Genomic DNA, 57,671 nt, shown 5'->3' on the forward strand with positions numbered 1-57,671 from the left:
ACACCTTCACCCCAACCGAGTGCACTAACTACTTTACCGCCGCAGGCTATGACGCAGACTGATAGGAAAACGCTCTAGTCCCGCAGCGTCTGCCGGTCCATCCCGGCCACGCGTGCCGCGGCCTCCCGGCTCAAGCCCTCAAGGGCTGCCGCGATCGCCAGCAGGCGACGCGCCACCCGCAGGTCCCGCTCCGCCTTCGCCAACCGCCGTAGCTCGCCAGGTGGCAAGTCTTCCCGGATCATCAAAACCGGCATGGTCCATCCCCAAATGCCATGCCTGCCGATGAATCACGACCGCCCGCGTCGGCTCAAGCCCCACGAGTCAGATCTTCAGGCGCCGGGTATAAGGCCTAGTTTCAGGCGCCAGACATGGCGGCGCGGAAGGCGATCGCGGTCCAGCATCAGGAGCGGGCGTTCCAGGATGTGCCCTACCTGCCGACTGGCGAGTACTATCGGCCAACTGCCTATCGCAAGACGTTGACTGACTGTGTGGGAATGCCCGCTATGCGGCGACGCGCCGAAGCATGAGGCGTGACATGGCGGCGTGGATCATGGCTTCGCTGGATGCCGGTAACCGCTCGTAGTCGCGTGCCAGACGGCGCGAGCGCGACAGCCAGGCAAAGGTCCTTTCCACCACCCAGCGGCGCGGGATGACCTGGAAGCCCTGCGGCTTCTCTTCCAGGCCGTACCGCCAGAGGTGGCGGTCGCGATGCTTCGGCACCTCGACGCGCCAGCCCCGGTCAGCTTCTAGCCATCGCGCGAAGGTGCCGGCATAGGCGCCGTCCGCCCAGACCAGTTCCAACCGCGGAAGCTCGCTTGGCGCAGCGCGCTTGATGAGGTCTTGGGCGCCGAGCCGGTCATGCAGATCGGCGGCGTGGACATGGGCGAGCAACACGAGACCGGCCGCATCGACGAGAATGTGCCGCTTCCTACCGAAGGTCCGCTTCGCCGCGTCGTAGCCGCGCGCTGGCCCACCGACACCGGTCGCCCGCACGGTTTGGCTGTCGATGATGGCGGCAGACGGCTCCGCATGTCGTCCTTCGGCTTCGCGCGTAAGGGCGCGAAGCCGGTCGTGCAGGCACCGGAGCGTTCCGTCGAGCCGCCAGCGCCGGAAATGCGCGAAGACCGTCGGCCAGGGCGGGAAGGAGGACGGCAACATGCGCCAGGCACAGCCGGAACGGACGAGATAGAAGATGGCCTCGACCATCAGCCGCCGAGGCCACTTGAGCGGCCGTCCTCGCGTCGCCGGCGGCGGGAGCAGAGGCTCCAGCGCTGCCCACTCGGCGTCGGAGAGGTCTGTCGGATACCGGTGCTGACGGGGTTCGCGCATGGCCGCCTCGGCTTGAAAAGCTGAGCCACAGCAACGCATTAGACCGCGATCCGTCTTTCCACACAGTCAGTGAGCGGCGTGTTGAAAGGCCTGTCACACTTGTGGAACGTGAAGAAGGATGCGTGACAACGGATTGCCCACCGCAGATCCCGCGCAGCGGTGAGGACGCTCCGGACAGGAATAGCGCCTGCACCACGAGGTCCAGCACGATCCGAAGCGTCGGCACGCAGCGGACCGTGCAGCCTGCTGACCCCGTCCTTGCATCAGGCGTGGAAGAAGCAGTACTGCCCGGATGAAGACAGACTTATGGCTTGATAGGCGCAGATCATCACCTGCTGCTGAAGGTTTCTCCGGTCGGTACAGGAGATGCCCAACACCAATCGTAGCATCGCCGGCTCAAATCCGATCCGGTCGAGAGGAGCCTATCCGATTCCAAAGTGACGGGTGCGGCGAAGCGGGTGCCGACGCTCTTCCCAAAGATTGACTTGGCCTTTCGCCAGGGCCGCCCGTTAACCAGCCTCACCGCCTCCTGACAGGCTACCGATCCGTTCCGCCGCAAAACGCTCACGCAGCCATGCCGCGGCGGGGCCACAGGACCGGTGTTTGTGCCAGACCAGCTCCAGCGCCACAGGCCAGTCGCCCTTGTCGAACTGGAGGTCCGGCGTAACCAGGTCCGGCGCCGCGGGGGAGGAGGCGATGACGTGATCGGAGACGAAGGCCCAGCCGATCCCGTGTTTCACCATCTCCAGGATGACCCAGTGGCTCTCCACCCACCAGACTTCGCCAGCCACCCGTAGGCGCCGCTTCTCCGGCTCGTCGCTACGGGCGGCCACAAGGATCTGGCGATGACGCTTCAGCTCCTCCCACGCCACCTTCTCCTTCGCCAATGGATGGTCGCGCCCGCAGACAAGCTTGAGGGGCACCCAGCCGATGGTCTGGAACCCCAGCTCGATCGGCAACCCTTCCTGCCGCCACATCACCCCCAGGTCGGCCGCGCCGGACTGCACCATGCGGCTGACGTCTTCCATCAGCGGGAAGAGCAACTCCAATTCGACGAAGGGGAAGTTCCGCGCGAAACTCGCGAAGAGGGCGCCGAGCGCGTGCTCCGGGTAGAGTTCATCGATGGCGACGACGAGGCGGTTCTCGACCTGCTGCTCCAGGCTGCTCGCCACGCCAATCATGTGCTCGCGCCGCTCGAGCACCACGCGGGCCTCCAGCAGGAGGCGCTTGCCCGCCGGGGTAAGTACCGGGCTCCGACCTTGTCGATTGAACAGCTCCAAACCCAGGTCCGTTTCCAAGTTGGCTACCTGGGTACTGACGGCCGATTGCGCCTTTCGCAGCGCGCGAGCGGCAGCGGAGAAGGAACCGGCCTCGGCCGATGCCACGAAGGCCTGAAGCTGGTCTAGGGAGACGGCCATCTATCTGGTTTCCAGATACCTTCCAACTTGCCGGCGGAAGTATCACAGATAGAAGGCAGCGCACCACCCAGCATTCCGGGACAAGTCCATGCGCAGCACACGCGACCGTATCCGCCACGCCATCCTGTTCGAGGTAGTAGGCCTAGCGCTGATTATCCCGCTCGGAACGGTGTTGTTCGGATTGCACCCTTCCGACATGGGCGTCATTGGTGTCGGCAGTGCTTTCGTCGCAACGGCGTGGAACTACGTCTACAATCTCGGCTTCGACCACATGATGCAGCACTGGGCCGGACATACCCGCAAGAGCCTGCTTTTACGGGTGGCGCACGCTGTGCTGTTCGAGGCCGGGTTGCTCGTGATCCTCCTGCCACCCATCGCCTCGTACCTGGGTATCAGCTTCGTCCACGCCTTCGTCATGGATATTGCGATTGCCGCCTTCTACGTGACCTACGCCTTCGGCTTCAACTTGGCCTACGACCGGGTTTTCCCGCTGCAAGGCTGGAGCAAGGTCGCAGCAGAGCCGTCTCGCTGAATGGGCAGCATCCTTGCGTGTCACGCCTTTGCGCCGGAAGGACGGCAGTCTCCGAGCGCTTCGCTCCGGCATGCCGCCCTGGCGCTTGGCATAGCCCGCACAGCGCAGATCATTGTTCCTGTCCTCCTGGCCACAGGCGCCTTGGCTTCGAGCCACCCGCAGTTCCCGCTTGGTTTTCGCCAACGGCCGTAACTTCCAGCCGGATGATCGGTGCCTAAGTGGTCCATCCTCGAATGTCATGACCACCGCGGAATCCTGTCCGGCCGCGTTGGTTCAGGCGCCGGAAGTCAGGCATTCTGCCGCTCGGTATTCCGAGCCTCGAGACTCCGCTATGAACCGATCCGTCTCGGCCTGGGTTGGTGGCTTCGCCGACCGGGCCGGCCGTGACGCATCTGCCCGACCTTCGCTGCGCTGATTGTTGGATCCCGGCGCCACCATGGCGCCTTCGATCAGTGCTCTTGGGATCTCCGCCAGGAAGCGCGACGGCTTGCCGGCCCAGTCGCAGCGCTGCCGCACCCAGCTCAGCTGCAGCGTCCACCGGGCACGGGTGACCCGGCAGCGGCTCCGCTCCGGCTCGAAAGACGACCGCGAGCCACCGAGGACCCGAAGGCGGCACGATTACGCCGCCGGCATATCTGCGCGGATACCGACCATGATCCAGCGAGGGCCATAGCGCTCACCGTCATGAACAGATAAAGAACACGCGGAGCGACCGCATGACCGATCAGATTGTCATTACGGAGAAGACCAGCCAGGCGCAGGATGTCCGCGCCGCCGTCGGTGGCCGTTATGGCGCGATCCTGCCGGCCGAAGGCCACCTCTTTGACCTCGTTGAGCCCGAGGAGGTCTCCGCTGACTGGAAGCGCTGGACGGCAGTCCTGCTGCGGCCGGACGGTCTCTACGGCACCAAGCCAGCTACCGGTGGCAACAAATCCCCCAAACTCAAGGCGATCCGCGACGCGCTGCGCGGCGCTAAGCGCGTTTGGCTGGCGACCGATTGTGACCGCGAGGGGCAACTGATAGGTCAGGAGATCCTGGAGCATTACGGCTATCGTGGCACGGTCATGCGGGTGATCTTCACCGCCCAGGACCCGCAGACGATCCGCAATGCCTTCGCCCAAGCCAAGCCGAATGCCGAGTTCGCCCGCCTTTACGCGGCCGCCGTCGCGCGGCGGCAGGCCGACCAGATCTACAACCTGTCGCTGACCCGCACGGCGACGGTGACGCTGGCCCGCGGCGCACGGACCGTCATCGGCGTCGGGCGTGTAAAGACCCCGACACTGGCCATCGTTAGCAAACGCGAGCTGGAGATCCGCAGCTTCGTCCCGCAGGCATATTTCGAGGTGGTCGCCACCGTCCAGGCCGAAGCCGGGCAGTTGCGGATGCGGTATGCCCCGAAGGAGCGAATCCTCAAGCGCGAAGATGCCGAGGCGATCGCCATAGCCGCCGAGGGCTTCGCCGGGCCGCTTGCCGTGCGGGTTGAGGACAAGCGGCAGGGGCCGCCGCGGCTGCATGATCTACCGTCGTTGCAGAAGCTGTGCGGTTCCCGCTTCGGCTGGTCGGCGGCCCAGACGCTCGAGGTGGCGCAGGAGCTCTATGACGGCCAGGGTAAGAAGATCATCACCTACCCCCGCGCGGAGACCCGCTACCTGCCGGAGAACCTGATTCCAGATGCCCCACTGATCGTCGCCGGCCTGCGGGCCGGCCAGAGTTTCAAGGCGATCCCGGTGCCGGAACCGCCGGTCATCCGCCGCGGCGCCAGCGGCCATTTCCACGACAAGGGCCTGGCCGGGGCGAGCCACCACGCCGTCATCCCGAACGTCAACACGGTGGGCACGCTGCGGGAGGTCTGGCCGCGCCTGTCGGGCGACGAACGTCGGTTGTTCGATGTCATCGCCCGTTCCTACATCGCGGCGATGATGCCGGACTTCCGCTATCGGCAGACCACCGTCACGCTGGATATCCGGGGCCACCTGTTCCGCGCCGCTGGGCGCCAGCCGACCGAGCTCGGCTGGCGCGCCGCCTTCCCGGACTGGCAGCCGGCCGAGGAGAAGGGCGAGGAGGCACAGCTGCTGCCCGCGCTGCGGCATGGCGAGACCGCCACGCTGCGCGACGCCACGGTCGAGGACAAGGAAACCCGGCCGCCGCCACGCTACAACGAGGGCACGCTGATCGAGGCGATGCAGAATGCCTGGCGCTTCGTTGCGGACGAGGCGCTGCAGGAGCGGCTGAAGGAAGCCAAGGGCATCGGCACGCCGGCGACCCGGGCCGAGATCATCCGCGGGCTCAAGACACAGGAGTTCCTCGTCGCGGAGGGTAAGCACATCGTGCCGACCGAGCGCGGCCTAGCGCTGTTCGCCGTGCTGGAGCGGGCCGATCCGGCACTGGTCGACCCCGGCGTGACCGCGCAGATGGAGCGCCTGCTCGACGAAGTGCTGGTCGGGCAGCAGGAGATGGTCGGGGCGATCGACGCCGTCTGCGCTCAAGCCAGCCGCATCATCGACAGGCTGCAGGAAGGCACCGGCACCATCGACGCGGCGCTGCTAGGCGGTGTCGCCAGGGCGGCCAGCCTGGATCGGCCGCCGACGCCGGCGATGAAGGGTTTCGTGGACAGCCTCGCTCGTCAGAAGGGGCTCAAGCCGCCGCGCGGCTACACATCGTCGGGCGCCGCCTGCCGCGCCTTTCTCGACCAGCACGCGCCCAGGAAGGCCGGCGCGCCGGCCGATGCCGGGGGCGGCCGATCATCGCCGGCCCGGAGGACCGTGGCGAACGGACGCCTGCCGGACCGGTGTGCTGTCGATGCGCCGGCAGCCGAGGTCGTGTCGGAGCCAGGCGATGGATATGGCAAGCCGGGCCTGAAGGCGGTTGTCTGGAAACGGAAAGCCGGCGCCGGAAAACCGCGGATGACCCGATCCGGCAAGGCCGTGCCGAAGCTTCGGCCCCCAGATGCATCCAACGGCGATACGCCGCTACGCATCCCTTTCGGCAACAAGGAGGCGGCACTTCAGCTTGGCGCCCGCTATCGCGCCAGCGGCTGGTACGCGCCGGCAGGCGTCGATCTCGCCGGCTTCCGTGAGCGCGGATGGCTATGACGAGTTGTATCGAGACCGGCTTTCCGTGGAGGACATGGCGTGGAACAGCACCTGCACCGCATCGAGATCACGACGCATGGGCGCGGCCTCGTCGACATCACCGATCAGGTTAGCGGCTGGGCAAGGCGGCAGGGATTTGTCATGGGCCTGTTGACCATCTGGTGTCGGCATACTTCGGCATCGCTCATCGTCCAGGAAAATGCGTCGCCTGACGTCAAGGCTGACCTGGAAACTTTTTTCCAACGCCTTGTTTCCGATGGCGGCCGCGGCCGGTACCGGCACGAGGACGAGGGGCCGGACGACATGCCAGCCCATATCCGCGCCGCGCTGACGCAGACCCAGCTCTCGATTCCGGTCGCCGAGGGCCAGATCGTGCTTGGGACCTGGCAGGGGATCTATCTCTGGGAGCACCGGACCAGTACCCGCCGGCGCGAACTGGTGCTGCATCTGCTTGGTGAGCCGGCGCCTGAATAGGTGTTCGCCTTACCGGGATTCGGTCGTCCCGGTGCGGGATCGCCTTGCGGCAGCGATCTGTGCCAGTGTCACCGGTCAGAATCCCAGGCATCGACGCCGACGTCGGTCTGCCGCAGCAGGGGCACCAGGCGGCCATGGCTGTGTCCATGCAGATTGCGCCAACCGCAGCTCATGGTGCGCCAGGTCCGGAACGGGTCGTGACACCGCACCAGGTCACCACCATCCAACTCGATCTCGGCACAGGGTTGGACACTGGTCCACTTGGTCAATCTCGCCGTCGCCGGCGAATCGTTGTTGCCGGTGACAAGGGGCTTGCGGCCGTGCACCGGACGAGCAGTGCCGCCATCGCGGCCTCCGACACACCAAGAGCGAAGTCGCCGAGGTGCCAGATCTCCTCCTCCGGCTCAACGGTCTTGTTTCAGCGGTCCAGCATGGCCGTATCCATCTCCGCTACAGATGCGAAGGGCCGCCGATAAAGGCCCCGTGCTCAGGCATGGCCGACGTGTGTGTCGCTGGTGAAGAAAACCGGCATGGCGCCATTCGATCCGGTCAGCCTCCACGGTGCAATGGGTCAAGCTGCGTCTGAATCGGTGCCGAAAGGGCCGTAGCGGGTGAGCCCGGGGCTGCCGAACTGCCAGTGGAGCGGGTGGTCACATCGTCAGGACACTCTGTACCTTGGGCACCAAGGTTGCCTTCCGGTCAAACCGAATGGAAGGCCCGCATGCCATGTTTGCGGCGAACCCATCGGTCGGCACGCTGCCCGGTGGCCAGCCATGCGCTAACCCGTGAGGCACCTCGGCGAGCCTGGCCTGGATAGGCTTGGCCCCATCAATCGGCGCAGACTATCCTGTGCTCAGAAGGCGCGAACAAGCCTTTGCCTTAACCTGCCCAAGGGAGAACCACATGCCAACGAACCGTCGCCACCTCGCCGGAACCTCCGCCTTCGCCGCGATTGCTGCAATAATCCCAGCCGCGCTGGCCCAGCCGGCAGATGAGGCCGCTGTCACGCAAGCGGTCGAGAAGTTGCGGATTGCCATGATCAGCGCCGACCGAAGCCAGCTCGATGCGCTAACCGCGCCGCAACTCAGCTACGGCCATTCGGCCGGGGTGGTTGAGAGCAAGGCGCAGTTCCTCGACGTCGTGGCCGGCAGGCGGACGGTCTACAAGACCATCACACTCTCCGATCAAACTCTCACCATGTCTGGCGACAATGCGATAGTCCGTCATGTGTTCTCCACCGACTTCGAGAGCGACGGCAAGCCCAGTTCCTCACGGGTTGGCGTCATGCAGGTTTGGCACAGGCAGAGCGGCCAATGGCGGCTCCTGGCACGGCAAGCCTTCAGGATCTGACATCAGCCTTGATCCATAGGCCCTTGCATCTCTGGTACTAGCCGAAAGGGACGGTCCTGGCATGCTCGCGGAGGACATCAATGGTATCCTGCCATTCGATGCCCGCCGCAGCGAAGGATTGGGTGCTGCGGCACTTCGGTCGTTTGGCCAGGCGCCGCGCCAATCGGCGGTGTCGTGCTGCATGGAAAGGGCGACGGCGCTCGATCAGGATAGTGGATAGCCTACCGCGGCCCATCTGAAGGCAAGGGCTTGAGGACGCAGCAAGGGATCTTGTTTGTGACTGCGACCGGTCAGTAGACTTGCCGACCGCTTGCGAACGGGTCCGACTGGAAGCCGGGGCAGCTCTTTGCCGCGCCCCACTTTTTCCCACATGCAGGGCCACGGTGCCCGGGGCCGGTGATGCCAATGCCGGGGGCGAGCCCGACCTGTTGGGACGCCTCCCGCGCAGCATAGGAGATATCACGATTGCCCAAGTACCGCCGACTCGCCGAGCTCCCATCCGTGCCCGTACGGTACTTGTTCGGCGCCACACTGGTGACTGGCGCCTCTGGCCTCCTCGCACCGTTGCGCACACAAGGTCTGGCACCCACCCTTACGATGCGCGGCGGTGACAACAACTACCTGCCCGGCGCGCCGGTGGTGAACCGCATCGGCGGCGGCGGCTACTGGCTGACCGGCACGGTTCGCCGCGCTGGCGACGGTGCGCTGATCCCGCGTGCGCGGGTCCAGGTTTGGGCACATACGACAGAAGGCTAGGAGTGCGGCGCGCACAGCCACGGCGCGATACTGACCGACGCGAATGGTGTATGGATATGCCGCAGATCATACCCGCCTTCGGCCAAGCGCATGCGCACCTCGCCTATCATGCCGCGCACAACGGCAATGGCGTCGAGACTGTCTTCCTTCGCCCGGTAATGCGCAGCGCGCGGGACATCAGCCTGAGTGCGGACTTCGTGCTGCGACGGCTGTGAGGCGGATGCGTTCGGCGCTGATCTGGGCAGCGTTGGCCGCCGCGATGGCCGTACCGGTGGTGGTTGCGGCTCGCAGCCCGCTTCTCGCTTGGCGCGACGGGGTCTACATCGCGGCCGGCTTCGCGGGCGTGGTGGCGCTGGTACTGTTGTTTCTCCAGCCACGACTGTTGGGGTCCTACCTGCCGGGGCTGCGACTGCGGCTCGAGCGGCGGCTGCACGGCTGAGTTGGCGTGGGGATCGCCGCTGCAGTGTTGGTGCATGTGGGCGCGCTGTGAGTGACCAGCCCGCCGGTCGTGGTGGACGCCCTGCTGCTCCAATCCGCGACGGAATGCTCGGCGTGGGGCATGGTCGCAATGTGGGCGGTATTTGCGACCGCTCTCCTCGCCGCACTGCGAGGTCTTTGGAACGCGTCCAGAGCTTGGCTGCAGCCAGCCCAAGGGGAAGGCCCTCCGGCGTCATGACAAGGCTGGAATGCATCAACAAGCCACACTGAGTATGCATCCGCCGTTTGCCATTGCGGTCGCGGCCCGTGGGTGATCGACCGATTGTGCCGAAGGTGTCTGGCTTGGCCCATTTGTAGACGAACTTAGTCGTGTCCTGGACGACCAGAATCGGGCCGTCCGTTGCCGCAACACAGGCGGCCGTGGCAGCGAAGTGGCCTGAAAAGACAGCATCCTCGCCGAAGCGATCGTTCGAGAAGAAGCGGTAGGCCGCCTTGTTCCCTGCCCAGTCCTGGCAGGCAAGTGGCAATGGCTGGCCGATGGCATCGCCCATCCGCTGCAAGAGCAGCTGCACAAGGTCGAATGTGTGAACGGTACCTCAAGGAGGCGACCGACAGTCCCTACGGCGCTGGACTGCATCACGGTGATACAGCCCAGCTTTTCGTAAAAAATATAGTACGCGCGGCACCAGTTTACTTAGTACCGACGCAAGCCGTTGCTAGTTGCGCGCACCCAGGTTGGGGCTCAGGGTCCAGCCGGGTGTAATCGTAAGAGTGCTGTTCTGGCAGACATCCACGCGGCGGCGAGCTTCCATGGCACCGCCTTCAAACACGATCTGCACATCGGCGCGGCAGTCACCGATATAGTTCACTGCGACTTGACGACCCGTCTCGATAACGTCTGTCCCGAGGAGGTCCGAACCCCACTCCGCCTCCGTGCTGGTCGAAATCAAGACCTGTTCAATGGTACGAGGCGAACGGTTGCTCACCACCACCCGGTGCGCGGAACCAGGCGCCGTAGCTGCAGGGGGGAGCGGCTTGCGGTCCTGTGCCACTGCCGGTGTCGCTAGTCCCATTAGGAATGAGAGGGCGAGTAAGTATTGTGGGAAGCGCAAATGCATCTGAGAGCCTTAGAGTCTGACTGTGAAGGATATCGCAACGGATTTGGCTGGTCGGGTAGATGGTGACCACAACGGTTGTCGAGACCGAGTTGGACGGAAAGCCCGATGTGGACCCGACCACCCGCATCTTTCATAAACGAGATGGCCTGTGCTTCGCCAATGACGTGACCGATGCCAGGTGTCGGCGACTTCGATGGTACGTCCTGCTGTGCGGGCCCCTTCCCTGGTCGTGCGCTGAGACACACAAGCAGGTCCGCACCTGTCACTCGCCGGTCATCAATCAGTTATTCGATCGCCCGATAAATACGGCCAAGGCTGAGTGGCCATTCGCTATCCCGGGCTATGGGACATGGCGAGGACTCACTGCAAGCTATCTGCGCCGACAGCCGCGGTCGGCGTCCGCCCCAGTGCCTGCGCCAGATCCGCCTGCCTGCGGCTAATCCGTTCAGCCGCCATCATCGCCGAGAGCCGTGGATTACTGCGAAACTTCAGGATCTCGGTGAGATGCCGTGGACGCCAAGTGGAATCCATCGTTGCGGTGGTCGATGACAAGCCGCGCCCCGTGATGGGTCAGCCCAAACCTCGGCCCGTAGTTGCGTACCACCTCAAGCCAGGTACCGCGTGTAAACGGCATCAGCCTACGGGCGGCGACTGGGGGTTGTGGACCAACGGGGTCCAGGCAGCTTTCATTTCAAACCATAGCGAGCAACAGGGAGGGATCAGCCTGCACCGCCGGCCGTCTGCATCGCGCGCCATGTCCAGCTGCCATGGAACCCGCCGCCACAAGGCGTCCGCCCGGATGCAGGGAACGCATCACCACGCTCCAAAACGGTACTCTGCGCAGTTCCGCCGATTCTGCCAGCAGGGTCGGCGAATCCCTGCTGGGGCTCAGCCGCCCAGCTCGGCTCGGACCAATGCGGCGCCATCCACCATGGCCTTCATCTTGCCGAAGGCGACATTCCGCGGCAGATACTTCAAGCCGCAATCCGGCGCCACGATCACCTTGTCCACATCCACATGCGGCAAGGCGCGCCGGATGCGCTGCGCCACCACTTCAGGTGTCTCAATCGCCATATCCGACAGATCGAGCACGCCGAGGATGATGGTCTTGCCGCGCAGCTTCTCCAGCACCGAGGTATCGAGCGAGCTCTGCGCCGTCTCGATCGAGATCTGCTGCACATGGCAGTTGCACAGCTCGGGCAGGAACGAGTACCCGGCAGGACGGGCATGGATCACTGCAGCGTAGCCGAAGCAGATATGCAACGCCGTACGACCCTCGAGGCCTTCGAGCGCGCGGTTCACGACCCGAAGGCCGTAGTCGCGCGCCTTGTCCGGCTGCGCCTGCATGTAGGGCTCGTCGATCTGCACCACATCGGCACCGGCGGCGAAGAGGTCGCGGATCTCGGCATTCACCGCCTCCGCATAGTCCATCGCCATCTCTTCTTCGGACTTGTAGAAGTCGTTCTGCGCCTGCTGCGCCATGGTGAAGGGGCCGGGCACGGTGATCTTGATCATCCGGTCGGTATTGGCGCGCAGGAATTTCACGTCGCGCACCTCAACCGGATGGCGCCGCCGAATGCGGCCTACCACCCGTGGCACCGGGTTCGGGTGACCGCTGCGGTCCAGCGCTGTGCCGGGATTGTCCAGGTCCACGCCGTCGAGCCCGGTTGCGAAGCGATTAGAATAGCTTTCGCGCCGCATCTCGCCATCCGTGATGATGTCGAGCCCGGCCTCTTCCTGCGCCCGGATGGCGAGGAGAGTTGCGTCGTCCTGCGCCTGATCGAGGTACTCGGGCGAAATGCGCCATAGCTCCTTCGCTCGAACCCTCGGAGGGAATCGGCCGGCGAGCTTCTCACGGTCGATTAGCCAATCCGGCTGCGGATAGGACCCGACCAGCGACGTGGGCAAAAGCTTATGCATCGGGTGTCTCCGTTGGGCGGGAGGCTCCGTGCCCTTGCCTCCATTATGGGCCGGAAGGCTTCGCCGAGGCATCGCTCACTGTCAACACCGCAGTTTCAGCCGAGCGTCCGTGAGGCCTGACGTGGGAAGCCGCCATCCGCTGGTCCTGCGGCGCTAATGGCCTTGTGCCACGTCTGGCCCAGCGGCGGGTGATCTTGTTCTTCTGACCGATACGGGCTTCGTCTGCGAACCAAACTCTACCGCATCGAGGCCGATGCCCTGGTCGGTCGCAATGCCTGCTAGCGTGGTGGAGAGTTTTTTTGAATGTCTCGATGGCCTGTGGCGCCTGGGCGTGGTGCTTCAGCCGCGCCGAAAGCTTGCGCAAGTCCATGGCGTGCAGCTCGCTGCTCAAGGTCTGCTTGAACACCGGAACCCGGAACATCTTCCACAGCCATTGGCCCAGATCGCACAGCCGCCACCGAACAACGCCATGAACTGCAGGAATGGGGCCGCTTTCGATGATCGCCACCAGCCCCTCGCGGTGAGCCTGGGTGAGCAACCGCGGCTGGCCCGGCGGCTTGCGGTCGATCATACCCCGCGGGCCTGGGCGTTGAAACGCAACACCCAGTCACGGACGATCTGCAGAGTGACGTCACCGAGCTGCGCTGCCTCGCTACGTGCGCCGCCATCGTGGATCACCGCCAACGCCAACAACCGCCTTGCCTGCGAGGCGTCTTTGGAATGCCGTGCCAATGCACGCAGCCGTGCGCCGGTGAAGTCCGATTGAAGGGGCGATGGCTCTGGCCAGGGTGAAGCTCCAATGCTCACCAGCTTGAATTAGATCAGACCCGCGCCGGGGAATCCCCTTTTTGAGTCAAGGCTTGAGAGACTTGCTATGACCTGCTGTTCTGGCCAGCCAGTAATCGAAGCCAACGACAGAAAAGGTGACGCCACAGTGGTAGGGCGTAGGTAAGCCAATACGCCGCGCTGACCCCGTATTGTTGGTATCATTCGCCCTCACAGTCGCGGCATGAGTTGGAACGTCCGGCCGTTCGCCGCACAACCTGCACCAACTGTGGATCGAGCCACGGTGCCCGACGGCCCTCTAGGATGTTTGCCAGGCGCACGGCGAGAGTGAACTGGCCAGCTGCCAAGCGCCGTGCTTCAACTCAGCGGAAGTCCCGATTGGATTGCCTTGTGCCATCGTGTCGGCTTGCAGCGGAATTCAGGCGTGCAGGCCGTCGAGCCAGATCTGATCGCAGGCCATCGTCAGCGCGATGGAATCCGTCATTGCCACTTGATCGAAGCCGCTTTCCTGTCGCTCTGGAGTCAAGAGGCGACGCGCGAGCGCTTCGAACTCGGCAGGATCCGGCAGGATAACCCCGAGTGCAGCAAGGTCGGACGAGATGGGCAGCGCGTCCCGATCCATATATCGGTTCGATAGCTCGACGCGTTCCGCGAATGCCTCAGCGATACGCACCATGATGATCCGTGTCGCGTAAGGTGGTTGTCCGGCCGGATTGATCGCAACGGTGCCGCACATGACACCGATCAACACGCTGCCCGGTGGAGATGGACGAAAGAGACTGCAGAATACCGGAGCGACATTCGGGCCCGGTGCTCGCAGCTCGAGGCTCAATGCCGCACCGTAAATTCCCACGGTCCCGCTCGCATAGACCCGGCCTATCGGTAGGCGCTGCGAATAGGTGGCGGTCATCCTTTCAGAACCTCGCGGCGCGGATTCGATCACGAGCGTCGCCCTGACAAGGTGGCCGTGGAAGTAGGGCGACTGGGCGTGCGAATAAGCCGCATAAACTCCGCAAAGAAAATTATCGGTCACCCCATGAGATGTTACGTCCGCAGCCCCGCGATTGATGCCCGCCTGCTCCACAAGTGCCGAAGCCTCAACCCGGTAGAATAGCGCCAGAGCCTCGACGAACTGGTCGATGGGCGACGACACGAGCCACGATACGGAAACCGTCGCCAAGCCGAGCAGCGCGAGCCAATCGGCGTAAACGCGCGATGAGCGTGGCAAGGAGCGGCCTTGCATCCACTTGTAGGACCGCTCGAGATCGAAATCAGTCTGCGGATTGACGCGACGAAAGGCTGCGCAGAGGTCTTTCTGGCTGTTACAGCCAAGCACAACGGCCGTCAGTCTTAATTTTTCCGGAAACCATCGGACAGATGTTTCAAGCATATCTCCTCACAGCGCTTCTTTAAGAGCAATGTTCATTGCTGTAAATGAAATATTTCATGAAATTTAGTTTCCTCCAGCATTCGTTGTTTCGAAGATATTTTTCCTGCATCTGTACAGCTACGGCGCAGCCATCGGTATGGATGCAGCTATCACTTTCCTTTAAAATTGACGGCCCTCGGTGCCGACTCAGCATGTCTGAGATGGGGACCATGTAAAATCACGTAAGCCGGATCAGCTAGGCAGGGCGGATCAGGCGGTTCCGGTCCAGCCAACTTCTCAACCCGGCAGTAGCGGGAGAGTATCGGCCACAGCATCCTCAGTGAAAAACGTAGTCTCCGGCGGCCAGTTTGGTGACGCCGGGCGCAAAGAATGTCTCGACGTCTCCGTGCTCGGCTGTCACCCGCAGCACGCCCTGGCCGATGAGGGCCAGCTTCGCTCCCGCCCCATACCCATAGAGGTCGAGCACGTCGCCGCCCCTGGAACCCATGCCCCTGAGATTGAGGTAGGTGTCGCCATCCACCTCGCCGTGCCGCAGGATCAAGGAGAAGGCCGTGTGGCCGGCGCCGAGATCGATGCGATCCGCGCCAGCTCCACCGTCGACACTGCCGGTCTTCACGCCGGTGAAGCTGGCCACATCCTGTCCCGCACCGAGCGTCACCGCCACATTCGTCCACGAGGCGCCGGCCTGCACGCTGACCTGATCGTCACCCGCGCCGGTATTGATCACGAAGCGGTTGCTGGCATCGGCCGTGGTGCCAGACTGCACCGCGGACTTCACCGTGACGACATCGTTCCCGCCACCCGTCGTGACCACGCCACGCTTGATGCCGTCCAGGGCGATGGAGGAGTTCCCCGTGCCGCCCAGGATCGCATCGGCATGCACGAAGCCCTCGAACCTGTAGTTGCCTCCCGCTGCGTTCTCCAGATGCACGGTCTTCAACGTGTTCCAGCTTTCGACGACATGCAGTGTCGTCACCTGTTGCGTATCGGTCGAGACAGCCACATGCGCCGGCGTCGCAAGCCCGGCCACACCGAGTTTGCTGATATCGATCGTGCCGCCGCCTTCCGGCAGCACGGCCGATTTGGCGACACTCATGTCGTAGGCCCAGTTCGTGTCCTGGTTCGCGAACCATGCCAGCACCGGTGGCGGCACACTCGGCACCGGCGTGAGGGGGGGTGGCGTCCCACCCGGGCCGGGTGTCGGTCCCGGCGGCGGCGGGACTGCCATCGGCGTGATCGAGAGGATCAGCGGATGGTCCGGGACGCTGAGCTGGATGTGGGTCTGCCCCTGCCAGCTTTGGACCGCCGTGGTGCCGAGCAGCGGGTCGTAGGCGATGACGGTGGCGGGGGCCGCCAGGTCGACCGTCACCGCGGCCGGAGGTCCGACCAACGCCGTTTGCGTGCCGGTATTCCACAGATTGGTTTCGTTCCAGAGCGCGAGCGAGAAACTGCCATCGCTTTTTCCGAGCAACAGTTGATGCCCGGTTGCGGCTGGTAGGCCGCCGACCGAAAGCCCCAACGTGCCCGGCACGAAGCCTGGCTTCGCTCCGGGATCGGCGAGCAGGGTGGTCAGGTTGTGCAAGGCCACGGCAGCGGGCTTTGCTGTACCGTCGTAGCGGAACAGGCCGAAATGCTGCTCGCGGTCGAGCCCGGTCGGGTCGGAGTGCTCGTCCAGCAGCTCATAGAGATAGGTATGGTCGACGCCGGCATTCCAGGCGTCGAGCACGTAGTCGAGCGTGTACTTGGCCTGTACCAGTTCCGAGACGCTGCCATTGACGCCGGATTGCGGCAGGGTCGAATAGCCGCCTTCGGTGATGACGACGGGCTGCCCCGGCGCGGAGCGCGCGGCAGCGGCGAGGCCTGCGGTGATCGCCGCTGCTGGCGGCGCACCGCCCGGCGGGTAGATATGCGCCGCGCCGGCATCCGTATAGGGCGCCATGTCACCATAGGCGGCATATCCGTCCGGCCGGGCCAGGGTAAAATTCAGCACCGGCGTAGTCTTGCCGTTGCCGTTCAGCACGCTGCTGTTGTGGATATCGTTGTAAAGCTGTCGCATCTCGGCGGTTGCCGCGCTGACGCCGGTCATCCCGTTGAAGATGGCGGGCCAGTTGTCGACCTCATTCGGGCCTTCGACCGATTCGATGGAAGCTGCATGAGCTTTGATGCGGCTGATCTCTCCCGCATAATCGACATGGGTGCCGGTGCCCATATAGACATCGAAGCGGATATTCATCGCCGCCAATGCCTCGACCTCGGGCATGTAGTAGTCGTAGGCAAACGTATCGCGGACGTGAAGCAGGCCGAGATAGCCGAGTGCGGACTTGACCAAGTCAAAACGGTTATAAGCGTCGTCAGCCATACCGACGAAGCTATTGTAGCCGAGATGGATATTGACGCCGATGGAATCGACGAAATTCGCTGCACTTGTCGGGCTCTGTGAAGCCTGGGGCATGGTCTGCTCCATTACTGGGATGAACGGGACGGCTCCGGGCGACACCGCAATGGAATCAACTTCTTGGGGTTATTCGGTCAGACACATCAACTTTAAGTGTTTCCAAATTGTTGATCATTCGAATCTATGCGGGTTCGGCATGACGCTGATGGCCGGCATGCGATGAGCGCTCGCCAAGTCCTGCGCATCCTGCTGGCTCGAAATCAGGTCGGCGACCTGCTGCGGCGGGTGCCCGGCCTACCGGCCGCCTATGCCCGCAAGGCCTTCCGCCGGTCCGACCACGGCGGGTTGCAGATCGGCATCTACCCAAGCCATGCGGCCGCGGCCGCGGCCATTCCGCCCGCCAAGCGCAAGGGCTGGGACAGTGCCGAAGCCTCCGCCATCTGGGCTGATCGCATCGACCCGGTGCAGCCCTCCGGCTATCCGGTCTTCTTCTGGCTGCAGCGCCTGCTGACGCCGGGGGCCTGCTTGATCGATATCGGCGGCAGCATCGGGCTGACCTACTACGGCTACCGGCGTCTGGCCGGCCTGCCCGCGGGCATCCGCTGGCAGGTGGTGGAGGTGCCCGCCATCGCCGCTGCCGGCCGGGTGATCGCGGCCCGCGAAGGCGCCGCCGGGCTCGACTTCCCGGACGGGCTGAATACCGCCGTACCGGCCGACATCCTGCTCGCCGCCGGCGCACTGCAATACATGCCGGATGCGGTGCCCGGCCTGCTGGAGCGGCTGCCGTCACGCCCATCGCATCTTCTGATCAACAAGGTTGCGCTGACCGAGGGCGAGGGTTTCTGGACGCTACAGAATTTCGGCCCCGCTGCGGTGCCCTACCGGGTCTGGAACCGGGCGGCATTTCTTGGCTACTTCACCGATGCCGGCTACCGCCTGCGCGACGAATGGGAGGTCGCCGAGCTCGCGCTCGACATCCCGTTCCACCCACGCCGGTCGGTGCCGGCGCTCACCGGCTTCTACCTGACGCTGGACTCCACCACCCTCAGCTCCGGGTAGTCCCGCAGCACCCCCGGCGCGAAGGGCGGCGGCCCGTGCAGCAGCGCGGCCTGGAGGAAGCCTCGCACCGCCACCCGCAACACGGCCTGTGCCCGCGCCGACGCAATCCGTCCTCTGGCGCGTGGCCGGACACTCCACGCCTCGTCGAAGAAATCGGCATGCTCCGCCCCCCGGAGGATGACCAGGGCCCCGCCCTCCGCCTTAAACTGCCGCAGCATGCCCGGCTTCTCGCGGCGGTCCATCAGCGCCTGGCGCCGCTCCGTCGCATCATGGGGTTCGACCACGGTCAGGTCGGGCCCATCCGAGCCGAAGATCAGGTAGGGCGCGGGAAAGGGTGCCGCCTCCGGATCGCCGAAGACCCAGCCATCGAGGTTGACGACGGCCCGGATCCGTCGGTCCAGCCGCGCCGTCGCCACCGCCACCGCCCCGCCGAAGGAGGCGCCGAGGATCGCGGACGGCAACCCGGCGGCTTCTGGCAGCGCATCCAGCACGGCGCGCGCCATGGCGGCCTGCCGTGGTGCCTCCCGCTCAGCCGCCGCGAGGGTTCGGGCGAAGGCCGCGTCGGAGCCGATATCGAAGGGCAGTCTCAGATCCGCGGCAACATCCGGAGGCGCCGCACGAACCCAGGGGTCCAGCGCCGCCACCAGCCAGCCGTGGCTGGCGAGGTCGGTCGCCAGTCCGGTCAGGTCCCAGCGGCGTCCACCCCAGCCCGGGACGAGGATGACGAAGCCCGGCGACGTCGCCATCGGCGCATCTCGTCGCGCCGCGGTCCGGGGTAGCCAGGGCAGACCGGCCGGCTCGTGGAGCCGATAGGGTGCGGGCGCCCCCTCCCCTGCCGCTGGATACCAGAGCTGCACCTGCCCCGCCCCGGCGAGGTCCACCAACCGCGTGCCGACCGGGTGGGGCCCGGTCGGCTCCGGCAGCGCCATGGCGGCCCGGCCGCCGAGCAGCACCGCGGCACCGAACAGCACCATCGCAAGCCGCCGTGCCATCCGCATCAGGCGAGTGCCGCACCGATGTGGCGTGCCATGATCGCGGCGCCGGGATCCTCGAAGATCCCCAAGTGGTCGCCCGGCAGGCCATGCACCTCGACACGGCCGTCGACCAGAGCGCCCCAGCCGAAGCTCGGGTCGAGGAAGGCGCCGCGCGGCTGGTCCTCACGGTGGAACACCAGCACTGGCCCAGGCTGGCGAGACGGCCGGAAGCTGCTGGTCGCCTGCGCCAGATACCCGACGAAAAGCGCATCCCGCGTCTCGAACGGCAGCACCGGGAGCCGTCCCGCCGCCAACTGCCGCTGGTCGCGCCGCTGCCGCCAGCGGATCAGCGGGCCACGCCCGGCGATGAAGCCGCGGATGGTCTGCCGCCCCCGCGCCAGCCGCCGCATCTCCGCCGCCAGCAGCCGCGAGCGGTACGACAGTTCGGCGGCCAAGCGCCACGTCCGGCTTCGTCCGGCCAGGTGGTTGGGTGCCCAGGCATCGACCAGCACCACGAGCTTCACCTCGTCGCCCGCCATCCGCAACCGCTCGGCCAGCGCCCAGGCGAGCTGTCCGGCCGTGCAGAGCCCCAGCAGCGCATAGGGGCCTTTCGGCTGCGCCCGGCGGATCGCCGCCAGGTAGCGATCGAGGATCGCGTCCAACCCGGCCGGATGGCTCTCGGCCGGCAGGTCCGGGTCGAGCGCCTGCACGGCGTAGAAGGGCTGGTCCGAGCCGAGGTGCCGCGCCAAACGGTGAAAGATGCCGGTGTTGTTGATGGCAATGATCGGCATGCGCTGGCCACGCGGTTGCACCCGCATCACCTCGCGGTCTTCCTCGACCTTCCCCGCTTCGCGCAGCAGGCCGCAGAAGTCCCGCAGGCGCGGGGCGCGGAACAGGCTCGCAAGGCTCAGGGCGATGTCGAAGCGAAGCCGCACCCGCAGCAGCAGCCGGGCCGCGAGCAGCGAGTTGCCGCCGAGGTCGAAAAAGTCGTCCTCCGGGCTCGGCCGGATGCCGAGGATTTCCTGCCACAGCGCGGCCAGGTCGCGTTCTAGCCCATCCGTCCCCGGCGCGACGGCCGGTGCCGCCGGTTCCGGCACGGCGGCTGGCAGGGCGCGGCGATCGATCCTGTCCGTCGGCGTGCGCGGCAGGGCGGCGAGGATCACCACCTGCACCGGCACCATGGCGGCCCGTAGCCGGCCAGAGACGCGGGTCTTCAAGATCGCGGCGAAGTCGCCCGGAACGGCTTTACCCGCCGCCGGCACGGCATAGGCGACGAGCCGGAGATCGCCCGGCCGATCCTCCCGCAGGATGGCCACGGCCTCGGACACCTCAGGCTCCGCCAGCAGCGCCGCCTCGACCTCGGCGAGTTCGATGCGCACCCCGTTGAGCCGGACCTGCTGATCGCAGCGGCGGAGGAAATCGAAGCTGCCGTCGGGCCGTCGCCGTACCAGGTCGCCGGTGCGGTAGTAGCGCCCATCCGCGGCTGCGAAGGGCAGCGGGGCGAATCGCTCCTGCGTCAGCGCCGGGCGGGCGATGTACCCGAGGGTTACGCCCTCGCCACCGATCCAGAGTTCGCCCGGCGCTCCCATGGGAACAAGTCCGCCCTGCCGGTCCAGCACCTGGAAGCGCAGGTTGCCGATCGGCCCGCCGATGTGGACAGGCCCGTCACCCGGCAGGACCTGCAGAACGGAGGCCCAGATCGTCGTCTCGGCGGAGCCATAGAGATTCCAGAGCCCGGTGCAATGCCGCAGCAATGCGTTGGCGAGCGGCCTGGACAGCACCTCGCCGCCGACCAGGATCAACCTAAGCCGCACCTCCGCAAGCCCGGCATCCAGCAGCAATGACCAGCGGCTGGGCGTGGCCTGCACCACCGTCACGCCGGAGCGGCCGATGAGGTCGGCGAGCCGCATCGCATCGCCAGCCTCCGCATCCTCTGCAAGGACGATGGCGGCGCCGACGGTGAGCGGCAGCAGCAGTTCGAGCAAGGCGGCGTCGGCGCTCAGGGATGCGAATGAAAGCATGACGTCGTCGGGTCGTAGCCTCGGGGCTTTCTGGAACTGCCACAGCGCGTTGACCAGCGCCCGATGCGGGACCATGACCCCCTTCGGCCGCCCCGTCGAGCCCGAGGTGAACATGATGTAGGCCTCGCTTTCGGGCCCCGGCCCGGCGCCGATGCTGACACGCGGCACCCGTGCCGCATCGGCCATCAGCGTGGCGAGCGGCAGCGTCGCCGCCGCCTCCAGGCCGGCCGGCACCTCCGCCCCGGTAAGCACGAGCAGCGGCGCCGCATCCTCTACCGCCTGGGCCAGTCGCGCCGCCGGCAAGGCCGGATCGAGTGGCAGGAAGACTGCGCCCAGCTTGAGGATGCCGAGCAGCACCGCGAGCGCCTCGGCCGAGCGTGGGGCCGCGACTCCGACGACCTGCCCCTGACGTACCCCGCAAGACACCAACGCATGCGCAACCACCTCGGCGCGTACTGCCAATTCGGCATAGGTCATCTGCTGCGCGCCACAGCGTACCGCGAGGCGCGAGGCATGACGGTGCGCCGCATCAGTAAGCAGCGCCGGCAATGCAACGTCCCGCGGGAAATCGCGGCCCGTGCGGTTGAGGACCTCGGCGAGGCTGCGCTGCTCCTCCGCCTCGAGCAGCGGCAGGGTGGAGATGCGCCGCCCGCCATCCTCCGCCACTGCCTGGAGGATCTGGCCGAGACAGCGCAACAGGCGCTCCGCCGTCCCCTGGTCGAACAGATCCGTATTGTACTCGCAGGACAGCCGCCAGCCGACCTGCGCACGCTCGACCATGAAGAAATTCAGGTCGTAGATCGCCCCTGGTGAGACCGAGGGAATGCTGGTCAGGCGGAAGTCAGCCGTCGTCGCCGGCGCGATGAAGTCACGGTGGACAATGATGTTGACCGAGAAAAGCGGATGCCGACGGCTGGCATCGCGGGTCGGCCGGAGTAGCTCCACCACCCGCTCCATCGGAAGCTGGGCATGTTCCAAGGCGTCAAGCACCGTGCGCCGGCAGCGCGCGAGGAGCGCGGTGAAGCTTGGATCGTCCTCCAGCCCGACCCGCAGCACCAGGGTGTTGATGAACACGCCGATGAGCGATTCTAGGCCTTCCTCCTCCCGGTTGGCGACCTGGGTGCCGACCACGACCTCCGCCTCGCCGGTCCAGCGCGCCAGCATGGCCGTCATGGCCGCGTGGAAGACCATGAAGAGCGTCGCCTGCCCCTGCCCTGCCAGCACCTTCAGCCGGTCAGTAAGCGCCCGCGGCAACAGGGTGGAGACGATATGCCCGCTGCTCGTCACCACCGGCAGCCGTGGCCGGTCGGGCAGTACCTCGAACCAGGGCGCCCGGGCGAGCTGCTGCGTCCAATAGGCTTCCGCCCGGCGCGGCGCCTCGCTGGCGAGCCAGGCCTGCTGCCACAGCGCGTAGTCGCCGTACTGCAGCGGCAGCGGCAGCGGCGCCGGCGTCGGCCCGGCGCCACACACCGCGTCGTAATGGGTGGCGATATCCTCCGCCAGCACACCGACCGACCAGCCGTCGCACACCGCATGGTGGATGGTCACGAGCAGGTGGTAGATCCGGTCTTCGACCCGCAGCAGCGTCGCTCGCAACAGCGGCGGCACCGCGAGCTCGAAGGGCCGGCGCGCCTCCGCCATGGCCCGTCCTTCCGCAGCGGCCTCCAAATCCGCCTCGCCGCGTAGATCGCCGACCGCGAGGCGGAAGGGCACCCGGGGGAAGATCTGTTGCACCACACCCTCGGCAGACTCGGTGAGGCCTGTGCGCAGGCTTTCATGGCGCTGAATCACAGCCTCGAAGCTCTGCGTCAGCCGCTCAAGCGAGACCTGACCCTCCAGCCTCCATCGCACGGCGACATTCAGGACCGGATCGCCGGGATTAAGCTGGTCGAGTAGCCAGAATTGTCGCTGTGGCGAGGTGCAGGGGCATTCCTGCGGTCCATCGGACAAGGTGCCGCCTTGCGGGACGTGATCCTCCCTGGGTCCAGCGTCCATCATGTCCTCCCAGCTCGCTTGAACTGCATAAGCCGAGGCACCTCGGCGGTTGGCGCTTGGCTGCCGATCAGCCGTGCGAGGGCGCCCACCGTCGGGTGCTCCATGAGGTGCCGCGCGGCAAGCGGCAGCCCCTTGCGCTGCGCCCGAGCCGCGATCTGGAACAGCTGCAGGGAATCCGCACCCAGGGCAAGGAGATCGTCCGCCGGCCCGATCGCATCGAGGCCGAGCACCTCCACGACGATGGCGGCGATGCGCGCCTCCAAGGGATCGAGCGACGGAGGTGCAGTCGGCCGCGCGGCGGGCACCGGCTCCGGCTTCATCGCCACCAATGCGGCTCGGTCCAGCTTGCGGTTCGGCGTCAGCGGCATAGCGTCGAGTTGCACCCAGCCGGCTGGCACCATGTAATCCGGCAACCACTGCCGCAGCGCCTCGCGCAACCGCTTCGGATCCCAGTCCTGACCGGGCTGGAGCACGACATGGGCGACAAGACGGGCCTCCGCACCGCTGCCGGCCAGCACCACCGCCGCTGCCTGCACGCCGGCGAGGCGGGAGAGCGATGCCTCGACCTCGCTCAACTCAATGCGGAAGCCGCGCAGCTTGATCTGTGAGTCACGTCGTCCGAGGAGCTCCAGTTGCCCGTTGGGCGTCCAGCGAGCGAGATCCCCCGTGCCGTAGAAGCGCCCCGCGCCAAGGCCGACGGGCACCGGGCGGAAGCGCTCCGCGGTGAGCTGCGGAGCGCGGAAATACCTGGCCGCCACGCCCTCGCCACCGATCCACAGTTCGCCGATGACGCCAGGCACCACCGGCTGCCCATGCCGATCCAGCACATGCAGCGTCGTATTGGCGATGGGCTCGCCGATGGTGATCGGCGCATCTCCCGGGAGCACGCGCCCGCAGCTCGACCAGATCGTCGTCTCCGTCGGCCCGTACATGTTCCAAAGCTCGCCGCCGCCTTCCAGCAGTGCATTGGCCAGGTCGCGCGGCAGCGGCTCGCCACCGCAGAGCATCCTGAAGCCGGGATGGCTGCGGAAGCCGGCCTCCAGCAGCAGCCGCCAGGTGGCCGGCGTGGCCTGCAGCATGGTTGCCCCGCTGTCCCGCATCAACTGCTGCAGGGCGAAGCCGTCGACCGCATCCTCCTGTTTGGCGATGACTAGCCGCGCGCCGACGGTGAGCGGCAGAAAAAGCTCCAGCGCCGCAATGTCGAAGGTGACGGTGGTGACTGCGACCAGCCGGTCCTGCGGGCCCAGTCCCGGCCGCTCCGCCATGGCAAGCAGCAGGTTGTCGAGTGCCCTTCGGCCGACCTCGACGCCTTTCGGCTCTCCGGTGGAACCCGAGGTGAAGAGCAGATAGGCCGGCGCCGCCTCATCCGCAGTGACGCTGAAATCCGTGCCGGCGAACAGCGGCGGCGAGGGCTGGCCTGGTTGGAGCACCGGCAGGTCGAGCCCTTCCGGCGGCGGCCGGTCGGTGATGAGCAGGCTGAGTTCCGCCCGCTCCGCCAGGCGCCGCACCCGGACCGGCGGATGCCGCGGGTCGAAGGGGACATAGGTGAAGCCAGCGCGCAACACGGCCAGCAGCGCCGCGACGAGGATCGGAGAGCGTTCCAGCAGGATGCCGATGCGCGCTTCCCTGCCGGCGATGCGCTGGCGAAGCTGCTGCACCAGCAGTTCGACCTGGCAGTCGAGTTCCGCATAGCTCCAATGCATCGCCTCGAATGATATGGCGGGACGGTCCGGATCCGCATCCTTCCAGTATTTGATCGACGCGTCGAGGCCGGACTCCGGCGGCAGCGCCCGCACCGGCCCCGTATCCCGGAGCGTCAGCGCTGCCCGCTCCTCCGGCCGCAGCAGCGGCACGGAGACCACGGTCTGGGCGGCATCCTGCACGAGGGCGCCGAGCAAGGCCTCATAGTGGCCGAGCCAGCGTCGCACGGTCGTCTCGTCGAACAGGTCGGTGTTGTAGTCGCATTCGATGCGGAGGCCGTCGTCCTGCTCGATGACGTTGACGAAGAGGTCGAAGTTGACGAAGGCCTTGCCGATGGTGGAGGCCCGCAGTGCCAGCCCGCCGCGATCGCCCGGCTGGGCCATCCGCTCCAGGTTGAACTGCACGTCCGCGAGCGGCAGCCGCCCTGTCGTCCGCGGCAGGTCGAGGCGGCGCACCAGCGTGCCGAGGGTGAAGCCCTGGTGCTCGCGCGCCAGGGCGGTTTCCTCCTGAACCGCGGCGAGATGCGCGGCGAGCGTTGTCGTTGCGTCCCAGCGCCCGCGAACCGGCAGCAGGTTCACGCAGTGACCGACCAGCGGCCCCTCCTCGACGACCAGCGACTGGCCGGCCATCGGCACCGCCACCAACACGTCATCCTGCTGCGCCAGCCGTCCCATCAGCACCTGGAACAGGCCCAGCAACGTGGCAAAGAGGGTCGCTCCCTGCCGGCCACCGGCAGCCTGCACCGCGCGGGCAAGCGAGGCCGGGACCCGGGTCGTCAGCGTCGCGCCGCGGAAGCTCTTCCGCGCCGGGCGCGGGCGGTCGGCCGGCAGGTCGAGCGGCGGCGGCGGATCGCGGAAACGACCGAGCCAATGCGCCTCCGTCGCCGCGTCCGTCACCGCCGCGCGGACGTGCCGGCCGAAGGAGAGCGGCGCCACCAGCGTCGCCTCCTTGCCGCCAGCCTCCGCGGCGAGCAGCGTGGCCAATTCCTCGATGACGAGGTTCATCGACCAGCCGTCACAGACGATGTGATGCGCACCGAGCAGCAGCGTATGCCGCGTCGGCCCGCGACGCAGCAGCGACGCGCGGAGGCAGGGGCCGCCGACGAGGTCGAAGGGCTGCCGCGCCGCGGTGGCCATCGCGGTCTCGATCACCGCGTCCTGCTCCGCAGCGGCCCAGGTCGAGAGGTCCTCGACCGGCAGCGTCACCGGCGCCGGAGGCGCGATGGCCATCGTCTCGCCCGTCGGGGCGAAGCGGGCCCGCAGCGCCTCATGCCGCGCCAGGACGGCGCCAAGGGCCCGCTCCAGCGCTGCCGCATCCAGCGCGCCCTCCAGCTCGATGCGCACGCCCTCGTTGAAGGCGCAGGACGCCTCGTCGCCGAGCTGGGCGGCGAGCCAGACTTCCATCTGCGGCTCGGTCAGCGGCAGCGCCACCGGAGTCTCCGCCACGGGGCCCTGCGGCGCCAGGATGCCGACCCGCTGCACCTCCTCGAGCGCTCCCTCGAAGGCCCGCACCACCAGCTCCACCTCCTTCGGCCCATGCGCCGTGGTGAGGAAGCAGGGAAAATTCTCCTGGATGTGCACCCCGCGCTCGCGGAGCAGCGGATAGAGCAGCGTCGCCTTCCGGTCCTCCGCGGCCGGGTTCAGGAAGAACATGCTGCCCCAGCGCTCGGCCCGTAGCGCGAGGCCGCGCCGGGCGAAGAGCGCATCGAGCTGGTCGGTGAGGGAGCGCGTCGTCGCCTCCAGCCTCGCCTGCAGCGCCGGCCCCTCGGCCTTCAGATGGGCGAGGACCGCCTGCGCCGCCGCCAGCGCCAACGGATGGCGGACGAAGGTGCCGGCGAAGATCGTCACCTCTGCTTCCGGCCCGCTATCGTCGCCAAAGGTCCAGCTGCCGCCGTCCAGCGCATCCATGAAGCGTGCAGAGCCGGCGAGCACGCCGATCGGCAGCCCGCCGCCGATCACCTTGCCATAGGTCGCCAGGTCGCCACGCACGCCGAACAGCGCCTGCGCTCCCCCCGGATGGACCCGGAAGCCGGTGACGACCTCGTCCATGATCAGCGCGCAGCCGTGCGCGGCGGTCACCTCGCGCAATGCGCGGATGAAGTCGCGCGGCTGCAGCCCGGGGTGCCGGCTCTGCACCGGCTCCACCAGCACCGCCGCAAGGTCCCCGGCATGGGCCTTGATCCACTCGAGCGAGGCGGGATCGGCGAACTCGAGGATGGTCATGTTGGCGACCGCTTCCTCGGTGATGCCGGCCGCGGCCGGCATGGACCGCGGTTCGCCGCCACGCCGCACGCCACGCAGCAGCACCTCGTCGAAGCCGCCATGATAGGCGCCGGCGAAGGCAACCACCCGCTTGCGACCGGTGACGGCCCGCGCGACGCGCAGCGCCGCCATCACCGCTTCGGAACCGGTGCAGGTGAAGCTGACGCGCTCGTGCCCGGTCAGCTCGGCGATGGCTTCGGCGACCGGGCCGGCGAGATCGGCCATCGGGCCGATCGGAAAGCCGCGACGGAGCTGCGCCGCAACCGCATCGGTGACGAAATCCGGGCTGTGGCCGAGCGCGGTCACGCCATAGCCATTCACTAGGTCGACATAGGCATTCTCGTCGACATCCCAGATGTAGGCGCCCTCGGCCCGGGCGCAGACGACGGGATGGACGAGATCCTTCCATTCGCGGCGGAAGCCGGCCGCTGCGCGCGGATCGGCCAGGACGTTGCGATACCGCTGGGTCAACGCGCGTGAGCCGGCCATGCGCGTCCGGTTGCGCCCGATGAGTTCGGCGACAAGGCCCTCCTGCGCCGCGGTCAGCGTCGCGGAGACTGGCTTGCCACCGGCGGTGAAGCGGCGGAAGCGGGAGTCCATCTCCGTCTCGGGGGCTGGCCCGGGCGCCGGGGTCGGCACCGGCACGATGGCCGCTGGGACAGGTACCGGGACAGGCGCCAAGACAGGTGCCGGCAGCGCCGCCGCGCCCGGGCCCTTCAACGCGTCGAGCTGCGCCAGCATCAGCCCGGACATCGCCTCGACCTGCGCGCGCAGCAGCCCTTCCAATCCCGCCCCAGCCACCAGGGCGGCAGGCGCGGCGGCAAGGGTGGCGGCCGGCACGATGGCCGGCGCCGAAGGTGCGGCAGCCGCCACGGGTGCCGGCGCCTCCGGAAGCTGCGGCGCCACATGCGCCGCCAGCGCTTCCAGCGTGCCGAGCTCGCGCAGCAGTTGCCGGAAGCTGGTCCGCACGCCGAACCGGGACAGGAGCACCTGGCTGAGCTGGCTGAGGAAAAGGCTGTCGAAGCCGAGTTCCAGGAAGCTGACGCCCGCAGCCGTATCCGGCAGCGCCTCGCCGGCAAGTTCCGCGATCACCTCACGGATGAGGTGTTGCGCCTGCGCAGCGCGATCCTGGGGCATGGGTTGAACCTCGGTTGGAACCACTTCGACGGTAGCAGCGGCGTTCGGCGCATCGATCCAGTGCCGGGTCCGCTCGAAGGCATAGCCGGGCAGGGAGACGCGCCGACGGGCCGCCCCCTGCCGCATCGCCGCCCAGTCGGGTACGATGCCGTTGGTCCAGAGCCGCGCCGCGGCCGCATGGATGGTGGCGAGGGCGGCCTCGCCGCCCTGCGCGTCCGGCAGCGAGGCGATGGCCGGCATGCCCCGCCCCGCACCCTGCCGCGCCAGGGTGACGAGCGTGGTGCCCGGCCCCACCTCCAGCAGCACGGCGGGGCCGTCAGCCGCGAGGGTCGCCATGGCGGCGGCGAAGCGGACCTCCGCCCGACAATGTTGCCCCCAGTAGTCGGGCGAGGTCGCTTCCTCGGCCGTGATCCAGGTGCCGGTGACGCCGGAGACCCAGGGGATCGTCGGCGGTGCCAGGCGCATCCGGCTGACCAAGGCGGTCAGCGGCGACACCACCGGGTCCATCATCGCGGAGTGGAAGGCATGCGAGGTGTGCAGCCGTCGCGCCTGCACGTTGCGCCCGGCGAGCCTGGCTTCCAGCCGCGCCATCGCCTCATCCGGCCCGGCCGCGACGCAGAGCTGCGGTGCATTCACCGCCGCCAGGTCGGCGCCGTCGCCGAGCAGCGGCCGCAGCTCGGCCTCCGGCAGCCGCACGGCCAGCATCAGGCCGCGCGGCTGCGCTTCCATCAGCCGCCCGCGCTCGGCGACCAGGGCGAGCGCATCCTCGAGGGTGATGCTGCCCGCCACCGTCGCCGCCACCAGCTCGCCAACGCTGTGCCCGGCCAGTGCCGCGGGTCGCAGCCCCCAGCCGAGCCAGAGCTGTGCCAGCGCATATTCTACGGCGAAGATCGCCGGCTGTGCCAACAGTGTATGGGTGACGGCCTCCGCATCCGGCGTGCCATAGAGCGCCTCGCGCAGGTCGAGGCCGAGCTTCGGCTGCAGGATGTCGGCACAACGATCGAATGCGGCGCGGAACGTCGCCTCCTCGTGGTAGAGCGCCGCCCCCATGCCAGGATACTGCGAACCCTGGCCGGGGAAGAGGAAGATCAGCCGCGGCGCCGCCTCGGCGGTCTGGGCCGTGGCGCCGGCGTCGAGCGCGGCCAGTGCGGCTGCGCGGTCGCCGACCGCGACGGCCCAGCGGCAGGGGAAGGCACTGCGTCCGACCTGCAGCGTATGCGCCACATCGCCAAGGGCGAGCCCCGGCTCCTCCCGCATGTGCCCGGCCAGCGCCGCGCGCATGCGGGCAAGCGAGGCCTCGTTGCGAGCCGACAGGACCAGCACCTCGAAGGGCCGGGCCGGGCCGGTGGCCGCGGGCGGCGGTGCCTGCTCGATCACCACATGCGCATTGGTCCCGCCGACGCCGAGCGCGCTGACGCCGGCGCGGCGCGGCCGGTCCGGCTCGGGCCACGCGCTGAGGTCGGCCTGGACGAAGAAGGGGCTGCCGGCGAGCGAAAGGCCCGGGTTGGGCGAGCGGAAATGCGCCGTCGGCGGCAGCATGCCCCGTTCGACACAGAGCGCCGCCTTGATCAGCCCGGTGACGCCGGCGGCAGCGTCGAGATGCCCGATATTGCCCTTCACCGAGCCCAGCGCGCAGAAGCCTGCCGCGTCGGCCTCGCCCCCCTCAGCGAAGGCCTGCCTCAGCGCCGCGACCTCGATCGGGTCGCCGAGCAACGTGCCCGTACCGTGGCACTCGACATAGCCGATGCTGCGGGGTGAGACACCGGCGATGGCCTGGGCCGTGGCCACCACCTCCGCCTGCATCTCGACGCTCGGCGCCGTGAAGCCGGCCTTCGCGGCGCCGTCGTTGTTCACGGCCGCACCGCGGATCACCGCGTAGATCGGGTCGCCTGCCTCCCGTGCGTCGGAAAGGCGGCGCAGCACCACCGCAGCGCAGCCATGGCTGAAGACGGTGCCACCCGCCGCGGCGTCGAAGGGCCGGCACCGCCCGTCCGGCGCGGCCATCCCGCCTTCCTGCGCAACGTAGCCACGCCGCTGCGGGAAGGTGATGGAGGAGCCACCGGCGACCGCCATGTCGCACTGATGCAGGAGCAGGCTCTGCACCGCCTGCGCCACGGCGACGAGGGAGGTCGAGCAGGCCGTCTGGATCGTCATGCTCGGTCCGCGCAGGTCGAGCTTGTAGGAGACGCGCGTGGCCAGGGCATCGCCCAGCGCACCGACGAGCATGGCATAGTCGCCGCCCTGGAAGGTGCCGGTGAAGCGCTCCACCGCGGCGCGGTCCTGCAGCACATGATGCAGCAGGTAGGTCGGCATGCTGCAACCGGCGAAGACGCCGACCGGTTGCCCGGCCAGGGTGGACGGGTCGTGCCCCGCATCCTCGATCGCCTGCCAGACAGTCTCGAGGAAGAAGCGGTGCTGCGGGTCCGTCAGCGCCGCCTCGCGCGGCTTCATGCCGAAGAAGGCACCGTCGAATTCCTCCGCCCCTTCCAGGATGCCGCGCGCCGCAACGAAGCCGGGCGCGTCCTGCCTGCCGTCCTCCCGTTCTTCCACGGTGAAGCGGCCGATGCTGTCGAGGCCGGCGCAGATGTTGCGCCACAGGCTGCGGACATCCGGCGCGCCGGGGAAGCGTCCCGCCATGCCGATGATGGCGATGCCCTCGGCCTCGGCCTCGCCCTCCCCTGCCGCGCCGCTCACTGGACCGCCCCCGGCCGGAGCAGGCGCAGCGCCGCCGCCTGTCGCGCCGCCCGGGCGGCGAGCGGCGTGGCGCCGCGCGCGGTCGCCGGGGTCGCCGGCTTCCGCAGATGCGCGGCGAGGGCTGCGACGTTCGGATGGGCGAAGAAGGTCGTCATCGGCAGGCTCCGTCCGGTCCGCCGCGCCAGTTCCGCCTGCAACTCCATCAGCTGCAGCGAGCTGCCGCCGAGGTCGAAGAAATTGGCCGCAGGGTCGACCACGGCCTGGCCAAGCACCAGGGCGAAGGCCTCGGCCACCTGCCGGTCCCACTCCTGCCCCTGCGTCTCCGCCGGTGCGGTGCTGGCCGGCGCCGGCGCCGCCAGCCGGCCACGGTCGACCTTGCCGTTCGGGGTCAGCGGCATGGCGGCGAGCGGGACGAAGGCCACCGGGATCATCCCGCGCGGCAGCCGTTCGGCCAGGTGCCGGCGCAATGCATCGGCGGGCGGCGGCATCGCATCCTGCTGCCCGGTCACCCAGGCAACCAGGCGCGGCTCCTGGCCGGGCCCATCCGTCAGCACGCCGGCGACGGCCTCGGCGACGGCGGGATGGGCGGCCAGCGCGGCCTCCACCTCGCCGAGCTCGATCCGCTGCCCGGCCAGCTTCACCTGCTGGTCCAGCCGGCCCAGGAACTCGAGCAGCCCATCCTGCCGCCAGCGCACCCGATCGCCGGTGCGGTACATGCGCTCGGGCGCCGTGCCGGGCAGCGCGGCCGGTCGGAAGCGTTCCGCCGTCAATCCCGGCCGGTCGAGGTACCCCGACCCGACCCCGGCGCCGCCGATCCAGAGTTCACCGGCATCGCCCGGCGCCGCCGGCGCTCCGGCTTCGTCCAGCACGGCGAGCCGCACGTTGTCGATCGGCCGGCCGAGCGGCACCGGCTCCTCGAGGCTGGCCGCATCAAAGGCGTGCGCCGCGCAGATGTCGGTGCATTCGGTCGGCCCGTAGGTGTTGAGCACGCGAAGCCCCGCCGGGCCGCGCTCCATCCAGGCCCGCAGCCGCGCCGCACGGATCGGCTCGCCCCCGAGCACCACGCGCCGCAGCGTGCCGAGCCGGTTCGCCCAGGGGCCCTCGATCAGCGGATAGAAGGTGCTCGGCGTGCAGTTGAGGCAGGTGATGCCCTCCGTCCCGATCTGCGCCGCCACGGCAGCCGGATCGAAGACATCGCCGGCCGGCAGGTGAAGGCTGCCGCCGGTCAGCAGCGGTGCGAAGATGTTCTTCTGCGTCAGGTCGAAGCCCAGCGCACTGACCAGCAGAACCCGGTCAGCCGGGCTCAGCCCCAGTGCGCCGGCATACCATTGCAACAGGTTGGCGAAGCCGCCATGCCGCAGCGCAGCCCCTTTCGGCTGGCCCGTCGAGCCGGAGGTATAGATGACGTAGAGCAGATCGTCCGCTGCCGGCGACGGCGCCCCGGCCGGCTCCGCCTGCGGCACGACCGCTCCGGCATCGATCGCCAGATCGGCCAGCGCGGCCGGCAGGGTGGCCCGCAGCGCCGGCACGGTGAGCACCGCACGCACGCCGGCGTCCGCCAGGATGTAGGCCAGCCGCTGCGGCGGGTAGGCCGCATCGAGCGGCAGATAGGTGGCCCCGGCCTTCACCACGCCGAGGATCGCACCGATCACCAGCGGCCCGCGTGGCAGCAGCACACCGATCCGGTCACCGCGCCCGATGCCGCGCCGCAGCAGCACCTGCGCCACGCCGTTCGCCAGCGCATCCAGCGCGGCATAACTGAGGGTGCCGCCTGCCGAAACCACTGCGGGCGCCGATGGCCTCGCCTGGCGCCAGGCCTCGAACCCGGCGAGCAGGCCGCCCGCTGGGACCGCCCTTGCCGGTCCGGATCCCATCGCCACCAGCCAGTCTTCCGCGGCCTCACCAAGGTCGGGACCGTCCAGCCTGCTCTGCGTCATCGTCTCGGACCTCCCGTCCGCGTTCATTCGGTATTGGACCCCGCGCTGGCCCCGGCGGGGCCCGGCAAGGCCATCGGCCGCCGTCGTGCCACCCCGTCCCGGCTCAGCAGGAACCAAGCGAGGGCGGCGACGTAGAGCGTCTCCAGCACCGCCAGGGCCTGAAGGGCGACGAGGAAGCTTCCCGCGGAATAGCCGAGCCAGAGGCAGCCGAGCCGCCCCGCCTGCAGCACCGCCTCGAAGCCGAGATGCTGGCGCTGGCAACCCAGCACCACGGCAAGCCCGCTGAGCGGGATCGACGTCATCCCCGCCGCGGCGCAAATCGACAGCAGGCGTAAGGTGGGCCCGACCGCAATCCATTGCTCGCCGAGCACGATCGCCACCAACTTGTCGCCGGCCACATGCAGGATGCCGATGCCGAGCAGCGAGGCCAGGCCAAGCGCCAGAATGGCAAGCACCACCGGCCGCGCGGCCGCCTCACCGGTGCGCCGCGCCTCAGCCGTGGCGCGGAACGTCGCCTGCCGCACCGGTTCGTCGGCGAATGCGGCCGGGACGGCGAGCACCCGTACCGCCATCCAGTAGAGCCCGGCATCGCGCGCGCCGAAGAGCGCCGAGATCAGCCCGATCATGGCGATCTTGCCTGCCGCCTCGAGGATCATCCGTGGGGCGCCGAAGAAGGCCAGGTGGCGCTGGGCCCAGGCCGCGTCCTGCAACTGCGCGATCCGCGGCCCCGCCGCGGCTTCGAGCCGTGGCGGTCGAACCCGTCCGAACAGCGCCACCAGTCCGGCGAGGGAGCCCAGCATCTGTCCGGCCAGCAGCGCCGCCGCACCGCCGCCGAGCAGCCCGCCCGCGACCTGCAGCCCCGTCATGGCCATGGCACGCACCAGGTAGAACCCTGCCACCGCGTCGTCCCGATGCTGCCGCAGCCCCCACTGCACGGCGACCAGCGTCCAGGCCTGCAGCGCCATGCTGATCGGTACCATCCAGGCGATGGCCGCGAGACCACCAGGGCTGACCCAAGCCTCGAGGTGCGTCCCCGCCAGTGCCAGCCCCAGTTCGAAGGCCGCGCAGAAGCCCGCCGCGGCCATCAATGCCAGGATGGCACAGGCCGCCGCCTCCTTCGGATGCTTCGCCGGGAGGATGCCCTGGTCGTAGCGCAGCGTCACCACGACCGAGAGCGCTGCCGCCGCGGTGCTGGCGAAGCCGAACAAGCCGAAGGCCTCCGCCGGGAAGATCCGCGCGAGCAGCGGCACCGCCGCCAGGGTCACGAGCTGCGCCAGCACCGTGCCCCGCGCCAGCCGAAGGGCACCGCCAAGCCGTATCCGCCCGAAGATCGCGCCCAGGTTCATGCTGCGGCACGCCGCGGCAGCCAGAGCAGCCAGATCGTCAGCACGGCGAAGGTCGGCACGAAGAACTGGTTCTCGAAGAGCAGCGCGCCGATCAGGTAGGCGGCGGTCCAGGCCTCGACCGGCGCAGGTCGCCGCAGCAGCATGCCGGCATGTCGCGTCAGCATCGCCACGACAAGAATGGCGATCGGCAGCCCCCCGGTCAGCGCCAGCTGCAGGATACCGTTATGCGTCGCGCTGAACCCGGTCCGCGCCTCAAGCTCGGCCACATAGGCCGAGCCGAGCCCGAGCGGATGGGACAGGGCGAGTTCCAGCGAGGCCAGCACGGTGTCGATCCGGTCGCTGGCGCCGGCCTGGATGTTGTCGGCGTCCATCAGCCGCTGCATCATCGAACCCTGACCGGGCGACTGCAGCGGGTCGGCCAGCAGCAGCAGCAGCAGCGCCACACCCCCGAAGGCGAGCGCTCGGCGCATCGCCGCGCCCCGCCGGACCAGGTGCAGCAGCAGCAGCAGGACGGCAAATGCGGTTGGCCCGCGGGTCTGGGTGATGAGGAAGACGCCGCCGATCACGCCGACCGCCAGCAGCAGGCCGAGCCGCGGCAGCAGGCGCTCCTCCACCAGGCCGATCACCAGAGGCACCGCCAGCAGCACCGTGCCGGCTGCCGCATTCGGATGGCTGAAGATGCCCGTCGCCCGGTAGACGCCATTGACCCAGACGAATTGCTCGAGCTCCACCGCGGTGAAGTCGGCATGCGCCGGGTCGAAGGTGACATGGTCGAGCACGATGCTGCCGAGGGAGAGCAGCAGTCCGGCCAGCAGGCCGAGGCTGACCGGCCGCCGTGCCTCCGGCCACCCCATCAGCGCCGCCAGTGCATAGCCGGAGGCGAGGCTCATCACCCAGCGCACCAGCATCATCTGCGCCGGGCGGTCGTAGTCCTGCATGGTGGTGGCGACCAGCTCCGCGCCGATCCAGGGCAGGCAGAGCAGAAAGGCGATGCCGGCCGGCCGCGGCCCGGGCGGCGGCAGCTGCCCCCACAGCGCCGACATGCCGAGTCCCGTCAGCGCGAGCACGGCCGCGAGTTCGCTCGTCCGTACCCCGCCCGGCGCACCGGGCAGCAGCGCCGGGAATGCTACCAGCACCGCCCAGCCGAAGGCCACAGCCAGCCACCAGCGTCGGTCGGCGACCGGGAGTGTGCCGCTAGTCGCGGACATAGGCGCGTCCGTAGGAGGCAAAATAGCCGCTGTCGCTGTAGCCGTCCCGGGCATGGCTATTGGCGTTCACCCGGGTCAGGACGACGCCGGCGATCCGCGCGCCCAGCTCGCGCAACCGATTGAGTTCGGCCTGGATCAAGTTGCGCCGCGTCCGGTCCCAGAGGGCGACGAAGACGACCACACTGCAGGACCGCGCCGTCAGCCTCGCATCGGCGACGGCGGCGAGCGGCGAGGTGTCGAGGATGACGAGGTCGAACTCCCCCTCCCACAGGGCCAGCTGCCGTTGCATCGCGCCGCTGACCAGAAGTGCTGCGATGTCCTCGCCCGCTCTGCCCGCCGGCACCACCGAGAGCTTGGACGCCTCGTGCCACTGCACCACCTCCGCGGAGCGGGCAGCGCCGCTCAGCAGTTCGCGGAGGCCCGGCCCCTCGCGCAGCCCGAGCGTCCGGTGCAGCGAGGGCCGGCGCATGTCGCCGTCGACCAGCAGGGTGCGCAGACCGGACCGCGCCGACATCTGGGCCAGAGCCAGCGAGACCGAGCTCTTGCCCTCGTCCGGCAATGCCGAGGTGACGGCGATGGAGGACGGCCGTGCCTCGCTCAGCAACAGGTTGGTGAGGATGTTGCGGATCGATTCCGCATAGGCCGATTCCGGCCGCCGCAGCAGATAGTCCGGCGACCGCGCCGCCCGCCGCACCGCCGGCACCAGGCCGAGTGCCCGAGTGCCAAGCTGTGGTGCGATGTCGTCCATGCTCTTGAAGCCGAGGCTCCGCCGCTGCGGCAGAAGCGCCGCGCCGCAGCCGAGCGAGAGAGAGGCAAAGGCCGCGACGGCGAGGAAGAGCAGCGTGCGCGGAAAGATCGGCGTCAGCGGTCGGTCGGCCGCGGAGATCACCCGCGCATCCGGCTGCAGCAGGGCAAGGCTCGCGCTCACCTCCTGCCGCCGTGCCAGCAACGCCTGCAGGAGGTTGCGCTCCGCCTCGGCCTCACGCGCCAACGCCCTGGCTTCCACGTCGTCGGAATTGGCTCGCTCCGTCTGCTGGCGCAGCGTCACGTAGCGGGCCTCCAGACTCTCGCCGTTCCGGTCCAGCACCGCCAGCTCGGACCGCAGCGCTTCGCCGACCTTGCCGATCTCTTGGCCGATCCGCAGTTGGAGGTCCAGGATGGCCGCCTGCAGCTGGACCACCTGCGGATGCTGCCGGCCGAGCGTCGCTGCCGATTGCGTCAACTCCCGGCGCAGCTGCGCCTCCTGCTCGCGTAGCCGCGTGACGAGCAGATTGTTGACCACCTCGGGCAAGGCCATGTTGCGCCGCGGGTCCTCCGCCTGCTCCACCCGGGATCGCGCATCGGCGAGCTTCGAGCGCGCCACCATCAGCTGGTCCGATACCTCGGCGAGCTGCTGTGCCGCCAGCGAACCGCCACTGCCCACCCGCAGCAGGCCGTTGGTGTTCCGGAAGATTTCAACCTTCGCCTCGGCCGCCTGTACACGCTGGCGCAGCTCGGCCACCTGGGTCTCGAGGAATCCCTGCGCTCGCCGGGTCGCCGTCACCTTGCGTTCCACCTGGCCTTCCAGGTAGCGCCGCGTATGGGTGTTGACGATGGCGGCCGTCAGCGCCGGTTCACGCCCGGTGATGGCGACGGAGACGGCACGGCTGCGGTCGATGGGCTGCACCCTGAGCGATTTGAGCAGGATGTCGACGGCCCGTGCCCGCACTGCCTCCGGCCCGGTTGCCTTGTCGTCAGGATCGGTGGATCCGATCATGGACCGGACCAGTTTCTTCGCCTTGCTGACGAAGGTCGGCTCCTCGAGCGCCGGATTGAATTCCGGCTGATGCACGAGATCGAGCGCATCCACCGTTTCCTGCGCGAGGGTGCGGGAGAGCAGCACCCGCACCTCGGTCAGCACCGCCTCCGCATCGCTCGCCATCTGGGGCAGCACCTGCTCGGAGCTGAGGACCCGCGCCTGCCGCTCCTCCAGCAGCAGGGTAGCCTCGGAGCGGTAGACCGGACGCAGGTTCAGCACCACCGCGGCGGCAATGGCGAAGGTGATCCCGCTGATCAGCAGGATGCGCCAGGGATGCCGCCGCAGTCGCTGTCCGATTCCCGGTACGGACGGGACGGCATCGAGGACGAGGGGTCCCCTCATGCGCGCGCTCTCGACCTCAACGTTCTGCAATGCCCGATGCCTTTCCGAGGAAGCCGATACGCGTCGTCTGCGCCTTGACGGCACCGATATGCTCGACGATGGCAACCGTCGGCGCCACGGAGCCATCGACCCAGACATTCTCGATGGCGCAGGAGACATGCCCGACATCCGAGCGGACAACCGTCCGCGCCACCGGCGCATTCAGCCAGACGCACAGGTTTTCCAGCCGTGCCAGCGACTGCGCGTTGAGCTGCACCAGATCGACCGGCACTGCCGTGCCCTGGTCGAAAGCGTTGCCGCAGAGATAGAGGTTCTGCACGATCACGTTGCGGGTGGCCGGTGCAATCCGCAGGAAGGGCCCGCGGACGTAGCTCGACTCCATCTTGCAATTGACCAGGTAGACTTGGCTGTTCGCCGAGCGACCGATCTGCGCGAACCAGAGCGCCCCGTCGCGGAACGACTCCCAGCGGCAATTGACGAAATAAAGTGCGTTGCTGTTGTCGCCGCCCGGGCCGTCGCGTCCTGGCCGATCGCGCAGCAATATGGCGGGGCTGCGGCCATCGGCGCCGGAGCACCAGTCCCAGGTGCAGTTGGTGAAACGGCTGTCCCATAGTTCGGCGCCGTCCAGGCCGAGGCCGGCGTTGTTGCGGTGCCAGACATTCTCCAGCACCAGGTCATGCGTATGCCAGGCCCGCAGCAGCGTCCCGGCCTCGCTGTTGCCATCGAGCACCAGGTCGCGGAGCAGGCAACCACCGACGCGCTGCTCGGTCGAGCTCCCGCTGACATCGAGCAAGGTCCCTGGTCCCGTCCGGCGGAGCACCGAGGCCCTCCCCATGCCGATCAGCGAGGTGTTCTGTGGCAGCCGCAGCCGGTTTGGCCGGATAGAGTAGATGCCGGGCGGCAGGGTGATTGCCCCGCCTCCCTGCTCGGCCGCGGTCGCCAGGGCGCGGGCCAGCGCCGGCGTATCATCCGCCCGACCGTCGCCGACCGCGCCCAGTGTGCGCAGGTCGGCAACTTGCCGCACGTCCGGCGCCGCCGTCCCCATGGCACCCGTCAGCATCAATCTTCGCCGGTCAAGCATGCATCACCGCCGATGCAGAGAGCCGCTCCCATTGCGCTTCAAGGATCGCCGCTGCCGCCGACCAGTTATGGTGCCGCGCCACGTAGCGCCGTCCCTGCTCGCCGATCCGCGCCGCCAGGGCCGGATCGCGCAGCACCTTGACCGCTGCGGCGGCGATGTCCTCGGCCCTTTCAGTTCCGCCAACGAAGTTTTCGCCAACCGACACCTCAAGCCCGGAGACGGCCTGTGGCGTGCCGATGACCGGCAGGCCGGAGGCCATCGCTTCCAGCACCTTCAGCTTTGATCCGCCACCGGCGCGGAGCGGGGCAATGAAAGCGCTCGCCTCCGCATGCGCCGATAGGACGCTCGGCGTGTAGCCGACCCATTCCAGCCTAGGGTCCGGCCAGCGCGCCGCCCAGGCGACCGGCATTGAACTGCCGCAGAGGCGCAGCCGCACCCCCGGTTCCGCCCGCCAGATCAGTGGCATGATGGTCTCGGCCAGCCACATCACCGCGTCGCGGTTGGGTGCGTAATTATAGTTGCCGAGGAAGACGAGCCGCCGTTCCGCCGCAACCGGCCGCCCCACGGCGAAGGTCGCCGTATCAACGCAGTTCGGAACCACCGCCGTCCGCCGGGCACCCAGTGCGATGAATGCGGCCTCATCCTGCGGCGTCACCGCGACGATGCAATCCGCCCTGCGCAGGACCTGCCGTTCCCATCGCTCCGCCCGGAGCCGGTCGAGCCGGGCGAGGACGCGCAGCGGAGCGGGCAGCTGCGCATATTGCAGCGACACCAGGCGGGACTCGACATTGTGCTCGGTGAGCAACCAGGGCGTCCGCGCCGCTGCCAGAGCCGCCTGCAGCGGCTCGACGCTGTAACTGTGCTCGACCTGCACGAGGTCCCAGCCGCCGGCTGCCAGCAGCCTCGCGAAATGCCGGGCATAGTCGGCGTTGCAGCCGTTCACCGTGGCAACTGCGGGTCGGTCGAGCGAGGCCATGGCCGCCAGCAGCGTCGCCACGCTGGTTCGTGCCCGGCGCGGCACAACGATGACTTGCTCGAGGAAGCCAGCAAGGTGGTCGATCGCCGCCTGGGTCGGCATCTCCCGCGCCAATGCCAGCAGGGTGATGCGATGGCCGAGCGCCGCCAAGCTGCGCAGCAGCCCGTATTGCCGCGTCATGCCACCGTTGTTCGCAGGCCAGGGGAAGTAGGGCGAAGTCCAGAGAACGCGCCGGCCCCGTCCCGCCGTCGCCTCGGTCCGCCGGCGCTCAAAGGAAAGGCTCATGCTGCTGGCACCGCACGATACCGCGCCGCTGCCGCCGCTAGGACCTCGTCGTAGAGCGAGGCATAGGCCTGGCCCATCACCTCCACGGTCAATGCCCGGGAGGCCGACCGCGCGCCCTCCGACAGGAGCTCGAGCAGCCCATCCTCTTCTGCGAGCCGGATCACCGCCTGGGCCATGGCCTGCGCATCCCCCGGCGGCACCAGCAGGCCAGTGCGCCCGGCGGCCACGAATTCCGGGACCGCTCCGATTGCCGAGGCGATCGCCGGCAACCCCGCCCGCATCCCCTCGGCCAGCGAGAGCGGCGCATTCTCCGCCCACAGCGACGGAAATAGCAGGACATCCGCCCGCTCCAGCGCCGCTTGCTTGGCCGCTCCCGAGAGAAACCCGCTGAGGGTGATCCGCTCGTCGCGGGCCGCCAGGGCCTCCAGCATCGGCAGGGCGGCGCCGGTACCCGCCACCTCCAGTACGGCCGCACCGCGCGGCAGCTTGGCCAGCATCTCGCCCAGCAGTTCCGCCCCCTTCTCCCGCCGCACCTGACCGAGGAACAGCAGCCGCAACGGCCCGGCCCGACGCCGCTTCCGTCCTAGAGCGCCATGGATGCCGTTGCGGATGACGTGGCTCCCGCTCCGCCCTGCCACGCTCGCTTCGAGATGCCGGTCGAGCACGAAGTGCGAGGGTGCAACCAGGGCGTCCACTGCGTGGGCCAGCATCCGCCGCGGCAGGCTGCCTGCCCAGCAGCTCGTGCAACGGGTGGCGCAGGCGGCAACGCCGCGCAGCATGACGCCGCGGTTGCAGATTAGATGATAATCATGCGCCGTGTGCAGGATCGGCACACCGTGCTGTCGCGCCGCGGTCCAGACCGCGGGCGAAAACCCCTTGAGGTTGTGCGTATGGACGACATCCGGCGCGAAGTCCCGGAGGATGGCATCGAAGCGCTGCAGGGTATCGAAGTTCCACTGGTCACGCAGGTTCCATATCAGTCGCCGAACCGCACCGCGACTGTCACCGGACTGGAAGCGTTCGTAATTCCACCAGAGATTGGTGGGAAAAAAGCGCACAACCCGAACGCCTCCGGGGCTGCGATCGGGTGCCTCATTCTGGCCTGGCCCACAGGTCGCCACGACCATCACGTCATGGCCTTCGGCTGCGAGCCAGCCCGCTAGGTTCTGTACGACGATTTCGGCGCCGCCCACCACATGCGGCGCATAGAAATTATTGACGAGGAGGATACGCTTCGTGTCCGGCATGGCCTATTCATCCAACGAGTTGAGCGGCGCAAGCCGAGGTGCGTCGAAGAAGCTGCCATGCATGGCCAGCCGGCGCTTGATGCTGATCGGCAGCGCCGCTTCGCGATTGCCAAGATGGTATGCGAGCAGCTTGGCCGCGGTGCGAAGCATGGCCTCCGGCATGCGGTGGGGTGCCTGCCGCGCGAGATAGCCGAGTTCCGACACGACGAAGCGTAGACCCTCGCCTTCCGCCCGGCCGAAGACATCCATCAGGTTGCGGTATTGAGCGTGGAACACGCCGATGTCGAAGTAGCGCTGGAATTCTTGGCGGACCGTATAGCCGTGCGAATGCACCACCTTTGCTTCGCCGACATATGCGATTGTCCAGCCGTGCAGAAGCATGCGGCCTGCTACGACCTGGTCCTCGCCCATGATGATCCGATTGGGGAAGCCGCCGACGCCGCGCAGTGCGACGGCACGGTAGGCAGCGAAGGAGTTCGAGCTGAACACCGCCTTGACCCCAGCCCTCCGGGCCCGCTGGATGTCGCGGAAGGAGCTGTTGCCGGGATAGTTGTAGTAGCGGGCATGCCGCTCCAGCGGACCCGCATTCGGCCGCGGCAGCTGCCGCCCGCAGGCGAGGCCGACCGCCGGATCGTCGAACGGCGTCAGGATGCGCTCGATCGCATCCGGCTCCGGCAACGCATCCTGCGTCATATAGACGAGGATGTCCGTCGGCCCGGCGAGGGACACGCCCATGTTGCGCGTTGCGCCATGATCGAACTGCGCACGGCGCACGCCCTGCACACGGCAGCCTTGCGATCCGTAGAGCGCCACCGTGTCGTCATCAGACTCGGAGTCCAGCACCAGTATTTGGTCTGGCCGGCGAGTCTGCGCAGCGAGTGCAGGAAGTTGCATCGCAGCATGCAGCGCTGCGTTCAGCGTCGGGACCACGACGGTCACGTGCAGCGGTGCGGCAGCACCAGCGGGATGAAGCTGCGCCATCAGAACGCATTCTCCCCGCTGAAGCCCGATCGGACCGTGGCGAGCAGAATACGGAGGTCGAGCAGCGGCGACCAGTTCTCCACATAATGCATGTCATGCTGCACGCGGCGAACAATTTGTTCGAGCGTATCGGTTGGTCCACGCCAACCATTCACTTGCGCCCAGCCGGTGATGCCGGGCTTCAGCCGATGGCGTGCGGCATAGCCTTCAACCGCTTCGACATAGGGGGTTCCAGACGCGCAGGCGAGCGGCGAATGCGGCCGCGGTCCGACCAGCCACATGTCGCCCATGACCACGTTGAGCAGTTGCGGCAGTTCATCGAGACTGCAACGCCGCAACAGGCGGCCGAAGGTGAATGTGCGCGGGTCGTTTTTACTGGTGAGCGTCAGTGGCAGCCCAAGGTCCGCTGAACGCGGCCGGTGATGCATGGTACGAAACTTGAGGATCTCGAAGCGGCGGTTGCCGTAGCCTTGACGGGTTTGACGGAAAAGGACGGGTCCCGGGCTGCTGCAGCGTATGCTTATTGCGATGATCATGAGGCCTGGCGCGATGAGTGCCAGCAGCATCAGTGCAAGCGTGCGGTCGGTGATATCCTTGGCAATCCATGCCCAACCGGCAAGCGGGCGGCTGACGATTGGCGCCAGCACATGTCCATCCACTTCGCAGAGCGGGGCGCTACGGGGACCAAAGCCTTGTGGTATGGTCTCGGCCAGGGAGAGAAGCACGCGCACGGGATAACAGCGCGCTGTCTCGGCTATGCCACGGATCGTCGCCGATAGGTGGAGCGGGACGGCGATGATGACAGCATCGATGGGCTGCTGAGCCAGCAAACGGTGAAGCCGCTGCCGCGCCATCTGGCTTAAGCTGTTGGCAGCCTCGTACGCTCGCTCGTCGAGTAACAGCGTACCGGCCAACCGGTAGCGCCGTGGGTCACGCCGTAGCGTTTCGACGATGGCCGGGTCCTCGTGCGCCAAGCCTACGACGACATATGTCGAGGCGAAGGGATTGCGCAGTTTAAAGAGGCGCGGTGCAACCCGGCAGATACACCGGTTGAGTAGTAGGATGACGAAGCAGCCAACCGACAACCAAGCCGAGGTCATCGCATGCCCCGATGATACACCTGCCTGCGCAATGACCGGCATGGTCAGCGCCCCGCCGGCCAGTACAGCGGCAAATCCCAGCGGTACAATACTCAGGCGCAGATTAAGTATGCGGGATGCCGCGTAGAGATCGAGGCTGCGAAAGCCAAGAACCATCGCCAGTGCCATCAGCCCTGAGCCGATGATCACTACGGCAGGGTGTCCGCCGCCCCCATGGCGGAACAAGCCCTGAGAGGCAATAGCATAACTCCAAAGGGTGGCGACGTCGGTCGCCTCCAGAAGAAGTATAAACGTCGAGAAACGGGGAGTGCGGGACGTCGCATCACAAGAAGTGATTGGAGGTGGAGTCGAAAACTTGGTTGTCTCCGCTTCCATAGTCACATCTAAAGGAGCAACAAAGTCATTTTCGCAACGCCGCCGCATAGTAAGTGTCCCTCACAGTATTCCACAGCGCTGTTTTTTATTGAAAAAACAATAATTATTTTTATTCATCATTAGATATTACATATAAAATATTTCGACATTCACTAAAAACAGGAAAAAATAAATTGCTGGCGTAATACTCATATAAATATAAGTTCATATGAAATATAAAGCCGCACAACAAAAGTCTTTACTGTTCTAAAACACGATACTGTATTTCTACTTCACACTAAAAGACGATCTTTTGCTTTACTGCGAGCGAATTATTCGCACTCAAGTTCGGCTTGGTCATCTCACAGGTTTGAGATCGCTACCAGATATGAACAGACAATATTAAACTCAAGGTTATATATGCGCTTAAAAATAAACTAGATCAGAGAAAATCTTTATGAATCGATCCAGGCCACGGCATGAATTTCACTTATTAGTTTATTTTGTGTTGGAAAACGCAGGTTTCGTCTCGATTTTGTGATAGCAGAAGGCTTCGTAGTGAAGATGTCGCGTTACTTCAAACCTCTGGATTTCTTTGGAATTCCATTCGAAGGTACTTGTACAAGCCGAAATAATTGCGGGCAACTTATTTGCACTAGCCTGTTAGTTGAATGACGGATGGTTTTTGAGCTTTTGGAAGCATTGGGGAATATGCCAATGGGGTGGAGTTATCAGTGACCAGGTGTGCAGTCCCGAAGTGTGGTGGGGCGTTCTCTCGTGACCAGGAGAACGCTCCCATGGCAGCAGGTCTTCACGGCTTAGCCCGAACAACGCCGCGAGTTCGAGCCGAACTCCCAGCGGCGCAAGCGTCGACCCACGCCCTCACCGCCTAGCAGGCTGCTGAGACTTGTAGCCTGAGGCTGGCCTTCATGAGTTGCTTTTGCCGACGGTGAGGGGGCGGCATGCGCGGCAATGACACGGTGGCTGGATCGCTGTTCCGCTATGTCGATCTGGAGCACCGGGTGCGGGCCGAGCATCCGCTGCGGGTCATCCTGGACGTAGCGAATGCCACGCTGCAGACGCTATCTTCGGCGTTCGACGCGCTGTGCTCGCCGTTCGGGCGGCAATCGATCCCACCAGAGCGGCAACTGCGTGCCCTGTTGCTGCAGGCGTTCTACTCGATCCACTCGGAACGCCAGTTGGTCGAGCGGCTCGACTTCGACCCGCTGTTCCGCTGGTTTGTCGACCTGGGCGTCGATGACCCGGTGTGGGACCGGCCACCGTCACCACGAACCGCGACCGCCTGTTGGCCGGGGACGTGGCGGTCAAGTTCCTGGCCGCCGTTCTGGCGCAGCCCAAGGTCCGCGCGCTGCTGTCGAGCGAGCATTTCTCGGTGGACGGCACGCTGCGGGACGCCGGGGCCAGCACCAAGAGCTTCCGGCCCAAGGATAGCTCCGGCCCGCCGCCCAATGGCGGCCGCAATGGTGAGCAGGACCTCCACGGTCAGCAGCGCGGCAACGACACCCATGCCTCCACCACCGATCCAGACGCCCGCCTGTACCGCATGGGCCAGGGCAAGGAGGCAAAGCTGGCCTTCCTGGGCCGTGCGCTCCTGGAAAACAGGAACGGGCTGATCGTCAGCGCGGTGGCCACCCGCGCCTCCGGCCACGCCGAGCGGCCGCAGCCGATCACGCTCGGTGGCGACAAGGGCTTCGATACCCGCGACTTCGTCGCCGAACTCCGTGAGATCAACGTCACTCCGCACGTGGCACAAAACACCAGCGGGCGGCGGTCCGCCATCAATGGTCGCACCACGCGCCACCCCGGCTACGCGGTCAGCCTGCGAATCCGCAAGCGGATCGAAGAAGCATTCGGCTGGGCCAAGAAGGTGGCTGGGCTGTACAAAGCACGGCATCGCCGCTTGGCGGTGTGCTGCTGCTTGGGCGGGGCAGCCCGGTCCGCCTCCAGGATGCAGCGATCACCGGCAGCAGCGCCCCCGGCTTGGGCTTGTCTGCCGGCCGTGTCCGCACATACCCAGGCGGCGCGGAGTACCGGCATCTTGGCTATCGTGTCCCGGCTCAGCCCGAAAACCCGGGATGCCTCCCGTCGGCTATGCCCCTCGAGGAGCACGAACCGACGGACCGCCGCGCAGGTCTCCACCACGAACATCTCCCGGCGCCCCACCCTGAGACCTCAGGGTAGGCCGCCTGCCACTGGCCGGGTTTTACCTGCCCGCAGCAGCATCACGCCGCCGCTTCATTGGCGGACTTTCTCTCCGCCGTACGCATCATCGTCTGGTCGGGCCTGCCCGCCATGCGTGCGCCCGGCACGCCCATCCCGGTTTCTCGACAGTAGCACCGACGGAGGACACCGGAGCCTACACATGCCTGATAACAATACCGTCGAGCGCGCCATCCGGCCGATCTGCCTCAGCCGGAAAAACGCGCTGTTCGCCTCGGGCGACGATGGCGGGGCAACATGGGCGGCCGTTGCCTCCCTGGTCGAGACCTGCAAGCTGAATGACGTCGATCCGCAGCGCTAATTCACCGCCGTGCTGACCCGCCTCGTCAACGGCTGGCCCAACAACCGCATCGACAAACTCATGCACTGGTGCTGGACGACCGCCGAACAAGGCTGAGCATCAACCACGGCCGAGATGGGCCCGAAATCCTCGCTTACGGGCTGGCGATGACGTTCTGCAGTTGATTATGGCCAGATGATTCCGAGACCCTTACCATCGGCTGCAGGCCCGTGCGTACGCTTCAGCCCGGCCGCTTGCGGCGGCAGAGCGGTGACCATAGCCGACATCTTTTGTGCCCGACCGCCGCCAGGGAATGGTCAAGCGTTGGTACTTACGATCTCTCATCGTTGCCAGGAGCATTGCCGCTTGTTTTGAGTCCTCCTCATTGGTATGCGTTTGATCGGATGTTTTCCGTATTCTCAAACGCGATCAAATGACGGTTGTTCATCTCTGGTGTTGGTCGGTCGAATGTTCGGATGAGTTGGATTGGAGCGTGCTTGATAATGCTGAGCAGGCACGCGCCTTACGCTTCGCCCAAGAACGATATCGCGTGGCGTTTCGGCGTGCCCATGCTGGCCTGCGTGCCATTCTTGGCCGGTGGCTTGGCGCAGCACCAGCGTCACTCGCTTTCGAAACTGGTCCACATGGCAAGCCTCGGCTAGCGAACCAGGGCGCACCCTATTTCAGCTTCAGCCATAGCGGCACCATCGCTTCCGTTGCAGTCTCGGCCAATTTTGAGATCGGTCTCGACATCGAGCGATGCCGCCACATCAACGCCCTTGAATTCGCTTCCCACTACTTCTCTCTGGCCGAGCAGACAGCACTCGCTCGCCTCCCCGCAGCTTTGCAGCACAAAGCCTTTTTCGAAGCCTGGACGCGAAAGGAGGCATTCGTGAAGGCCCTGGGCCTGGGCCTTTCCATGCCGCTCGACTCCTTCACCGTTTCTCTAGGTCCAGGCAACCTGCCAGCGCTCGTCGCCCTCGATAATGCTCCTGCCGAGCCGGCATCCTGGCAGTTCACCAGCTTTTGCCCTGCATCCGGCTTTCTCGGCGTTATCGCAGCGCGCGCAGTCGGCTGGACAGTCAAAAGAGAAGACGCGCGCGATGCAGATTTACCCAGCCCATACTAATAACCTGGCAATGTCATTCAGTACGCGGTCCATGCCGCCGATCGCGGCCTCAGCTTCTCCAGCCTCCACGTGGCCCTGGCCGCCATTCAGGCCGCCCACCGCCTCGCCGGCATCGCCCTCGGCCTCCGCCACCCCCGCCTGGTCCTGCTGCTCGAGGGCATCGCCCGCACCAGGGGCTCCCGGCCCGCGAAGCAGGCCACCGCCGGGCCCGACGTGCTGCGGCGGATGCTGGCGACCCGACCTTCGTCCGATACACCGCTCGGCGCCCGCGACCGGGCGCTGCTGCTGGGCTTTGCCGGGGCGCTGCGGCGCTCGGAGCCGGTTGGCCTGACGCTCGGCGACATCGAGGTGGTGCCGCAGCGCGGCCTCCACCTGCTGATCCGTCGCTCGAAGACCGACCAGCGCGGCGCCGGCCAGGCCATCGCCCTCTGGGCCAACCTCAAGGAGCCCGCGCTCTGCCCGGCCCGGGCGCTCGAGGCCTGGCTCGGCTTTCGCCGGGGTGCCGGTGATCGCACCGGCGGCGCCTCGGATGCGGCGCTGCCAGTCTTTGTCGGGCTGAGCAAGGCGGGCCGCCTCTCCGGCCTGGCCCTCTCGGACAAGGCGGTCTGGCGCCAGGTCAAACTAGATCAGGGCATAGGCGGGCTTGGTGTGAACGGTGCGGTTCCGGCCGGAGCGCTTCGCCTCGTACAGGCCTTCATCCGCGGCGCTGAGCAACTGCGCCGGCCCCTTCGTTTCCTCGCCCGGCAATGGCCAAAGCGTCGCACCGCCGACGCTGACGGTGATGATCCCGCCCGCCACGCCGCTGGCCGGGTGCAGCAGGGCCAGGCCTTCGATCTCCGCGCGTAGCCGCTCCGCAACCGCGGCGGCCCCGGGCGCATCGGTCTCCGGCAGCAGGATCGTGAATTCCTCGCCCCCATAGCGGGCCGCCAGGTCTCCAGCGCGGCGGACCGTGGCGCCCAGCACGGCGCCGATCTGCCGCAGGCATTCGTCGCCGCGCTGATGGCCCTGGCTGTCGTTCAGGGCTTTGAAGTGATCGACATCGACCAGGAGGACCGACAGCGGCAGTTCGGTCCGGGCGCAATGGCGCCATTCGCGCTGCAGGGCCTCATCGAAGCTGCGCCGATTGGCAACGCCGGTCAGGCCGTCGACCGTCGCCAGCCGGGCCAGTTCCGCCTCGACATTCTTCCGCTCCGTCACGTCCCTCGACACGGCGACCAGCCCATCCAGCGCGCCGGATACCGGATCGCGGACCACCCGGATGGTCGATTCCACCCAGATCCAGGAGCCATCGGCGCGGCGCGTACGATAGGCAACCGTCGCCTCCTCGGCCTCACCGTGCTGCAGGCGCTCGGCCGCCAAAGCGAGACCGGCCGTGTCGTTCGGATGGATCTCCTCCTGCGGCCGTCGTCCTACCAGCTCCGCAGGAGGCACACCGAGTAGTCGGATGGAGGCCGGCGAGACATAGCGGCGCACCCCGTCCGGCCCGATCCGCGACACCATGTCGCCGCAGTTCTCGGCCAGCAGGCGGAAGTTGGCCTCGCTCTCCCGTGCCGCGGCTTCGGCCTCCTGCCGGCGGCGGAGCTCACGCCGCAGCGCCAGGGCGGCCAGGGCCAGAACACCGACCAGCACGCATGCCGTGGAGCCGATAATCCATGCATGCCGCCACCAGCCGGCCTCGACCTCGGCCACCGAAAGGGACACGGCGACATGCAGCGGACCGTTTCCGACATCGGCCAGACTATGCAGGCGCCGGACCCCGTCGAGTTTGGAGACGGCGACGAACTGCCCGCCCGGCGTTTCCTTGGAGCGGCGGAAGACGTCGGTGCCGCTGACGTCGCTGCCGATGAAGGCCGCCCGATAGGGAACCCGCATCACCAGCGTGCCATCGTCGTGGAACAGCGAGATCGAGCCATGCGCGCCAAGGTCCATGGCGGCGAAAAGGTCGCGGACGGCGTCGAGCCGGATCGTGCCGACGGCGACGCCGCCGAAGCTGCCATCCGCGTTGGTGACTCGCCGGCTCAACGCGACAACCCATTGCCTGGTGAGGTGGCTGCGGAACGGTGCGCTCACCCGAAGGGTGGGTGTCCGATCATCGCGATGGGCCGTGAAGTAGACACGGTCGGCGAAGTCGGACGTATCCACCTCGCCCGGGCGAGCGGTGGCGACGACCTGACCATCGGCATCCAGCAGCATGAGATAGCCGAGGTTGCTGGCCGTGGCGGCGCGATCGAAAAGCGTCAGGTCCCGCAGCCGTGGCTCGAGCGCCATGACGCCGGGCACACGGCTGTTGTCGGCGACGCCACGCAGCGACAGGTCCAGGCTTTCGACGGTCCGGCCGATTTCCTCGGCGACGGCGCGTGCCAGGTTGCGGGTGGACTGGCTGGTGCGGTCCCAATTATCCCGCCGGGACTCGAACAGATTGAATGCAACCAGGCTGCAAAGGCCCATGGCGACCATCAGGGAGAGAGCGAGCGGATGCCAAGCCCGAACACCCCAGCTACGATATGCCATCGCTTTCTCACCCCTGAGTTGAGGGTACCTTGCAGCATTCTCGCGGTTTCGTGAATACGGTATACTAATCCTTCGAAATTTTAATGTAATTTCATGGAGTATCGTTGCCCTCCCGCGTCTGCTCGGGGCATCAGGCGGGCGAGGATGTCAACCACCACCCAGGTTGCGTTTGCCGGGATCGCGCGGCGGCGTCGGGTCAGCTGTTCTGGAACAGGACGACCTCCGCCCCCGCTTTGGATGTGCCGCGGTGCTGGGCATCAACGGGCACCACGCAGCATTGGCCCGGCCCCAGGTGAAGCGCGCCGTCAGCGAACTCGACGGTGAAGTCGCCGCTCCAGACGATGACCGTCTCGGTCGTGTCGCCATGGCTGCCCCACTGCCCTTCCCCGCCGCCGGCGACCCGCACCAGGCGGACGGCGACGCCGTCGCACTGGGTGGTTTCCTCGGTGCGGCCGGCGGCCTTGAGGCGGGCGAAGGCCTCGGCGAAGTCGACCATGGTCATGACGTTTCCCTTCTCACCGCCTGGCGGCAGCACGATCGTAGCCGCACCTTTTGCCCACGGCCAACCAGGCGAGCGCCGCGACACGCCGGCACGCGCCGGGCAGGCCAACCATACCAGGCTCATCTTTCGGCGCCGGGCATTCCGTAGGAAGGCCGCTCTGCCAGCGCGATGACCAGGATTCGCAACTCCTCGCTCATCAGCGCGATACTCGCCTCCAGCAGGTCCAGCATCGCGTCCCGCATCTCCAGTTCCTGGACCGTGTAGGCCCCGCCGCGACCGAAAAGCAGCGCCATGCGCGCGCCCTCGGACCTCGAGCCCGAGGCGCCGAACCGGTCCCCCGCCCGCCACTCGGCGGCCACCGTCTCGGCCGGGCTGGCGCGATCCGCGGCCTCCAGCGGGCGCCGGGTCAGGTACCGCCACACCGTGTTCGGAAACAGCTCGGACCGCGGCGGACGCTCCCATACCTCCCGCAACAGGTTGCGCTCGGTTCTCAGCATGCCGGAGGTTTCCCCGAACAGCAGCGCCGTCGCCACCGATGCCTCGGCGGTGCCGCCGACGATACCGGCGATATCCCCGCCCACGGAAGCGCCGCCCAGCGACAATCCCCCCGTCAGGGCCGCCGTCGTGGCGCCGATCAGGATGCTGGCCAGGCCCAGCCGCCGCGCCCGATGGTCTTCCGCCGCCTGCAGCCTCACCCGCAGGGCGTCGCCCCGCTCCCCCTCGCAGTCGATCACGGCAAGGGTGCTGGAGATATCGAGCATGGCGAGCTGGATGCGATCCGAGATCGCCAGGCGCAGGCGCAGCAGGCGGAGCTCGGCGGCCATGCCATGCCCCCGGGTCGCCTCCATCTCGGCGGTGAGCAACTGCTCGAGCAATGGCAGCGCGCCGATGATCTCGGCGATGTCGATGGCGTCCTGCGGGAAGCCACGCGCCGTGAGCCGGTCGGTTGCCGACCGGAGCGCCGCGGGCGCCAAGGCCGCCGTGGTTCCGAGGGAGTGCCGCGTCCGGGACACCGGCGCACAGACCCGATCGAAGCCACTCCTGGCCGCCTCTCCCGGTTCCGGTCCCAGACGCGATGCGCAGCCGGGAAGCAGCGCCACAGCGAATGCGATGGCACCGAGCCGCAAAGGGGTAAAGGTCCGCATGGATCCAGCTTATACACCGGGTCTGCCCGCCGCCGCGGCCACCGCCCTCGCCGGGCGCAGGCCAGGCACCGGCTGTCGTACCGGCGCCACCGCAGGGCATGGGACCCGGCAGATGGAGACCACGATCGAGCCCTGGCTCGCCGGCCACCGGCCGGGCGGCAGGTCAGTGCAGCCGGCGGGGATCGGAGCCGGCGGATGCTAGCCCGGACCGAAGCCGATCCGCGGGGCGGACACGCTATCCAGCGGCCAGGAGGTCAGGTGGGAGTTCGGGCAGACGCTGGCCAGCAGCGCCGTTTCGACCGCCACTTCCGCGCCGTCGATCCAGCAGGCCTTCCAGGGATCCGTGGTCCACAATGGCTCGTACCGTGACCCGAGATCGCGGTAGCCGAGAAAATAGCGCATCGAAGCCGGCTTGGACTGCGGCGATGAAATCTCGTTCGCTAGGATGACGTGCTTCGGCATGGCGCCCTCTGGCCCGGCACCCGATCGGCGCCACGCCAGGATAGTGCGCGAGGACCATCAACCAGAGCGATAGACGCTTGCGTGAACAGGATCACGCTCGGCGGCGCTGAACTGGCCTGGCCGGATCGAGGCGAAACCGCCTCCAGCACCCTCCCCGCCGCATTGACGCAGTGCAGCATCACCCGTAAACGCCCGCCTCCCAAACCAGCGAAGCCCCAATCGGCGTAGCCGTATCGAGCGCCGGAGGCGCCGCTTGACCATGTCCATGAATTTCGCCGACCTCGCCCTCGCGCCCCCCCTGCTGCGCACGCTGGCCGAGGAAGGCTACGCCACCCCGACCCCGATCCAGGCCCGGTCGATCCCGCTGCTGCTGCAGGGCCGCGACCTGCTGGGCATGGCCCAGACCGGCACCGGCAAGACCGCCGCCTTCGCGCTGCCGCTGCTGCATCGCCTGGCCGCCACGCCGCGCCCGGCGCCCAAGGGTGGCGCCCGCGTCCTGGTCCTGGCACCGACGCGCGAGCTGGTCTCCCAGATCGCCACCGGCTTCGAGGGCTTCGGACGCCACCTGCGGCCCAGCGTGACCACGATCTTCGGCGGCGTCAGCCAGTTCCACCAGGTCAATGCGCTCAAGGCCGGCGTCGACATCGTCGTCGCCGCACCGGGGCGGCTGCTGGACCTGATCGACCAGGGCCTCTGCGACCTGTCGCAGCTCGAGGCGCTGGTGCTGGACGAGGCCGACCAGATGCTCGACATGGGCTTCGCCAAGCCGATCGAGCGCATCGTCGCGACGCTGCCGAAGGACCGGCACACCCTGCTGTTCTCGGCGACGATGCCGAAGTCCATCGCCGCGCTGGCCGAAAGCCTGCTGCGCGACCCGGCCAAGGTGGTGATCGACCCGCCCTCGACCACCGTGGACCGGATCGAGCAATCGGTCATGTTCGTCGATGCCGCCGACAAGAAGGCGGCGCTGCTGGCGCTGCTGCGGACGCCGGGCATCGGCCAGGCCGTGGTCTTCACCCTGCAGAAGAACATCGCCAACGAGGTCTGCGCCTTCATCGCCGCGGCGGGCATCACCGCCGAGGCGCTGCACGGCAACAAGTCGCAGGGCCAGCGGGAACGGGCGCTGGAGGCCTTCCGCACCGCCGCCGTGCAGGTCCTGGTGGCGACGGATATCGCGGCGCGCGGCATCGACGTCGATACCGTCACGCATGTCTTCAACCACGACCTGCCGAGCCTGCCGGAAAGCTACGTCCACCGCATCGGCCGCACCGGCCGCGCGGGACGCAGCGGCGTCGCCGTCACGCTCTGCGATGCCGAGCAGCGCGCCTGGCTGCGCGACGTGGAGCGTGAGATCGGCCGCACCCTGACCGTGCGATCCGACCACCGCTGGCATTCGGAAGCGGCCCGGAATTCCACCCTGCGCCCACCCGTGCTGGGCGGCGCGCCGGTCAAGGAGATCAAGCCGCAGGAAAAGCGCGAGCGCCGGGTCTGGACCGAGGAGGAGAAGCTCATGGCGCGCGCGGCGGCCAAGGCGGCCTGAGCGGGCTCGAAACGAGGCGGGGGCCGCTGGCCTCCGATTCGCCCCCCACCGATTGACCCCCTCGCCACCCCCCGCCTACCGTCCCTCCCAACCAACACTCGGGCGGGGGAAACACCAGAGCCATGCAGATCCAGGCGCCGAAGCTGCAAGCCGCGATCACCCGGATGCTCCAGGCCGCAGGCACCGCCGAGCCCGCCGCGCATCTCGTCGCCGCGGATCTGCTGGAGGCCAACCTGCAGGGCCATGACAGCCACGGCGTCCAGCTCGCCCCGCGCTACGTTCTCAACATCCTCGCCGGCAAGCTCAACCCCAACGCCAGCGCCGAGGTGGTGCGCCAGGACGGCGCCATCACCGTGGTCGACGGCGGCATGGGCTTCGGCCAGGTGGTCGGCCGCCAGGCCATGGACCTCGCCATCGCCGCGGCCAAGGCCGGCGGCGTCGGCCTGCTGGCGCTGCGCAACACCCACCACCTCGGCCGCATCGGCGCCTATGGCGACCACGCCGTGGCCGCCGGGCTGCTCTCGCTCCACTTCGTCAACGCCGTCTCCGGCCCGCCCGTCGTCGCCCCCTTCGGCGGGCGGGAGGCCCGCTTCGGCACCAACCCCATCTGCATCGCGGTGCCAGCCTCCGGCCCCGGCGCGCCGACCCTGATCCTCGACTTCGCCACCAGCGCCCTCGCCATCGGCAAGGTCCGCGTGGCGCATGCCGCCGGCAAGCAGGTGCCCGAGAACAGCCTGGTCGACCACGCCGGCGCCCCGACGACCGACCCCGGCGCGATGTACGGCGGCGGCCCGCGCGGCGCCCTCCTCCCCTTCGGCCTGCACAAGGGCTCCGGCCTGGCGCTGATGTGCGAGATCCTGGCCGGGGCGCTCACCGGCGGCGGCACCAACCAGCCGGCCACGCCGAACGACCGCGGCATCGTCAACGGCATGTTCGCGATGGTCGTCGACCCCGCCCGCTTCGGCGACCTCGAGGCCTTCCGCGCCGAGACCGCCGCCATGGTAGCCCACGTGAAGACCGCCGCCCCCGGTCCCGACCGCAGCGTGCTGGTCGCCGGAGAGCAGGAGCAGCTTACCAAGGCCGACCGCCTCCGCCACGGCATCCCCGTCCCCGACGCCACCTGGGAGGAGCTGGCCGCCGCCGCCGCCGAGGTCGGCATCGCCCGCGCCGAGCTCGCCGCCCTTGCGGGGATCGCCTGATGCCCGCCCCGCTCGCCGGATTGAAGGTCGTCGAAGTCGGCCAGGCCGTCGCCGCCCCGCTCGCCGGCGTCATCCTCGCCGACCTCGGCGCCGAGGTGATCAAGGTCGAGAAGCCCGACGGCGGCGACGACGCCCGGCTCTGGGGCCCGCCCTGGGTGGGCGAGACCGGCCTCAGCTTCCACGCCTACAACCGCGGCAAGCGCGGCGTCACGCTCGACCTGAAATCCCCCGCCGACGTCGCCCAGCTCAAGGTGCTGGCGCGCGACGCCGACATCCTCATCCAGAACCTCCGCCCCGGCGTGGTGGAGTCGCTCGGCATCGGCCCGGCCGACATGCTGGCGGCCAATCCGCGGCTGATCTACTGCTCGATCTGGGCCTTCGGCTATACCGGTCCGCTCCGCCTCGCCCCCGGCTTCGATCCGCTGCTGCAGGCCTATGGCGCGATGATGAGCGTGACCGGCGGGCCGGATGACCCGCCGACCTTCGCCGGCGCCGCCATCAACGACAAGACCACGGCCATGTGGTGCGTCATCGGCGCCCTCGCCGCGCTGCGCCAGCGCGATGCCACCGGCCAGGGCTGCGTCGTCGATACCTCGCTGTTCGAAAGCGCCGTGGCGCTGGTTGAGACGCCGCTCAACGGCTACCTCGCCAGCGGCACCATGCCGCCGCGCCACGGCACCGGCAGCCCCAACCTCGTCCCCTACCAGACCTTCGAGACCGCCGATCGCCCGCTGTGTGTCGCCGCCGGCAACCAGCGGCTCTGGCAGAAATTCGCCCGCGCCGCCGGCCACCCGGAATGGGCCGAGGACCCCCGCTTCCGCACCGGCCGCGACCGCACCGCCAACCGCGGCCCGCTGGTCGCCGCCATCGCCCCGGTGCTGCGCGCCCAGCCGCGCGACCACTGGATGGGGGCCTTCACCGCGGCCGGCGTCCCCTGCGCCCCGGTGAACGACCTGGCCGAGCTGGCGGCAACCCCGCAGCTCGCCGCCATGGACCTGCTGCGCGGCATCCCCGGCACCGACCTCAAGGTCGTCGGCCTGCCGATCTCCTTCGACCAGGCGCGGCCGCATCCCCGCACCGCCGCCCCGGGCCTCGGCCAGGACAATGCCGAGATCCTCGGCAAGGGCTAGTCGCCCACCGCCGCCGCGACGTAGTCGACGAAGGCCTGGATGCGCGGCATCCGGTGCCGCCCCGGCGCCATGATGGCCCAGACCGGCACCTCCTCCGAGGCATGCTCCGCCTCCAGCAGCGCCACCAGCCGCCCGTCCCGCAGCGCGCCCCGCACCAGGAACTCGCTGACCCGGATGATGCCCATGCCCGCCAGCGCCAGGTCGCGCAGCGCCTCGGCGCTATCCGTCGTCACCGGCCCGCGCACCAGCAGCGTGGCAATCCCCTCCGCCGTCCGGAACGGCCAGGCGGTCAGCCGCGCCAGCCCATGCAGCAGGATGCAGTCGTGCCGCAGCAGCGCCTCCGGCCGCGCCGGCAGCCCGCGCCGCGCGAGATAGCTTGGCGCCGCGCAGATCACCCGCCGCCCGCCGGCGATCCGCCGCGCCACGAGGGAGCTGTCCTCCAGCGCCCCGGTCCGCAGCACCACGTCGGCGCCCTCCTCCACCAGATCCACCCGCCGGTCGGTCAGCGACAGGTCGAGGGTGATGTCCGGGTAGCGTTCGAAGAAGCCGGGCAGGATGGGGATCAGCCGGTGCCGGGCATAGGCCGTGCCGGTGTTCACCCGCAGATGCCCGCGCGGCCGGCCCCGCCCGGCGGTCACCTCCGCCTCCGCCGCCTCGATCAGGGCGAGGATGTCGCGCGCCCGGGCGGCATAGGCCTCGCCCTCCGCGGTCAGGGCGATCCGCCGCGTGGTGCGGGTCAGCAGCCGCACCCCCAGCCGCTCCTCCAGCCGCCGCACCAGCTTGGACAGGGCGGAGGGCGTCAGCGGCTGGCCCCGCGCCGCCGCGGCGAAGCCGCCCCGGTCGATGATGCGGAGAAAGGCCGCCATCTCGTCGGACTGGCCCATTGCGGACTCCTGTTCAGCAATCCGGGTCCCCGATAGCCGATTATACTCCCCCGGCGCAGGGATAAATTGAGCGGCAAAGGAGCACCCCGCCATGTCCCATGCCCGCATCGCCGTCCTCGACGCCCCCCTCGCCTCCACCCGCGCCCCCCGGACCGCGACGCCCTGGACCAGGACGCTGGCCCTCTGGCTCCGCCGCAGCCGCGACCGCGCCGACCTCCGCCGCCTCGAGGCGCGGGACCTGCGCGACGCCGGCCTCACCCCCTACGACGTCGCCATCGAGGCCCGGAAGTTCCCCTGGCAGGACTGACCGCCCCACCCCGCACGGAGACCGCCCGATGAGCACGACCCTGACCCGCCGCGCCCGCACCGCGACGCTCGAAGCCAGCCTGAACTACGTCGCCCCCAGCGCGGCCAGGCTGCGGAACCTCACCTACGACCCGCCGGACGGCGGCCCCCGCAGCAACGCCCTCCCCGACCCGCATGTCATGCCCATCCACGACCTGCGCGCCCGGCGGGACGCCTTCACCCTGGACGCGCACGGCTTCGCCCTGCTCCGCCACCCCAGCGCCGCCCCCGGCTACGACGATCCCGCCGCCATCCGCGACATCGTCTACCCCGAGGCCGCCCGGCTGCTGCGCGACGCGACCGGCGCCGCCCGCGTCCATGTCTTCGACCATACCCTGCGCCGCCGCATCCCCGGCCAGGAGGACCGCACCGGCCAGCGCCAGCCGGTCACCCGCATCCACATCGACCAGACCGAGCGCTCCGGCCCGCAGCGGGTCCGCGACCTGCTGCCGGATGAGGCCGATGCGCTGCTGCGCGGCCGGGTGCAGATCATCAACCTCTGGCGGCCGATCCGCGGCCCGGTGGTGGATGCCCCGCTCGCCATGATGGATGCCCGCAGCCTGGCGCCCGGGGACCTCGCCCCCGCCGACTTGGTCTACCCCGACCGCACCGGCGAGCTGTACTACCTCCGCCACAACCCGGCGCACCGCTGGTTCTACGCCCCGGCGATGCAGCCGGAGGAGGCGCTGCTGCTGAAATGCTACGACAGCGCCACCGATGGCCGCGCCCGCTGGGCGCCGCATACCGCCTTCATCGACCCCACCGCCCCGGCCGATGCGCCGCCGCGCGAAAGCATCGAGCTGCGGGC

The 57,671-nt window shown here is 68.0% G+C and carries 39 protein-coding genes and 4 pseudogenes (1 of these 43 running past the window's edge); 16 read left to right on the top strand and 27 right to left on the bottom strand.

Annotation, left to right across the window (positions count from 1 at the left end):
• Positions 1-77 precede the first annotated feature (77 nt).
• The 3 genes and pseudogenes from AC0IW9_RS20880 to AC0IW9_RS20890 form a co-directional block, all read right to left on the bottom strand.
• Positions 78-254: pseudogene (locus tag AC0IW9_RS20880) on the bottom strand (IS630 family transposase); the annotation flags it as partial.
• A gap of 247 nt (positions 255-501) precedes the next feature.
• On the bottom strand, positions 502-1,329 hold the full coding sequence (locus AC0IW9_RS20885) for an IS5 family transposase (protein ID WP_471650234.1): 828 nt from the start codon (positions 1,327-1,329) through the stop codon (positions 502-504).
• Positions 1,330-1,838: 509 nt separating this feature from the next.
• On the bottom strand, positions 1,839-2,747 hold the full coding sequence (locus AC0IW9_RS20890; RefSeq protein WP_471650235.1) for a LysR family transcriptional regulator: 909 nt from the start codon (positions 2,745-2,747) through the stop codon (positions 1,839-1,841).
• A gap of 88 nt (positions 2,748-2,835) precedes the next feature.
• Here AC0IW9_RS20890 and AC0IW9_RS20895 point away from each other — a divergent pair, with 88 nt between their 5' ends.
• From AC0IW9_RS20895 to AC0IW9_RS20905, 3 genes are all read left to right on the top strand, one after another.
• Entirely contained in the window at positions 2,836-3,279 is a 444-nt protein-coding gene (locus AC0IW9_RS20895) for a PACE efflux transporter (RefSeq protein ID WP_471650236.1), read from the top strand.
• Between the two features lie 716 nt (positions 3,280-3,995).
• Positions 3,996-6,371, top strand: a complete 2,376-nt coding sequence (locus AC0IW9_RS20900; RefSeq protein ID WP_471650237.1) for a type IA DNA topoisomerase — start codon at positions 3,996-3,998, stop codon at positions 6,369-6,371.
• Between the two features lie 39 nt (positions 6,372-6,410).
• The gene (locus AC0IW9_RS20905) at positions 6,411-6,845 is read left to right on the top strand and encodes a secondary thiamine-phosphate synthase enzyme YjbQ (protein ID WP_471650238.1); all 435 of its coding nucleotides are present in this window, start codon (positions 6,411-6,413) and stop codon (positions 6,843-6,845) included.
• A gap of 68 nt (positions 6,846-6,913) precedes the next feature.
• Here AC0IW9_RS20905 and AC0IW9_RS20910 read toward each other — a convergent pair whose 3' ends face one another.
• On the bottom strand, positions 6,914-7,171 hold the full coding sequence (locus AC0IW9_RS20910; protein ID WP_471650239.1) for a hypothetical protein: 258 nt from the start codon (positions 7,169-7,171) through the stop codon (positions 6,914-6,916).
• Positions 7,172-7,748: 577 nt separating this feature from the next.
• Between AC0IW9_RS20910 and AC0IW9_RS20915 the strand changes: the two genes are divergently transcribed.
• The 4 genes from AC0IW9_RS20915 to AC0IW9_RS20930 all read left to right on the top strand — a co-directional run bounded on the left by AC0IW9_RS20915 (position 7,749) and on the right by AC0IW9_RS20930 (position 9,390).
• The gene (locus tag AC0IW9_RS20915) at positions 7,749-8,195 is read left to right on the top strand and encodes a nuclear transport factor 2 family protein (protein ID WP_471650240.1); all 447 of its coding nucleotides are present in this window, start codon (positions 7,749-7,751) and stop codon (positions 8,193-8,195) included.
• A gap of 465 nt (positions 8,196-8,660) precedes the next feature.
• Complete coding sequence (locus AC0IW9_RS20920; RefSeq protein ID WP_471650241.1) at positions 8,661-8,951, top strand: hypothetical protein; 291 nt, start codon at positions 8,661-8,663, stop codon at positions 8,949-8,951.
• Positions 8,952-9,007: 56 nt separating this feature from the next.
• Complete coding sequence (locus AC0IW9_RS20925) at positions 9,008-9,166, top strand: hypothetical protein (RefSeq protein ID WP_471650292.1); 159 nt, start codon at positions 9,008-9,010, stop codon at positions 9,164-9,166.
• A gap of 5 nt (positions 9,167-9,171) precedes the next feature.
• Positions 9,172-9,390, top strand: a complete 219-nt coding sequence (locus tag AC0IW9_RS20930) for a hypothetical protein (RefSeq protein WP_471650293.1) — start codon at positions 9,172-9,174, stop codon at positions 9,388-9,390.
• Positions 9,391-9,862: 472 nt separating this feature from the next.
• On the opposite strand, the pseudogene AC0IW9_RS20935 reads toward AC0IW9_RS20930, so the two are convergent.
• The 6 genes and pseudogenes from AC0IW9_RS20935 to AC0IW9_RS20960 form a co-directional block, all read right to left on the bottom strand.
• A pseudogene (locus tag AC0IW9_RS20935) lies at positions 9,863-9,940 on the bottom strand (transposase DNA-binding-containing protein); the annotation flags it as partial.
• A 165-nt stretch (positions 9,941-10,105) separates the two neighbouring features.
• Positions 10,106-10,375: a hypothetical protein gene (locus AC0IW9_RS20940; protein WP_471650242.1), complete on the bottom strand. Its 270-nt coding sequence runs from the start codon at positions 10,373-10,375 to the stop codon at positions 10,106-10,108.
• Positions 10,376-11,395: 1,020 nt separating this feature from the next.
• Positions 11,396-12,427, bottom strand: a complete 1,032-nt coding sequence (locus AC0IW9_RS20945) for a uroporphyrinogen decarboxylase family protein (protein ID WP_471650243.1) — start codon at positions 12,425-12,427, stop codon at positions 11,396-11,398.
• 43 nt (positions 12,428-12,470) lie between these two features.
• The gene (locus AC0IW9_RS20950) at positions 12,471-12,998 is read right to left on the bottom strand and encodes a winged helix-turn-helix domain-containing protein (protein WP_471650244.1); all 528 of its coding nucleotides are present in this window, start codon (positions 12,996-12,998) and stop codon (positions 12,471-12,473) included.
• A gap of 633 nt (positions 12,999-13,631) precedes the next feature.
• Positions 13,632-14,603 carry a hypothetical protein gene (locus AC0IW9_RS20955; RefSeq protein WP_471650245.1) on the bottom strand — a complete coding sequence of 324 codons (972 nt, stop codon included), beginning with the start codon at positions 14,601-14,603 and terminating at the stop codon, positions 13,632-13,634.
• Positions 14,604-14,919: 316 nt separating this feature from the next.
• Entirely contained in the window at positions 14,920-17,055 is a 2,136-nt protein-coding gene (locus tag AC0IW9_RS20960) for a hypothetical protein (RefSeq protein ID WP_471650246.1), read from the bottom strand.
• A gap of 162 nt (positions 17,056-17,217) precedes the next feature.
• Here AC0IW9_RS20960 and AC0IW9_RS20965 point away from each other — a divergent pair, with 162 nt between their 5' ends.
• Positions 17,218-18,057, top strand: a complete 840-nt coding sequence (locus AC0IW9_RS20965) for a methyltransferase, TIGR04325 family (protein WP_471650247.1) — start codon at positions 17,218-17,220, stop codon at positions 18,055-18,057.
• Here the strand turns inward: AC0IW9_RS20965 and AC0IW9_RS20970 are convergent.
• Genes AC0IW9_RS20970 through AC0IW9_RS21025 form a run of 12 tightly spaced genes read right to left on the bottom strand, consistent with a single transcriptional unit; the run spans position 18,018 to position 43,330 of the window.
• Complete coding sequence (locus AC0IW9_RS20970; protein ID WP_471650248.1) at positions 18,018-19,055, bottom strand: alpha/beta hydrolase; 1,038 nt, start codon at positions 19,053-19,055, stop codon at positions 18,018-18,020. The genes AC0IW9_RS20965 and AC0IW9_RS20970 overlap by 40 nt on opposite strands.
• Positions 19,055-23,050 (bottom strand): non-ribosomal peptide synthetase, encoded by a 3,996-nt coding sequence (locus AC0IW9_RS20975; RefSeq protein WP_471650249.1) that lies wholly within the window; start codon positions 23,048-23,050, stop codon positions 19,055-19,057. Before AC0IW9_RS20975 ends, AC0IW9_RS20970 begins: the two co-directional genes overlap by 1 nt.
• On the bottom strand, positions 23,047-30,840 hold the full coding sequence (locus AC0IW9_RS20980; protein WP_471650250.1) for a hybrid non-ribosomal peptide synthetase/type I polyketide synthase: 7,794 nt from the start codon (positions 30,838-30,840) through the stop codon (positions 23,047-23,049). The genes AC0IW9_RS20975 and AC0IW9_RS20980 overlap by 4 nt, the downstream gene beginning before the upstream one ends.
• Entirely contained in the window at positions 30,837-32,777 is a 1,941-nt protein-coding gene (locus AC0IW9_RS20985) for an amino acid adenylation domain-containing protein (RefSeq protein ID WP_471650251.1), read from the bottom strand. Before AC0IW9_RS20985 ends, AC0IW9_RS20980 begins: the two co-directional genes overlap by 4 nt.
• A gap of 23 nt (positions 32,778-32,800) precedes the next feature.
• The gene (locus tag AC0IW9_RS20990; RefSeq protein ID WP_471650252.1) at positions 32,801-34,123 is read right to left on the bottom strand and encodes a lipopolysaccharide biosynthesis protein; all 1,323 of its coding nucleotides are present in this window, start codon (positions 34,121-34,123) and stop codon (positions 32,801-32,803) included.
• Positions 34,120-35,331: an O-antigen ligase family protein gene (locus AC0IW9_RS20995; protein WP_471650253.1), complete on the bottom strand. Its 1,212-nt coding sequence runs from the start codon at positions 35,329-35,331 to the stop codon at positions 34,120-34,122. The genes AC0IW9_RS20990 and AC0IW9_RS20995 overlap by 4 nt, the downstream gene beginning before the upstream one ends.
• Positions 35,318-37,471: a GumC family protein gene (locus AC0IW9_RS21000; protein WP_471650254.1), complete on the bottom strand. Its 2,154-nt coding sequence runs from the start codon at positions 37,469-37,471 to the stop codon at positions 35,318-35,320. Before AC0IW9_RS21000 ends, AC0IW9_RS20995 begins: the two co-directional genes overlap by 14 nt.
• Before the next feature lie 16 nt (positions 37,472-37,487).
• Positions 37,488-38,531, bottom strand: coding sequence for a glycosyl hydrolase family 28-related protein (locus tag AC0IW9_RS21005; protein WP_471650255.1), 1,044 nt, complete (start codon positions 38,529-38,531; stop codon positions 37,488-37,490).
• A gap of 13 nt (positions 38,532-38,544) precedes the next feature.
• On the bottom strand, positions 38,545-39,813 hold the full coding sequence (locus AC0IW9_RS21010; RefSeq protein ID WP_471650256.1) for a glycosyltransferase family 4 protein: 1,269 nt from the start codon (positions 39,811-39,813) through the stop codon (positions 38,545-38,547).
• The gene (locus AC0IW9_RS21015) at positions 39,810-41,060 is read right to left on the bottom strand and encodes a glycosyltransferase family 4 protein (RefSeq protein ID WP_471650257.1); all 1,251 of its coding nucleotides are present in this window, start codon (positions 41,058-41,060) and stop codon (positions 39,810-39,812) included. The genes AC0IW9_RS21010 and AC0IW9_RS21015 overlap by 4 nt, the downstream gene beginning before the upstream one ends.
• Positions 41,061-41,063: 3 nt before the next feature.
• Positions 41,064-42,041, bottom strand: coding sequence for a glycosyltransferase family 2 protein (locus AC0IW9_RS21020; RefSeq protein ID WP_471650258.1), 978 nt, complete (start codon positions 42,039-42,041; stop codon positions 41,064-41,066).
• Positions 42,041-43,330: an exopolysaccharide biosynthesis polyprenyl glycosylphosphotransferase gene (locus AC0IW9_RS21025; RefSeq protein ID WP_471650259.1), complete on the bottom strand. Its 1,290-nt coding sequence runs from the start codon at positions 43,328-43,330 to the stop codon at positions 42,041-42,043. Before AC0IW9_RS21025 ends, AC0IW9_RS21020 begins: the two co-directional genes overlap by 1 nt.
• A gap of 1,127 nt (positions 43,331-44,457) precedes the next feature.
• Between AC0IW9_RS21025 and AC0IW9_RS21030 the strand changes: the two are divergent.
• The 3 genes and pseudogenes from AC0IW9_RS21030 to AC0IW9_RS21040 form a co-directional block, all read left to right on the top strand.
• Positions 44,458-45,491, top strand: a pseudogene (locus AC0IW9_RS21030) (IS5 family transposase); the annotation flags it as partial.
• A 393-nt stretch (positions 45,492-45,884) separates the two neighbouring features.
• Positions 45,885-46,133 (top strand): annotated as a pseudogene (locus AC0IW9_RS21035) (transposase domain-containing protein); the annotation flags it as partial.
• Between the two features lie 316 nt (positions 46,134-46,449).
• Positions 46,450-47,145 carry a 4'-phosphopantetheinyl transferase family protein gene (locus AC0IW9_RS21040; protein ID WP_471650260.1) on the top strand — a complete coding sequence of 232 codons (696 nt, stop codon included), beginning with the start codon at positions 46,450-46,452 and terminating at the stop codon, positions 47,143-47,145.
• 621 nt (positions 47,146-47,766) lie between these two features.
• On the opposite strand, the gene AC0IW9_RS21045 is transcribed toward AC0IW9_RS21040, so the two are convergent.
• From AC0IW9_RS21045 to AC0IW9_RS21060, 4 genes are all read right to left on the bottom strand, one after another.
• On the bottom strand, positions 47,767-49,656 hold the full coding sequence (locus AC0IW9_RS21045; RefSeq protein WP_471650261.1) for a sensor domain-containing diguanylate cyclase: 1,890 nt from the start codon (positions 49,654-49,656) through the stop codon (positions 47,767-47,769).
• A gap of 196 nt (positions 49,657-49,852) precedes the next feature.
• The gene (locus AC0IW9_RS21050) at positions 49,853-50,158 is read right to left on the bottom strand and encodes a cupin domain-containing protein (protein ID WP_471650262.1); all 306 of its coding nucleotides are present in this window, start codon (positions 50,156-50,158) and stop codon (positions 49,853-49,855) included.
• A 119-nt stretch (positions 50,159-50,277) separates the two neighbouring features.
• Positions 50,278-51,303: a hypothetical protein gene (locus AC0IW9_RS21055; RefSeq protein ID WP_471650263.1), complete on the bottom strand. Its 1,026-nt coding sequence runs from the start codon at positions 51,301-51,303 to the stop codon at positions 50,278-50,280.
• A 198-nt stretch (positions 51,304-51,501) separates the two neighbouring features.
• Positions 51,502-51,765: a hypothetical protein gene (locus tag AC0IW9_RS21060; protein WP_471650264.1), complete on the bottom strand. Its 264-nt coding sequence runs from the start codon at positions 51,763-51,765 to the stop codon at positions 51,502-51,504.
• A gap of 259 nt (positions 51,766-52,024) precedes the next feature.
• On the opposite strand from AC0IW9_RS21060, the gene AC0IW9_RS21065 reads away from it, so the two are divergent.
• From AC0IW9_RS21065 to AC0IW9_RS21075, 3 genes are all read left to right on the top strand, one after another.
• On the top strand, positions 52,025-53,305 hold the full coding sequence (locus tag AC0IW9_RS21065; protein WP_471650289.1) for a DEAD/DEAH box helicase: 1,281 nt from the start codon (positions 52,025-52,027) through the stop codon (positions 53,303-53,305).
• A 122-nt stretch (positions 53,306-53,427) separates the two neighbouring features.
• Positions 53,428-54,504 (top strand): malate/lactate/ureidoglycolate dehydrogenase, encoded by a 1,077-nt coding sequence (locus AC0IW9_RS21070; RefSeq protein WP_471650265.1) that lies wholly within the window; start codon positions 53,428-53,430, stop codon positions 54,502-54,504.
• Positions 54,504-55,634: a CaiB/BaiF CoA transferase family protein gene (locus tag AC0IW9_RS21075; protein ID WP_471650266.1), complete on the top strand. Its 1,131-nt coding sequence runs from the start codon at positions 54,504-54,506 to the stop codon at positions 55,632-55,634. The genes AC0IW9_RS21070 and AC0IW9_RS21075 overlap by 1 nt, the downstream gene beginning before the upstream one ends.
• Here the strand turns inward: AC0IW9_RS21075 and AC0IW9_RS21080 are convergent.
• Positions 55,631-56,518, bottom strand: coding sequence for a LysR family transcriptional regulator (locus AC0IW9_RS21080; RefSeq protein ID WP_471650267.1), 888 nt, complete (start codon positions 56,516-56,518; stop codon positions 55,631-55,633). The genes AC0IW9_RS21075 and AC0IW9_RS21080 overlap by 4 nt on opposite strands.
• 91 nt (positions 56,519-56,609) lie before the next feature.
• Between AC0IW9_RS21080 and AC0IW9_RS21085 the strand changes: the two genes are divergently transcribed.
• Both AC0IW9_RS21085 and AC0IW9_RS21090 read left to right on the top strand, forming a co-directional pair.
• On the top strand, positions 56,610-56,825 hold the full coding sequence (locus tag AC0IW9_RS21085; RefSeq protein ID WP_471650268.1) for a DUF1127 domain-containing protein: 216 nt from the start codon (positions 56,610-56,612) through the stop codon (positions 56,823-56,825).
• A 28-nt stretch (positions 56,826-56,853) separates the two neighbouring features.
• Positions 56,854-57,671: the 5' portion of a CmcJ/NvfI family oxidoreductase gene (locus AC0IW9_RS21090; RefSeq protein ID WP_471650269.1), read on the top strand. It continues 22 nt past the right edge of the window; only the first 818 of its 840 coding nucleotides appear in the window; it begins with the start codon at positions 56,854-56,856; its stop codon lies off the right edge, out of view.

The sequence above is a fragment of the Belnapia sp. AC561 genome (genome assembly GCF_979252845.1).

What these genes read in the sequence shown, in the direction of transcription:
- AC0IW9_RS21020 (WP_471650258.1), bottom strand. Translation starts at nt 42,041, where the DNA reads ATGGCGCAGCTTCATCCCGCTGGTGCTGCCGCACCGCTGCACGTGACC.
- AC0IW9_RS20990 (WP_471650252.1), bottom strand. Translation starts at nt 34,123, where the DNA reads ATGAACCTGGGCGCGATCTTCGGGCGGATACGGCTTGGCGGTGCCCTT.
- AC0IW9_RS21040 (WP_471650260.1), top strand. Translation starts at nt 46,450, where the DNA reads ATGACGGTTGTTCATCTCTGGTGTTGGTCGGTCGAATGTTCGGATGAG.
- AC0IW9_RS20915 (WP_471650240.1), top strand. Translation starts at nt 7,749, where the DNA reads ATGCCAACGAACCGTCGCCACCTCGCCGGAACCTCCGCCTTCGCCGCG.
- AC0IW9_RS20925 (WP_471650292.1), top strand. Translation starts at nt 9,008, where the DNA reads ATGCCGCAGATCATACCCGCCTTCGGCCAAGCGCATGCGCACCTCGCC.
- AC0IW9_RS21000 (WP_471650254.1), bottom strand. Translation starts at nt 37,471, where the DNA reads ATGAGGGGACCCCTCGTCCTCGATGCCGTCCCGTCCGTACCGGGAATC.
- AC0IW9_RS20970 (WP_471650248.1), bottom strand. Translation starts at nt 19,055, where the DNA reads ATGCGGATGGCACGGCGGCTTGCGATGGTGCTGTTCGGTGCCGCGGTG.
- AC0IW9_RS21085 (WP_471650268.1), top strand. Translation starts at nt 56,610, where the DNA reads ATGTCCCATGCCCGCATCGCCGTCCTCGACGCCCCCCTCGCCTCCACC.
- AC0IW9_RS20955 (WP_471650245.1), bottom strand. Translation starts at nt 14,603, where the DNA reads ATGCTTGAAACATCTGTCCGATGGTTTCCGGAAAAATTAAGACTGACG.
- AC0IW9_RS20960 (WP_471650246.1), bottom strand. Translation starts at nt 17,055, where the DNA reads ATGCCCCAGGCTTCACAGAGCCCGACAAGTGCAGCGAATTTCGTCGAT.
- AC0IW9_RS20930 (WP_471650293.1), top strand. Translation starts at nt 9,172, where the DNA reads ATGCGTTCGGCGCTGATCTGGGCAGCGTTGGCCGCCGCGATGGCCGTA.
- AC0IW9_RS21070 (WP_471650265.1), top strand. Translation starts at nt 53,428, where the DNA reads ATGCAGATCCAGGCGCCGAAGCTGCAAGCCGCGATCACCCGGATGCTC.
- AC0IW9_RS21080 (WP_471650267.1), bottom strand. Translation starts at nt 56,518, where the DNA reads ATGGGCCAGTCCGACGAGATGGCGGCCTTTCTCCGCATCATCGACCGG.
- AC0IW9_RS20945 (WP_471650243.1), bottom strand. Translation starts at nt 12,427, where the DNA reads ATGCATAAGCTTTTGCCCACGTCGCTGGTCGGGTCCTATCCGCAGCCG.
- AC0IW9_RS21055 (WP_471650263.1), bottom strand. Translation starts at nt 51,303, where the DNA reads ATGCGGACCTTTACCCCTTTGCGGCTCGGTGCCATCGCATTCGCTGTG.
- AC0IW9_RS20950 (WP_471650244.1), bottom strand. Translation starts at nt 12,998, where the DNA reads ATGATCGACCGCAAGCCGCCGGGCCAGCCGCGGTTGCTCACCCAGGCT.
- AC0IW9_RS20975 (WP_471650249.1), bottom strand. Translation starts at nt 23,050, where the DNA reads ATGATGGACGCTGGACCCAGGGAGGATCACGTCCCGCAAGGCGGCACC.
- AC0IW9_RS21050 (WP_471650262.1), bottom strand. Translation starts at nt 50,158, where the DNA reads ATGACCATGGTCGACTTCGCCGAGGCCTTCGCCCGCCTCAAGGCCGCC.
- AC0IW9_RS20900 (WP_471650237.1), top strand. Translation starts at nt 3,996, where the DNA reads ATGACCGATCAGATTGTCATTACGGAGAAGACCAGCCAGGCGCAGGAT.
- AC0IW9_RS20985 (WP_471650251.1), bottom strand. Translation starts at nt 32,777, where the DNA reads ATGACGCAGAGCAGGCTGGACGGTCCCGACCTTGGTGAGGCCGCGGAA.
- AC0IW9_RS20965 (WP_471650247.1), top strand. Translation starts at nt 17,218, where the DNA reads ATGAGCGCTCGCCAAGTCCTGCGCATCCTGCTGGCTCGAAATCAGGTC.
- AC0IW9_RS20890 (WP_471650235.1), bottom strand. Translation starts at nt 2,747, where the DNA reads ATGGCCGTCTCCCTAGACCAGCTTCAGGCCTTCGTGGCATCGGCCGAG.
- AC0IW9_RS21010 (WP_471650256.1), bottom strand. Translation starts at nt 39,813, where the DNA reads ATGAGCCTTTCCTTTGAGCGCCGGCGGACCGAGGCGACGGCGGGACGG.
- AC0IW9_RS20885 (WP_471650234.1), bottom strand. Translation starts at nt 1,329, where the DNA reads ATGCGCGAACCCCGTCAGCACCGGTATCCGACAGACCTCTCCGACGCC.
- AC0IW9_RS21060 (WP_471650264.1), bottom strand. Translation starts at nt 51,765, where the DNA reads ATGCCGAAGCACGTCATCCTAGCGAACGAGATTTCATCGCCGCAGTCC.
- AC0IW9_RS21015 (WP_471650257.1), bottom strand. Translation starts at nt 41,060, where the DNA reads ATGCCGGACACGAAGCGTATCCTCCTCGTCAATAATTTCTATGCGCCG.
- AC0IW9_RS21065 (WP_471650289.1), top strand. Translation starts at nt 52,025, where the DNA reads ATGTCCATGAATTTCGCCGACCTCGCCCTCGCGCCCCCCCTGCTGCGC.
- AC0IW9_RS20895 (WP_471650236.1), top strand. Translation starts at nt 2,836, where the DNA reads ATGCGCAGCACACGCGACCGTATCCGCCACGCCATCCTGTTCGAGGTA.
- AC0IW9_RS21045 (WP_471650261.1), bottom strand. Translation starts at nt 49,656, where the DNA reads ATGGCATATCGTAGCTGGGGTGTTCGGGCTTGGCATCCGCTCGCTCTC.
- AC0IW9_RS20995 (WP_471650253.1), bottom strand. Translation starts at nt 35,331, where the DNA reads ATGTCCGCGACTAGCGGCACACTCCCGGTCGCCGACCGACGCTGGTGG.
- AC0IW9_RS21075 (WP_471650266.1), top strand. Translation starts at nt 54,504, where the DNA reads ATGCCCGCCCCGCTCGCCGGATTGAAGGTCGTCGAAGTCGGCCAGGCC.
- AC0IW9_RS21005 (WP_471650255.1), bottom strand. Translation starts at nt 38,531, where the DNA reads ATGCTGACGGGTGCCATGGGGACGGCGGCGCCGGACGTGCGGCAAGTT.